The organism is Ruegeria sp. YTSA219 (assembly GCF_059609985.1).
Window position 1 is genome coordinate 1 of record NZ_JBXWMT010000020.1, and the last position, 54,242, is coordinate 54,242.

Annotated in this window: 59 protein-coding genes, 2 tRNA genes and 2 pseudogenes; 29 read left to right on the forward strand and 34 right to left on the reverse strand. The window is 56.1% G+C overall.

What is annotated here, in order from left to right; genetic code table 11:
- Positions 1-324 precede the first annotated feature (324 nt).
- Both AC2FFB_RS18825 and AC2FFB_RS18830 read right to left on the reverse strand, forming a co-directional pair.
- Positions 325-885 (reverse strand): primase-helicase family protein, encoded by a 561-nt coding sequence (locus AC2FFB_RS18825; protein WP_496875296.1) that lies wholly within the window; start codon positions 883-885, stop codon positions 325-327.
- A 247-nt stretch (positions 886-1,132) separates the two neighbouring features.
- The gene (locus AC2FFB_RS18830) at positions 1,133-1,888 is read right to left on the reverse strand and encodes a helix-turn-helix transcriptional regulator (RefSeq protein WP_496714118.1); all 756 of its coding nucleotides are present in this window, start codon (positions 1,886-1,888) and stop codon (positions 1,133-1,135) included.
- A 165-nt stretch (positions 1,889-2,053) separates the two neighbouring features.
- Between AC2FFB_RS18830 and AC2FFB_RS18835 the strand changes: the two genes are divergently transcribed.
- The 7 genes from AC2FFB_RS18835 (at position 2,054) to AC2FFB_RS18865 (ending at position 8,949) form a co-directional block, all read left to right on the forward strand.
- Positions 2,054-3,154, forward strand: coding sequence for an ABC transporter ATP-binding protein (locus AC2FFB_RS18835; protein WP_496875297.1), 1,101 nt, complete (start codon positions 2,054-2,056; stop codon positions 3,152-3,154).
- 34 nt (positions 3,155-3,188) lie between these two features.
- Positions 3,189-4,352, forward strand: coding sequence for an ABC transporter substrate-binding protein (locus tag AC2FFB_RS18840; protein ID WP_142638980.1), 1,164 nt, complete (start codon positions 3,189-3,191; stop codon positions 4,350-4,352).
- Positions 4,353-4,390: 38 nt separating this feature from the next.
- Positions 4,391-5,242, forward strand: a complete 852-nt coding sequence (locus AC2FFB_RS18845) for an ABC transporter permease (protein WP_142638982.1) — start codon at positions 4,391-4,393, stop codon at positions 5,240-5,242.
- A gap of 7 nt (positions 5,243-5,249) precedes the next feature.
- Entirely contained in the window at positions 5,250-6,071 is an 822-nt protein-coding gene (locus tag AC2FFB_RS18850) for an ABC transporter permease (protein ID WP_496875298.1), read from the forward strand.
- Between the two features lie 18 nt (positions 6,072-6,089).
- Positions 6,090-6,848, forward strand: coding sequence for an SDR family NAD(P)-dependent oxidoreductase (locus AC2FFB_RS18855; protein ID WP_142638985.1), 759 nt, complete (start codon positions 6,090-6,092; stop codon positions 6,846-6,848).
- A 278-nt stretch (positions 6,849-7,126) separates the two neighbouring features.
- Positions 7,127-7,885, forward strand: a complete 759-nt coding sequence (locus tag AC2FFB_RS18860) for an alpha/beta fold hydrolase (protein ID WP_496714099.1) — start codon at positions 7,127-7,129, stop codon at positions 7,883-7,885.
- 113 nt (positions 7,886-7,998) lie between these two features.
- Complete coding sequence (locus AC2FFB_RS18865) at positions 7,999-8,949, forward strand: DMT family transporter (RefSeq protein ID WP_496875299.1); 951 nt, start codon at positions 7,999-8,001, stop codon at positions 8,947-8,949.
- A 404-nt stretch (positions 8,950-9,353) separates the two neighbouring features.
- Here the strand turns inward: AC2FFB_RS18865 and AC2FFB_RS18870 are convergent, their stop codons facing one another.
- Positions 9,354-10,124, reverse strand: coding sequence for a hypothetical protein (locus AC2FFB_RS18870; protein ID WP_496694461.1), 771 nt, complete (start codon positions 10,122-10,124; stop codon positions 9,354-9,356).
- A 73-nt stretch (positions 10,125-10,197) separates the two neighbouring features.
- Positions 10,198-10,713, reverse strand: a complete 516-nt coding sequence (locus AC2FFB_RS18875) for a DUF805 domain-containing protein (protein WP_142638993.1) — start codon at positions 10,711-10,713, stop codon at positions 10,198-10,200.
- Between the two features lie 568 nt (positions 10,714-11,281).
- Between AC2FFB_RS18875 and AC2FFB_RS18880 the strand changes: the two genes are divergently transcribed.
- The 3 genes from AC2FFB_RS18880 (at position 11,282) to AC2FFB_RS18890 (ending at position 14,379) form a co-directional block, all read left to right on the forward strand.
- Complete coding sequence (locus AC2FFB_RS18880) at positions 11,282-11,581, forward strand: hypothetical protein (RefSeq protein WP_281996073.1); 300 nt, start codon at positions 11,282-11,284, stop codon at positions 11,579-11,581.
- 124 nt (positions 11,582-11,705) lie between these two features.
- Positions 11,706-13,250, forward strand: a complete 1,545-nt coding sequence (locus AC2FFB_RS18885; protein ID WP_496875300.1) for a ShlB/FhaC/HecB family hemolysin secretion/activation protein — start codon at positions 11,706-11,708, stop codon at positions 13,248-13,250.
- An 832-nt stretch (positions 13,251-14,082) separates the two neighbouring features.
- Positions 14,083-14,379 carry a hypothetical protein gene (locus AC2FFB_RS18890; RefSeq protein ID WP_142638999.1) on the forward strand — a complete coding sequence of 99 codons (297 nt, stop codon included), beginning with the start codon at positions 14,083-14,085 and terminating at the stop codon, positions 14,377-14,379.
- 219 nt (positions 14,380-14,598) lie between these two features.
- Here AC2FFB_RS18890 and AC2FFB_RS18895 read toward each other — a convergent pair whose 3' ends face one another.
- The 7 genes from AC2FFB_RS18895 to AC2FFB_RS18925 form a co-directional block, all read right to left on the reverse strand.
- A complete protein-coding gene (locus AC2FFB_RS18895; protein ID WP_496875301.1) occupies positions 14,599-14,736 on the reverse strand; it encodes a hypothetical protein in 138 nt (45 codons plus the stop codon).
- 271 nt (positions 14,737-15,007) lie between these two features.
- Positions 15,008-15,082 (reverse strand) — tRNA-Phe (locus AC2FFB_RS18900).
- A gap of 79 nt (positions 15,083-15,161) precedes the next feature.
- Entirely contained in the window at positions 15,162-15,344 is a 183-nt protein-coding gene (locus AC2FFB_RS18905; protein ID WP_496690127.1) for a DNA gyrase inhibitor YacG, read from the reverse strand.
- Complete coding sequence (locus AC2FFB_RS18910) at positions 15,341-16,363, reverse strand: ribonuclease E/G (protein WP_142639006.1); 1,023 nt, start codon at positions 16,361-16,363, stop codon at positions 15,341-15,343. Before AC2FFB_RS18910 ends, AC2FFB_RS18905 begins: the two co-directional genes overlap by 4 nt.
- Positions 16,360-16,938, reverse strand: coding sequence for a Maf family protein (locus tag AC2FFB_RS18915; protein WP_142639008.1), 579 nt, complete (start codon positions 16,936-16,938; stop codon positions 16,360-16,362). Before AC2FFB_RS18915 ends, AC2FFB_RS18910 begins: the two co-directional genes overlap by 4 nt.
- Before the next feature lie 10 nt (positions 16,939-16,948).
- Positions 16,949-17,167, reverse strand: a complete 219-nt coding sequence (gene infA, locus AC2FFB_RS18920; protein ID WP_005978431.1) for a translation initiation factor IF-1 — start codon at positions 17,165-17,167, stop codon at positions 16,949-16,951.
- A gap of 91 nt (positions 17,168-17,258) precedes the next feature.
- Complete coding sequence (locus AC2FFB_RS18925) at positions 17,259-18,134, reverse strand: carbon-nitrogen hydrolase family protein (RefSeq protein WP_496714105.1); 876 nt, start codon at positions 18,132-18,134, stop codon at positions 17,259-17,261.
- A gap of 169 nt (positions 18,135-18,303) precedes the next feature.
- Here AC2FFB_RS18925 and AC2FFB_RS18930 point away from each other — a divergent pair, with 169 nt between their 5' ends.
- On the forward strand, positions 18,304-19,221 hold the full coding sequence (locus AC2FFB_RS18930) for a hypothetical protein (RefSeq protein ID WP_496714106.1): 918 nt from the start codon (positions 18,304-18,306) through the stop codon (positions 19,219-19,221).
- 50 nt (positions 19,222-19,271) lie between these two features.
- Here the strand turns inward: AC2FFB_RS18930 and AC2FFB_RS18935 are convergent, their stop codons facing one another.
- The 10 genes from AC2FFB_RS18935 to AC2FFB_RS18980 form a co-directional block, all read right to left on the reverse strand.
- Positions 19,272-19,865 carry a GNAT family N-acetyltransferase gene (locus AC2FFB_RS18935; RefSeq protein ID WP_496875302.1) on the reverse strand — a complete coding sequence of 198 codons (594 nt, stop codon included), beginning with the start codon at positions 19,863-19,865 and terminating at the stop codon, positions 19,272-19,274.
- Entirely contained in the window at positions 19,858-20,256 is a 399-nt protein-coding gene (locus AC2FFB_RS18940) for a ketosteroid isomerase-related protein (RefSeq protein ID WP_281995642.1), read from the reverse strand. Before AC2FFB_RS18940 ends, AC2FFB_RS18935 begins: the two co-directional genes overlap by 8 nt.
- Before the next feature lie 2 nt (positions 20,257-20,258).
- A complete protein-coding gene (locus AC2FFB_RS18945; protein WP_142639018.1) occupies positions 20,259-20,711 on the reverse strand; it encodes an arsenate-mycothiol transferase ArsC in 453 nt (150 codons plus the stop codon).
- Positions 20,712-20,714: 3 nt separating this feature from the next.
- Entirely contained in the window at positions 20,715-21,194 is a 480-nt protein-coding gene (locus tag AC2FFB_RS18950) for a UPF0262 family protein (RefSeq protein ID WP_142639020.1), read from the reverse strand.
- An 86-nt stretch (positions 21,195-21,280) separates the two neighbouring features.
- On the reverse strand, positions 21,281-22,105 hold the full coding sequence (locus tag AC2FFB_RS18955) for a hypothetical protein (RefSeq protein ID WP_496710039.1): 825 nt from the start codon (positions 22,103-22,105) through the stop codon (positions 21,281-21,283).
- Positions 22,106-22,198: 93 nt separating this feature from the next.
- Positions 22,199-23,500 carry a histidinol dehydrogenase gene (gene hisD, locus AC2FFB_RS18960; protein WP_496714108.1) on the reverse strand — a complete coding sequence of 434 codons (1,302 nt, stop codon included), beginning with the start codon at positions 23,498-23,500 and terminating at the stop codon, positions 22,199-22,201.
- A 60-nt stretch (positions 23,501-23,560) separates the two neighbouring features.
- Entirely contained in the window at positions 23,561-24,082 is a 522-nt protein-coding gene (locus AC2FFB_RS18965) for a GNAT family N-acetyltransferase (protein ID WP_496714109.1), read from the reverse strand.
- Positions 24,072-24,548: a DUF2948 family protein gene (locus AC2FFB_RS18970; protein ID WP_281973613.1), complete on the reverse strand. Its 477-nt coding sequence runs from the start codon at positions 24,546-24,548 to the stop codon at positions 24,072-24,074. Before AC2FFB_RS18970 ends, AC2FFB_RS18965 begins: the two co-directional genes overlap by 11 nt.
- Positions 24,545-25,813, reverse strand: a complete 1,269-nt coding sequence (murA, locus tag AC2FFB_RS18975; RefSeq protein WP_496875303.1) for a UDP-N-acetylglucosamine 1-carboxyvinyltransferase — start codon at positions 25,811-25,813, stop codon at positions 24,545-24,547. Before murA ends, AC2FFB_RS18970 begins: the two co-directional genes overlap by 4 nt.
- A 6-nt stretch (positions 25,814-25,819) precedes the next feature.
- Complete coding sequence (locus AC2FFB_RS18980) at positions 25,820-25,975, reverse strand: hypothetical protein (RefSeq protein WP_185956727.1); 156 nt, start codon at positions 25,973-25,975, stop codon at positions 25,820-25,822.
- A gap of 229 nt (positions 25,976-26,204) precedes the next feature.
- Here AC2FFB_RS18980 and AC2FFB_RS18985 point away from each other — a divergent pair.
- The 8 genes from AC2FFB_RS18985 to AC2FFB_RS19020 all read left to right on the forward strand — a co-directional run bounded on the left by AC2FFB_RS18985 (position 26,205) and on the right by AC2FFB_RS19020 (position 35,230).
- A tRNA-Thr gene (locus AC2FFB_RS18985) sits at positions 26,205-26,279 on the forward strand.
- Positions 26,280-27,961: 1,682 nt separating this feature from the next.
- On the forward strand, positions 27,962-28,621 hold the full coding sequence (locus AC2FFB_RS18990) for an ester cyclase (RefSeq protein WP_496702271.1): 660 nt from the start codon (positions 27,962-27,964) through the stop codon (positions 28,619-28,621).
- Positions 28,622-28,744: 123 nt separating this feature from the next.
- On the forward strand, positions 28,745-29,983 hold the full coding sequence (locus AC2FFB_RS18995; RefSeq protein ID WP_496709696.1) for an ABC transporter substrate-binding protein: 1,239 nt from the start codon (positions 28,745-28,747) through the stop codon (positions 29,981-29,983).
- A gap of 60 nt (positions 29,984-30,043) precedes the next feature.
- A complete protein-coding gene (locus tag AC2FFB_RS19000; RefSeq protein ID WP_281973841.1) occupies positions 30,044-31,072 on the forward strand; it encodes a carbohydrate ABC transporter permease in 1,029 nt (342 codons plus the stop codon).
- The gene (locus tag AC2FFB_RS19005) at positions 31,072-31,953 is read left to right on the forward strand and encodes a carbohydrate ABC transporter permease (protein WP_496697402.1); all 882 of its coding nucleotides are present in this window, start codon (positions 31,072-31,074) and stop codon (positions 31,951-31,953) included. The genes AC2FFB_RS19000 and AC2FFB_RS19005 overlap by 1 nt, the downstream gene beginning before the upstream one ends.
- 139 nt (positions 31,954-32,092) lie before the next feature.
- Positions 32,093-33,094 (forward strand): nuclear transport factor 2 family protein, encoded by a 1,002-nt coding sequence (locus AC2FFB_RS19010; protein WP_496875304.1) that lies wholly within the window; start codon positions 32,093-32,095, stop codon positions 33,092-33,094.
- On the forward strand, positions 33,091-34,242 hold the full coding sequence (locus AC2FFB_RS19015; RefSeq protein ID WP_496875305.1) for a nuclear transport factor 2 family protein: 1,152 nt from the start codon (positions 33,091-33,093) through the stop codon (positions 34,240-34,242). The genes AC2FFB_RS19010 and AC2FFB_RS19015 overlap by 4 nt, the downstream gene beginning before the upstream one ends.
- Positions 34,235-35,230, forward strand: a complete 996-nt coding sequence (locus tag AC2FFB_RS19020) for a nuclear transport factor 2 family protein (RefSeq protein WP_496875306.1) — start codon at positions 34,235-34,237, stop codon at positions 35,228-35,230. The genes AC2FFB_RS19015 and AC2FFB_RS19020 overlap by 8 nt, the downstream gene beginning before the upstream one ends.
- Here AC2FFB_RS19020 and AC2FFB_RS19025 read toward each other — a convergent pair whose 3' ends face one another.
- Positions 35,231-36,256: a LacI family DNA-binding transcriptional regulator gene (locus tag AC2FFB_RS19025; RefSeq protein ID WP_281973846.1), complete on the reverse strand. Its 1,026-nt coding sequence runs from the start codon at positions 36,254-36,256 to the stop codon at positions 35,231-35,233.
- 528 nt (positions 36,257-36,784) lie between these two features.
- On the opposite strand from AC2FFB_RS19025, the pseudogene AC2FFB_RS19030 reads away from it, so the two are divergent.
- Positions 36,785-37,363 (forward strand): annotated as a pseudogene (locus tag AC2FFB_RS19030) (tyrosine-type recombinase/integrase).
- 818 nt (positions 37,364-38,181) lie between these two features.
- Here the strand turns inward: AC2FFB_RS19030 and AC2FFB_RS19035 are convergent.
- Genes AC2FFB_RS19035 through AC2FFB_RS19045 form a run of 3 tightly spaced genes read right to left on the reverse strand, consistent with a single transcriptional unit; the run spans position 38,182 to position 39,809 of the window.
- Positions 38,182-38,499 carry a uroporphyrinogen-III C-methyltransferase gene (locus AC2FFB_RS19035; protein WP_496714120.1) on the reverse strand — a complete coding sequence of 106 codons (318 nt, stop codon included), beginning with the start codon at positions 38,497-38,499 and terminating at the stop codon, positions 38,182-38,184.
- A gap of 53 nt (positions 38,500-38,552) precedes the next feature.
- On the reverse strand, positions 38,553-38,870 hold the full coding sequence (locus AC2FFB_RS19040) for a carboxymuconolactone decarboxylase family protein (RefSeq protein WP_281995615.1): 318 nt from the start codon (positions 38,868-38,870) through the stop codon (positions 38,553-38,555).
- Between the two features lie 21 nt (positions 38,871-38,891).
- The gene (locus AC2FFB_RS19045; protein WP_496875307.1) at positions 38,892-39,809 is read right to left on the reverse strand and encodes a LysR family transcriptional regulator; all 918 of its coding nucleotides are present in this window, start codon (positions 39,807-39,809) and stop codon (positions 38,892-38,894) included.
- A gap of 131 nt (positions 39,810-39,940) precedes the next feature.
- On the opposite strand from AC2FFB_RS19045, the gene AC2FFB_RS19050 reads away from it, so the two are divergent.
- The 3 genes from AC2FFB_RS19050 to AC2FFB_RS19060 all read left to right on the forward strand — a co-directional run bounded on the left by AC2FFB_RS19050 (position 39,941) and on the right by AC2FFB_RS19060 (position 41,163).
- Entirely contained in the window at positions 39,941-40,165 is a 225-nt protein-coding gene (locus tag AC2FFB_RS19050) for a YjiS-like domain-containing protein (protein WP_496690079.1), read from the forward strand.
- A complete protein-coding gene (locus AC2FFB_RS19055; protein ID WP_496714116.1) occupies positions 40,155-40,421 on the forward strand; it encodes a DUF1127 domain-containing protein in 267 nt (88 codons plus the stop codon). The genes AC2FFB_RS19050 and AC2FFB_RS19055 overlap by 11 nt, the downstream gene beginning before the upstream one ends.
- A 376-nt stretch (positions 40,422-40,797) precedes the next feature.
- Complete coding sequence (locus AC2FFB_RS19060) at positions 40,798-41,163, forward strand: GNAT family N-acetyltransferase (protein WP_496875310.1); 366 nt, start codon at positions 40,798-40,800, stop codon at positions 41,161-41,163.
- A 106-nt stretch (positions 41,164-41,269) separates the two neighbouring features.
- Here AC2FFB_RS19060 and ureG read toward each other — a convergent pair whose 3' ends face one another.
- The 8 genes from ureG to AC2FFB_RS19100 are packed head-to-tail and all read right to left on the reverse strand — an operon-like array spanning position 41,270 to position 46,322.
- A complete protein-coding gene (gene ureG / locus AC2FFB_RS19065; RefSeq protein WP_271952430.1) occupies positions 41,270-41,881 on the reverse strand; it encodes an urease accessory protein UreG in 612 nt (203 codons plus the stop codon).
- On the reverse strand, positions 41,878-42,525 hold the full coding sequence (locus AC2FFB_RS19070) for an urease accessory protein UreF (RefSeq protein WP_496714115.1): 648 nt from the start codon (positions 42,523-42,525) through the stop codon (positions 41,878-41,880). Before AC2FFB_RS19070 ends, ureG begins: the two co-directional genes overlap by 4 nt.
- Positions 42,509-42,988 (reverse strand): urease accessory protein UreE, encoded by a 480-nt coding sequence (locus AC2FFB_RS19075; RefSeq protein ID WP_271952427.1) that lies wholly within the window; start codon positions 42,986-42,988, stop codon positions 42,509-42,511. Before AC2FFB_RS19075 ends, AC2FFB_RS19070 begins: the two co-directional genes overlap by 17 nt.
- Positions 42,989-42,994: 6 nt before the next feature.
- On the reverse strand, positions 42,995-44,707 hold the full coding sequence (ureC, locus tag AC2FFB_RS19080) for an urease subunit alpha (RefSeq protein WP_496875308.1): 1,713 nt from the start codon (positions 44,705-44,707) through the stop codon (positions 42,995-42,997).
- Positions 44,707-45,012, reverse strand: a complete 306-nt coding sequence (locus tag AC2FFB_RS19085) for an urease subunit beta (protein ID WP_496690076.1) — start codon at positions 45,010-45,012, stop codon at positions 44,707-44,709. Before AC2FFB_RS19085 ends, ureC begins: the two co-directional genes overlap by 1 nt.
- The gene (locus AC2FFB_RS19090; RefSeq protein WP_271952425.1) at positions 45,009-45,179 is read right to left on the reverse strand and encodes a hypothetical protein; all 171 of its coding nucleotides are present in this window, start codon (positions 45,177-45,179) and stop codon (positions 45,009-45,011) included. The genes AC2FFB_RS19085 and AC2FFB_RS19090 overlap by 4 nt, the downstream gene beginning before the upstream one ends.
- Positions 45,180-45,188: 9 nt before the next feature.
- Positions 45,189-45,491, reverse strand: a complete 303-nt coding sequence (locus tag AC2FFB_RS19095) for an urease subunit gamma (RefSeq protein WP_271952423.1) — start codon at positions 45,489-45,491, stop codon at positions 45,189-45,191.
- A gap of 3 nt (positions 45,492-45,494) precedes the next feature.
- A complete protein-coding gene (locus AC2FFB_RS19100; RefSeq protein WP_496690075.1) occupies positions 45,495-46,322 on the reverse strand; it encodes an urease accessory protein UreD in 828 nt (275 codons plus the stop codon).
- A gap of 280 nt (positions 46,323-46,602) precedes the next feature.
- Here AC2FFB_RS19100 and AC2FFB_RS19105 point away from each other — a divergent pair, with 280 nt between their 5' ends.
- From AC2FFB_RS19105 to urtE, 6 genes are all read left to right on the forward strand, one after another.
- Positions 46,603-46,980, forward strand: a complete 378-nt coding sequence (locus AC2FFB_RS19105) for a hypothetical protein (protein ID WP_496875309.1) — start codon at positions 46,603-46,605, stop codon at positions 46,978-46,980.
- Positions 46,981-47,281: 301 nt separating this feature from the next.
- The gene (urtA, locus tag AC2FFB_RS19110) at positions 47,282-48,556 is read left to right on the forward strand and encodes an urea ABC transporter substrate-binding protein (protein ID WP_142639068.1); all 1,275 of its coding nucleotides are present in this window, start codon (positions 47,282-47,284) and stop codon (positions 48,554-48,556) included.
- Between the two features lie 110 nt (positions 48,557-48,666).
- Positions 48,667-50,598 carry an urea ABC transporter permease subunit UrtB gene (urtB, locus tag AC2FFB_RS19115; RefSeq protein ID WP_496875311.1) on the forward strand — a complete coding sequence of 644 codons (1,932 nt, stop codon included), beginning with the start codon at positions 48,667-48,669 and terminating at the stop codon, positions 50,596-50,598.
- Positions 50,599-50,600: 2 nt separating this feature from the next.
- Positions 50,601-51,860, forward strand: a complete 1,260-nt coding sequence (gene urtC, locus AC2FFB_RS19120) for an urea ABC transporter permease subunit UrtC (protein WP_142639070.1) — start codon at positions 50,601-50,603, stop codon at positions 51,858-51,860.
- Entirely contained in the window at positions 51,857-52,597 is a 741-nt protein-coding gene (gene urtD / locus AC2FFB_RS19125; protein WP_142639072.1) for an urea ABC transporter ATP-binding protein UrtD, read from the forward strand. The genes urtC and urtD overlap by 4 nt, the downstream gene beginning before the upstream one ends.
- A complete protein-coding gene (urtE, locus tag AC2FFB_RS19130) occupies positions 52,587-53,294 on the forward strand; it encodes an urea ABC transporter ATP-binding subunit UrtE (protein WP_142639074.1) in 708 nt (235 codons plus the stop codon). The genes urtD and urtE overlap by 11 nt, the downstream gene beginning before the upstream one ends.
- A gap of 116 nt (positions 53,295-53,410) precedes the next feature.
- Here urtE and AC2FFB_RS19135 read toward each other — a convergent pair.
- Positions 53,411-53,853: pseudogene (locus AC2FFB_RS19135) on the reverse strand (tyrosine-type recombinase/integrase).
- Between the last annotated feature and the right edge of the window lie 389 nt (positions 53,854-54,242).

Genomic DNA, 54,242 nt, shown 5'->3' on the forward strand with positions numbered 1-54,242 from the left:
CAGTTTCTCGGGCTTCGCCAAAAAGCCGATAACAATCATCGGACGGCAAGGATTCCTACCACCCCAGCCAGTTCATCAGATCATAGAACGACAACAGGCTCTTGGGGCTAAACCCTCCGAGAAATGCCCCCGTTTATGCCCCAGCCACCCGAACCACCCGTTAACAATCATAGCGGGTTCTGCGGGGGTGCCCCTCCCACGTTGCGGGAGGAACGGGTTAGCTATTCCGAAGTCGAGGTTTCTGCATAGCCACAGGTCTATAGCATATCCCAATCGACCCCGTTCGCCTGCCGGTCACGCTCATCCTCAAGGTTATCACGGCGGTCATAACCAACCGAACCTCTCACCCGTCCACCAGCGACCTGAATCCGGCTTCAGTTGAAGTTCCTCTGATACCACAAGCTTACTGTCCAGAATCGGCTTGTTGAACTTCCCGGTCAGCTTGGCAACGCTGTTTTGCGTGATCGAGTTTTCTTCCCCGAACAGCTTGGTGATCAGGGTGCAGAGGGTGCAGAGGGTGCATTTACCTGTCCCTTTATATCGGGAGTAAAAGAACAAAGCCCAAGCTAGTTTCTCAGCCTCATTCTGAAGACCCCACGAAACCCAATCCTTGACGACGCGGCGGTCAGCCTCGTGGCCGAAGATACGCTCAAGAAACCGATCGAACATAGTCGTGTCAGCGTCGGCCACTGCAAGGTCGCGATAGGCCGGTTCATTCCAAGCGTTGAGAGCAACTGTATCGCCCTCAGGTATGATCGGCTCTTTGATGTCGGGGCGGCATTTCGTAGTTCCGTTCCATATCCGAACATTCTGGCTAGGATCATCGTGGATTTCTTCGAAAGCCCGCTGAAACACCGCTCGCACATGGCCTGGAGTAAACTCCATCGTGGGGTAGTTGCTCCGCATCCTACCCAAGCAGATACGTTTGGCCTCCGCCTGCGACAGAGGATGTGAGGGACGTTCAGGTAGATAGAACTGATTTTTATAGCGGACAACCCACTTGCTGATCTGCCGAGCAAGTAATGCCACGTCCTTTTCGATATCAGTTGCCGCCTCAGGTAGAGTTGGGGCGTTCCGGATCACACGGTAGCAAGGTCGACAATACGGACAAAGTGGGTGTTCAAGGAACCTTTTAAAGTGCCTTTTCAATGAACTTTGAAAAAAGCTCACCCTGCGAATTGATCCTAAGTTTCGCGTAAATGTTGCGTCTGTGGATGCGGACTGTGCCTGGAGAGATGCCGAGAATTGTGCCGACAGCTTCTGCCGAATGGCCCTTCAATGTGAACTCAACAACTTCTCGTTCTCGTGGTGTCAGAACGCCATCGCCAAATGCCTGGAATGCTAGATCGACACGATGACTAACGCCATTCGCTGCGGCGCCGCGGGCCATCGATGGAAAGTCACTCCAATGTTTGCAACAGGCTGCCCGAACGAGCGGCCATAGAGCGTGCAAATGGCGAATTTCCTTGGCGGAAAAAGGCTTCTCTGCTCGCATGAGCGAGACCACAACCATCCCAGCGCTTGGGATATCGATAAAGTAGCCAATCTCCTCTGCTAACCCAGTCCTTTTGTAATAGCTGCGATAGTATTCGCCCTGATAGAACCTGTCCGGTGCGATATCGCGCATGCGGTACAGACCCGGTGTTATCGGTTTTGTCGCGGCCAAAAAAAATGGATCAAGTACGTAGGGCCCGGCTTGGTAGTCCTCAACAAAAATACGCCGTTTGCTTTTGGGGAAATCGTCGTGAAGGTCTATTGGTGCTTCGGTTCCGACATGGCCAAACACTACAGTAAAATCGAATGGCGCGACCTGCCGTAAGCCATCTGCTAAAACACAGGGAAACTCTGGGGTTCCGATCTTCTCCACGACCCTGCCGGCCTCCTCCATCCAATCGTACACACGCAGCTCCAGATTTTCGAAAAGCACCCCTATACCCCAATTGTGGTATATACAGTTATTCCGAGTTTTTGTTACTTTTTCCTTGTTTGAGTGGTATGCCAGTAAATGCCAAAAAATCAAGCAAAAGGAAAACGGCAGTATATGAGCTTTGACATGAGCGTCACCATGCAGACGATTGCGGAACTCCGAGGAGTGACCAAGACCTTCGGGAATGTGGTCGCTGCCAAAGACCTGAATCTTTCCATTGGGAAAGGAGAGTTCCTGTCATTCTTAGGCCCATCTGGTTGCGGCAAAACCACTGCACTTAGAATGCTGGCAGGTTTCGAGAAGCCAACCGAAGGTCAGGTGTTGCTCGATGGAGAAGTCGTCAACGACTTGGATGCGCACCATCGCCCAGTCAACATGGTGTTTCAGCACTACGCTCTTTTTCCTCACCTGAGTGTGTTCGACAACATCGCGTACGGCCTGCGCCAACAACGACCACGCGTAGACAAACAAACAATCGCGACAAAGGTTGAGCAAGCGCTGGAAACTGTTCGTCTTGGTGGATTTGGCCCACGTCGCATCTGGGAGATGTCTGGTGGTCAGCAGCAACGCGTCGCTTTGGCGCGTGCGATCGTAAACGAGCCCAAGCTTTTGCTGCTCGATGAACCAATGGCTGCTCTGGATCGAAAGCTTCGAAAAGAAATGCAGTTTGAACTGCAGAACCTGCAACGACAACTAGGAATAACTTTTGTCCTCGTCACGCACGACCAAGAAGAAGCGCTTTCAATGTCCGACCGAATTTGTGTGATGGAAGGCGGCAGTATTGTGCAGGTAGGCAGCCCACGTGAACTCTATGACATGCCCCGCAGCCGCTATGTGGCAGGATTTGTAGGCACCTCGAATTTCTTTGATGCAACCGTAACTGACGCAGCAGCCGAGCAAATCACTGTGCGTTTAGCGAGTGGCCAAAAGGTGCACGGAACTCCGGAGATCCCAATCGATGTAGGGCAGGTAGTGTGCGTCAGTATCCGTCCTGAACAGATCACGCTGACCCGCGCGCTACCCGCAGCTGAAATCGCTCTGCCAGTTTCCATTCAAAATCGGATCTTCCTTGGGGAGCACACAGAATACCTTGCGCGCAACGAAGCACTGGGTGATTTCCACGTACTTGTGCCAAGGCAAGCGGAATTGAACGAGGGGACGTTCAATGCGGGAGAGCAGGCCTTTGTTTCATGGGGCGAAGGCGCACTGCTGATCCTGGAAAATTAACAAATCCCGCAATCCAACAACAGAGAGGTTCACAATGACCAAGGATAATGGGACTATTTCCAAGCAAAAGTTCATGGAAGAGCTTCGCCGGTACCAAAAGGGTTCCGTCACACGGCGACATTTTTTGGGCGTGACAGGTCTTGGGATGGCAACGGCCGTTCTGGGCACGGCTATGCCTGGGTTGCGTCCACGCCCGGCATTTGCTGCCGGAGACATTGGCGACCGAGTGATCCTCGCCACGTGGCCGAACTACCATGACGAGATGAACTTCGAAGCCTTCACGGAAGCCACTGGCGCTCATGTTCAGGTCAATGTTTTTGGCTCGAACGAAGAGATGTTGGCAAAACTGCAGGCAGGTGGGTCTGGTTGGGACGTTTTCGTACCGACGAACTACACGATCACTACGTATGTGGGCGAAGATCTGATCATCCCGCTCGATACGTCCAAACTGCCAAACTACGACGCAGGTTCATTCGAACAACGCTTTTCGGATGCCGGCTCTGTCGATGGCCAACTTTACGCGGTGCCGAAAAACTGGGGCACGACCGGCTTTGCAGTGAATACTAGCAAGCTTGACGGCGCTCCGACTCCAACCACATGGAAAGAGTTCTGGGACCTTACTATGGAAGGTTACTCAGGTCGGACAATGGTGCATGATTACCAACTCACCACCATCGGTAATGCCCTGAAATACTTCGGCTACTCCTTCAACTCGGTCGATGAGAAGGAACTGGCCGATGCCGAGAAATTGTTGCTGGATGCTAAACCGCATCTGTTTGCAATCTCGTCGGACTATCAGCCACCGATGCGTAACGGTGACGCCTGGATGACGATGTGCTGGACAGGTGACGGCAAGCAGATGAATGTCGACATGCCTGAAATCGCCTACGTTCTGGGAGCTGAGGGCGGTGAACTCTGGTCCGACTACTACGCTATTCCTAAGGGCGCACCCCATATGGATGCCGCTTATGCCTTGATCGACTTCCTGCTGAACCCGGAAGTTAATGCGAAAGAAGTCCTCGCTCATGGCTATCCATCGGCTGATGCTCGCACCAATGCGTTGCTGCCGAAGGAATTGCTGGAAGATCCGATCCTTTATCCGGCAGCTGACCTTCTGAGTGCGCTCGAGTTCGGCGCGGCGGCTACGCTAACCGATCCAAACCGTGCCGAGTTGCTCGCCCGCTTCAAGTCGGCCTAAGCGGCAAGGCCGCCAATATCGGAAAAGACGAGGACAATATGACCGAACGAGGCAGAAAAGCACTGTTGCTGGCACCGGCAGGAATATGGCTTTTGGTAATGCTTGCCCTTCCTCTGCTGGTCGTCTTCGTCTTTTCCTTTGGCGAACGGGGTGCCGCCGGAGGCTATGTTCCAGCGTTCACGTTGGAACAATATGCCAACCTTCCTGCGCGATGGACGGCGTTTAAGAACACTTTGATCCTTGCACCTCTGGGGACTATCGCTGCGTTGGTAATTGCCTACCCGCTCGCCTACTTTCTTGCGGTGCGTTGTTCACCAAAGTGGAGAACTTCGCTGTTGATCCTGGTGATCGTGCCGTTCTGGACATCGATCCTGATCCGGTCATACGCATGGATTTTCATCCTTGGGGGGCGTGGCTTGCCCGCTTTACTGGAGTCGATCGGCATCGATGATGTCCGCCTGATAAATACGCCGTTCGCCGTGCTTGTGGGGATTGTCTATGGGTATCTACCTTTGATGGTTTTCCCAATTTTTGTAAGCTTGGACAAACTGGATAAACGCCTTCTGGAAGCCTCGGCTGATCTCGGCTCTACCCCATGGCGTACGTTCCGTCAGGTGACACTTCCTTTGTCGGTACCTGGTATCGCAACTGGCTGCATGCTGGTCTTCATCTTGCTGATGGGCGAGTTTCTGATCCCAGCGATCTTAGGTGGCGGAAAGGTCTTTTTCGTCGGAAATGCGCTGGTGGACCTGTTCCTGCAGTCTCGAAACTGGGCGTACGGATCGGCGGTCGCAATGACTCTGGTTGTCGTAATGCTTGTCACTGTCTCAATTTACATGAAATTCATCTCGCGTCTGGGTGGCCAGCGCGAAGATGTCTCGCTGATGTGAGGATCCGATGCGCTTATACGCGATTTGCGTCTACCTTTTTCTCTATATTCCCATCGGCATCATCGCGCTTTTCAGCTTCAATGCCGGACGACACGCAAGCCAGTTCATGGGTTTCTCGACCCAATGGTATGGCAAAGCGCTCAACAACCCATTTGTTATGGACGCGCTCGAGACCAGTCTGCTTGCAGCATTCATAACTGCTTGCCTCGCATCCACTCTCGGAACTATGGCTGCCATGGCTTTACAAGGGGTTAAGGGATGGCTCCGAACTTTGTTCGACGCGATGATTTATGTTGCGATAATGATACCCGGTATCGTCATCGGTATCGCGACGCTCATTGCCTTGGTTACCGTATTCGGCTGGCTTAACCCAGTTCTTGCCAGCCTATGGCCCGATGGAGCAAATCCCCCGCAACTTTCCATGGGGATGCCCACGCTTGTCGCTGCGCACACCATGTTCACAATGGCGCTGGTCATAATCATCGTACATGCAAGGCTATCGGGTATGGACCGCGCGCTCATGGAAGCTTCGGCGGACCTCTTTGCGACGCCCTGGGGCACCTTTCGGCAGGTGACACTGCCGTTGATAGCCCCGGCAATTTTGGCGGGCTTCCTGCTCAGCTTCACTTTCTCATTTGATGATTTCATCATCGCGTTCTTCGTAGCTGGCTCAGAAACAACCCTGCCAATCTACATATTCTCATCCATCCGGCGCGGCGTAACGCCCGAGATCAATGCCATAGGCACTATGGTTATGGGCGCGTCGCTCTTGCTTCTCGTTACAGCGCAACTTCTTTTGCGCCGAGGCGCCTCAAAATCGAATAGTTAAATAAAGGAGCCAAGTGACATGCGGCTTGCAGGTAAAGTCGCGCTCGTGACGGGCGCGGGATCAGGAATTGGTCGGGCGGGTTCAATGGCAATGGCGCAAGAGGGTGCGCATGTCATGGTAACGGATCGCGATGCAACACTTGCTGACGCCACTGTGGCCGAGATCATTGCACAGGGAAATCAAGCATCTGCCTTACAGCTTGATGTAACCGATGACGATGCCCTTACCAAAACCATAGACGAAGCAGTTAAAAACTTCGGTCGGCTTGACGTGTTGCACTCTCATGCTGGGTTACAGATCGAAGGAACGCTGGAAGAAGTGGAACCGGTTGGAATGGATGCTTCTTGGGCATTGAACGTCCGCGCCCACTTCATTGCCGCGCGTGCAGCCGTCCCCCATATGAAATCACAAGGTGGAGGCAGCGTGATCGTCACTGCTTCCAATTCTGGCGTTCAATACGACCGGGGTATGATCGCCTATGCGACCACAAAGCACGCAGCTGTTGCGATGGTCCGGCAGATGGCAGCCGATTACGCTGTCCATGCAATCCGTTTCAATGCCCTTTGTCCAGGATTTGTGGACACCCCCTTCAATGCAGGCTTCGAGAAGCAGATGGGTGGCCGTGCCAAACTGGAAAGCTACATCGAGCAGGCGATCCCTATGAGCCGGTGGGCGACAGTTGAAGAGATTGGCCATGGGATCGTCTATCTAGCTTCAGATGAATCCGCTTTTATGACTGGGCAAGCCTTGGTTATCGATGGCGGTGAATGCATTTAGTGATGGGTTGGACCACTCAAGAGAATGTCTATCGCCGCACTTCATTTTTTGCGAGCACATTTCAGTCCGCTTTGGGCTCAGCTCGGCCCGTTGCTCGCGCGGCAATACCGTTGTGATCGGCTGATCGAGACCGGCCATAGGAGGATCGGGGCAAGTCTTTGATCTTGTGTCATGTCGTTCAATGCACGGACGTTGGGAAATCAGGAGCCATAGTTCGCGCTTCAGGCGGCGAAACCAGGGAGTGAGCCCAAATTGTCGAATACTGCGGAGCCGTGTTAATGTCTGCATACGATGCTCTGGAAGCCAAAATGACCAAACAACCCAGTCAAGTGAACGATGAAAGACCCGCCATTCTCTGTGTTGCAGGCTTTGGTGACAATGCGAGCATGTTTGAAGGTTTGGCTGACACCCACCTCGCCAACAGCTATCGTTTGCTACCCATCAATCTTCCGGGATTTGGCGCTCAGCCTCTGGCAAAGGCAACAACTCTTGAAGCACTTGCACAAACCGTCGCCGACAAAGCGATCAAGCACGGAGCTGAGATCATTGTCGCTCATTCGGTTGCTTCAATCATAGCCTCCCTGGCCGCCAAAAGGGCCGACTGTCCTTTGACAACCATTATTTCTCTAGAGGGTAATATCACCGCCGAGGATGCCTATTTTTCTGGAACTGCCGCGGACTACAGTGATCCGGTTGCGTTTCGTGCAGCGTTTCTTGAGCGGCTTGATGAAATGGCGAAAACGGCACCGATCATCCGACGGTATCATAATGAAGTATCGAAGGCCTATACTCTGGCGCTGTGGCAACTCGGCACCGACGCACGGCATTTTTCAACAGGCTGCGTGCCCGGCGAGCTTTTGCAAAGCGCGGCAAATGTGATTTATCTCTACAATCCTGACAACTGTCCGGACAGCACCGTCCGGTGGTTGGAAGAAAACAAGATGGATCGGATTATTCTCGAAAACGCCACTCACTGGGCGAGCGTAGATCAGCCCGAAAGGCTTGCAGAAATGATTGCTGAGGCACTCCACCGATAGGTGAACGCAGCCGTTCACAATTGGATAGATGAAAGTTGGCTTTGTATTGGATTTCCGCAAGAAACGGGTCGCGGTGTCGCGGTCACGTAAGCTAATCCGTTAGGTAATAGTTAGTGACGGAAGCAGAAGACATGACAAACCAACCCATGCCAGCAATGGATTTTACAGCCAGCGTCATGCTGCTTTTGCTCGCCGCGGTTTGGGGCGGGTCGTTCTTTTTTGGTGAGGTAGCCCTGTCAGAGGTGCCACCACTTACAATTACATTGCACAGGGTTTTTTGGGCGGTTCCTATTCTTGCGCTAATCGTCTTTTTCAAAGGACTGAGTGTTCCACGCACCCCTCGGGCATGGGGCGCTTACCTCGTAATGGGGGCGCTCAATAATGCCATTCCGTTCTCGCTGATCTTCTGGGGGCAAACGCAAATCGACAGCGGGCTGGCTTCAATCCTAAATGCTACGACAGCAATGTTTGCAGCGGTCGTGGCGGGTTTGCTTCTTAAGGACGAGCCCTTGACTCCGAAGAAGATAGCAGGTGCTGCACTGGGTATTTTGGGGGTGGCCTTCATTATGGGGCCAAGCGCATTGACCGAGTTCAATCCGAGCAATCTGGCACAGCTGGCTATTCTTGGGGCGACGCTCTCTTATGCATTTGCCGGTGTATGGGGCAGGACTGCTCTTTCGGGCCAACCACCGCTGGTGAATGCGCTTGGTATGCTGATCGGCAGCACAGTGCTTATGATTCCGATTGTTCTCGTGATGGATGGCCCCCCAAACTTGGCTCTGTCTTCTGGCGTATGGTCTGCGCTTCTTGGGATGGCCGCACTATCAACAGCACTGGCCTATGTTCTCTATTTCGCAATCCTTGCGCGCGCAGGTGCTGCCAACCTTCTTTTGGTAACCTTACTGATTCCACCGTTCGCTATCGGCCTTGGCGTTTCATTCCTGGGTGAAAAGATAGAGCCAGAGGCTTGGGTCGGGTTCGCCATCATTGCCCTTGGCTTTGCTGTAACCGACGGCCGGCTTTTCTCCCGCTTTGTCAGGCGCAAGCCCCAACAAGCAAAATGAGGCGCTTTCTAGAATACTATTGACCACCACATTACGGAGTGACGATCCTCGCCGTCACCAACTGACCCGGCCAAGCGTCGGCTCTATTTTTGAGTAGCGGACACCCCCAACCCGCCAGCACCAGCGACCCCCGTCAGCCCCCGGAACGAGACTCGCCAGCGGTCGTCTCAGCACCAGTGGGCGGGTCTCTAGTGGTCTCGCAGCGGCCTCTCTAGCGGTCAGAAACCCATTTATAATAATCGACTTCGACAATACTGCCTCACGGGCCCGCAAACCCGGGCGGAAGTTGCGAAACATCAGCCGCGACAGCTGGTGAGGTCCAAACAAGGCCCGAAGCAAGTACAATCGCGGAAACCAAACCTTTCGACTGGCGCACTATTTGGGAAGCTGGTTGGAGGGTGGCATCAATTGCACTGATCATACCTGTAGTCCCCGTACTCCAGCCAGTTTACCGAGCCTTCGCTAAAAATCAGAAATTCGGACCTGTCTTCCCCAAGCAGGGCGACGACAAATCCGGCCGGTGGCTCGGAGTTTCCGAAGTAACTGTAGGCCGTCATGGCTCTGATTAACTCGCCGTTGACCGTTACTCGTGCGTCCCACTCCCCCTCCGGGTTTTCCAAAATCATGGGTTCGATCACGCGTTCTATCGCTCCGCCTCCACAATAGACGATGCCTTCGGGTGCTTCGTAGGAGGCTCCCTGGCTGGCATCCGAAGCACATTCAGAACGAAGGGACCGAATTGCCGCGCTGGAACCTTTTAAGTCGAAGATTCCATAGCTGACATCTTGATCAATCATCGACAAATTAACCGATGCATTGGCCGCAAGCTGGTCCAATACAAAACCATAGTCCTGCTGACTATTGAAACTGATCTCGACGGGATAATTGTCAACGATCTGCAACACAGCGTTTTCAGCGCCAACCTGAAATGCCCCAACCTCGGTGGTGCCGTTCTTCAAAAAACGAATGGAAAGCCCTTGCTTCTCCGCAATGTCCTTGCTGTCCTCATATCCAGCTGGAGCAAAGCGAATACGGTTACACTGAAGCTCCAGCGTCATGTTTCCGGTCTGAATAAATGCATTGGGATTAGGCCCGGAACTGAACGACCACTCCGCCGATGCTGTGGTCGCCATTGCCATCATTAGCGTTCCAATGGAAATCGGTCTGAAACTCATTTTCTCTCTCCATGGTGTTGCGGTTTGCACTTTCATTCAGCAGAGATTCCGACCTGTTGCCCCCACAGCGAGGTCAGGAAGCAGGTGCGCCGTATTCGTTTGCGCCTTCTTGGGAAGGTCGTGTCAGCCACCAGATCATCAGAATGGACAGAACGAATTGCAGAATTGAGACAACGACAATACCGGTCAAGCCTAGGACTGCCGCGGGTCCTCGCAATGCATCGGGGTTTTCGGTCCCTTGCTCCAATACCGAAAAGAACGCCACCCCACCCAGCATAACAAAAAGCGTTGTAATGCTGAGCGCCATCGGCAGCAGCAAGTACCAACCAGGTCGTCCTGTATCATGCAGTCTCCGCCAACCGGCGGCTAGCATTGGTATGAGAACGGCCAGTTGAAAAACAGAGGACAGAACCCGAGATCCTTGGCCTGTTTCGGGGTTTGTCCCGAACAGGATCGAATCCAACCCGGCAAAAACGGCACTTACGAGAACCACAAACAAGAAGAACCACCAGTATTCTGAGCGTATAGCCCGCCCGGAGAACTGGAAGTATTTCGAGAAACACGTTTTAACTGCTTCACCGAATCCCATCTTTCATTCCTTTCTCAGTTTCTGTGCGGTCTCAAAACATTTCGCCGCTCAGGAGAACACACTCTCCCCTCTGGGTACTCCCACTTACCTTTTTGTTTGAAAGCAGAAGCCTATCGTACGAGAGCGTAAAGAGTTTTACGCGCGGAAAAAATGTTGATTTATGAAAAAATATATTCGAACATACGAATTCGACACAACTTTTTTTACCTCCGTTGTTGTCGCTGTCGCCCGATCTACTGGGCCCTTCCGACTGCTGGAGTGAGTGCCGGCGGTCGGAAGGCACTTCACAATAATCTGGCTTGGGAGAACACGATGCTCGGACTTAACGTACTCGTCCTCTCTCCCAAGTTCGCTCTAGCTTTTGCCAGTGACGTCATTCGGCCATCACGCGTTGTTGGCGGTCTCGGTAGTCAACGCAATGTCGTTCTGCCCCACAAGCCCCCCGCGGCAAGTTTTTGGGAAAGGTAGTCAAAGGATCGAGGTGTGTTCTGTTGGCTGCACAGACGCAAAAGCTTCAAACATGCGCATCCAATTTCACAAATTTCAAAGGAACCAGAGGGAGAAGAAAATGACTAACAAGAAGGTGATGATCGCAGGCGCGACATGTTTCGCATTGCTTGCAGCCTGCGACGACACGAGTACGTCCAGCGCGTCCGCCGACCTCACGCCCGCTCAGCAGGCATGTTTACGGGATGTAGCCAACACGACAAACAATTCGCAAGTCGTGGTGCTCTCATCCGCGTTTAGCGAGGCGGGAACACAAGTCACTGTAGGCGTTGGTGAGGATCGCGCTCCGTGGAATTGCATTGCCTACAGTGATGGCGCGACAGCTGGTATCGAGTTCCTTGGCGACGAAGGCGCATTGTAGTCTGTTCGCTGTGTATCTAGAAAGCACCAGTCGTGATCAAATTTGAATAACGGCAAGCTTAGACATTCAAACCTCGTAATAGGATTGGGTTTTAACATGCTCAATCATGCTAAGGTTGTAGAAAATGTCCGTAACCAACTCGGTTGTAATTGCGATCATTTGCACTTTTGTGGCCATTGTTTCAGTTCCAAAATACAGCATTGCACAAACTTGGGACATAGCATCACAGCACTCTGTCAGCGGCGTAACGGTGTATGATTCAGATGAGCTGCTAACTTTTGCCGGTCAGTTGGCCTTTGATCGGTCAGGGCGCATCACAGCGGTGGAGGTCGCATCAACGATCACGCAGATCTACCGAGAAGACGGCTATTTTTTGGCTGAGGCCTGGCCTGGCCCCGATGGGCAGAGCATTGTTGTTGATGAAGGGCGTATTCAAACCATCGAAATTGAAGGTGTAGATACGCGCACGTTCCAAACCTTGGAAAAGATCTTTCGCCCCCTCACCACCGCATATCCAATAACTCTCAAACAATTTGAGCGGGCGGTTATGTTGGCCGAGGACATACCTGATTTGGAATTGTCGACCGAACTTGATTCTCCGGATCAGGCAGGTGCCAGGCTGAGAGTATTGGGAGAGCCTCTGCGCAAACAAGCCGGGAGTGCGACACTCGACAACCCTCCGCGTGAGCTTGGAGAAGCGCTCAGCTTCTATGTCGTACAAGAGTTTTATTCGACGCTGACCGTCGGGGATTTACTGCGCTTTGAGGGATCAGGCAATTACAATTGGGACAAAGACGACGAACACTCTTTGTGGGGCGCTGTTACCTATCGCACGCCGCTGAACAGCAATGGTCTCTACGGTGAGATTTTTTACGGAAACATAAACGCAAAACGTGACCTCTCGGGGGATTTTGCAAGAACGGATATTGACGGCGAGAACTTCACCGTCGCGATGGGTTACCCCGTGATCCGCGATGTAGCCCGATATGGATACTTTCTGCTGGATTATCGCCTTTCAAAAGCGGACTCAGTCAGTGGCGGCGTTCCATTGTCCAGTGACGCGAGCGTTGCTGGTCTTACGTATCTTTACGGGCAAAACTATCCAAAAGGGCAAGCTCTGGAAGCGGGGCTAACCTTATCTTTTGGTGACAATGACAATGACACGACAGACGCAAATTTTGACGACGGAGACTCTTCGTTCTGGCATCTGCGGGGCGGCATCGGATACGAAAGCCCACTTACGAACTTGTCACCCAACACAGCTTGGCGCACCGAGATCTGGGGCCAGTTCACAACCGACCGGTTGCCCTCGGTCGAGGAGTACTTCCTTGGTGATCGCTATGCTTTGCGCGGATATCGGTTCGACGAAGTAGACGGTGATTCCGGGATTTCCGCGATTTTCGAAGTGTCTCACTCCTACTTTCCAAGTTCCCAAAGCATTCATCGCTTAACGCCTTTTGTCTTTTTCGACGTGGGTTACATCTCGAACAATGACCCAGCGAGTTTTGAAGTTGATAATGCTACACTGGCATCGACAGGTCTGGGTTTGGACATTGAGTTTAAGCAAAACCTTTTCCTGTCCGGATATGTCGGTGTCCCTTTGAGAGACGGCCCTTTGACCGACTCAGGCGATCCTGGCGCGTATCTTGCTCTGACAACAAGTTGGTGAGAATGTTATGAAACGGAACCGCATTGTTTTACTTACCGCAGCTTGTTTGGTCGCAGAGCTGGCCGCTACGCAGGTCGTCGCGCAGGGAAATCATTTTGGGTGGTGCCGTGGCGTAGGGAATCCGCACCAGTCGAGCCAAGGATGTGGGCAGGCCGGTGGGCAAGGGGCAGGCAATCAAATTACCGGCCCAACGCAGCCGGTGGCAAATCAGTTGCCGCCTAAAGGAACACAGCAAACGCCCACATCAGTTACTGTTCCAGTCCTTGCGCCGGGCGCGGTCCCGAACGCAATTCCCGGTCAGGTTCCTATTGCGACACCAATAGCGGTTCCAGGTCAGGTTCCCACGCCGGTCCTAGCGCCGACCCTAGTTCCGCCTTTGACACCAAACGCGACACCAAACCGGGTTCCGACAGCTGTTCCAAATCAGGTTCCCTCATTGGCTACCGGTCCTACCGCGGTGCCGCCGCAAGTTCCGACTGCAACTCCCAATCAAGTTCCGATAGCTATCCCTGGCCAGGTTCCGCCTCAAGTTACTGGCCCGACGGCTGTGCCGCCCCTTGTGCCAACAGCAATACCCAACCAAATACCAGTCGCAGTGCCAGGCCGTGTTCCGCAACCCAGCGGCACTACAGCGACGCCACCGCTTGTCCCAACCGCAACCCCCAATCAGGTTCCCACGGCGGTTCCTGGCCAGGTTCCACAGTTGACACCAAAACCTACGGCAACTCACGTGGCCGTCCCAGGACATCCGAAGCCACAAGGCGTCGTGACAATCATGCGCCCAAAGCCGAGGCCGACAACCGGTACTGTTCAGCAACCTGGCACAACACAAGTGACCCACCATTTAACCCACCAACGTAATTCTAAGAAACACGATCACGTCGCAGCAACTCCTGGACGGCATGACCCGCACGACCTGCCGAGGTTCCGCAGCGCAGCGGCCAAGGAAAACTGGGAATGCGTTGCCAGCGGATTTGGGCAACGTCGGTATGATGCCGGGCGCGGCGTGTTGCTGAACAGCGGGGCACTACGACACCTTGGAAATGTGGATGCGATGGCTCGTGATGTACCAGCACGGCACCCGAAGCATTCCGGATGCATTATCTCGGTCAAACGAAAGCAGCGCTGAAGCTCGCTGGGTAGGTTTTGCTCGGGTAATGAGATTAATCAACCAATAATTCGTCAATTGTCATCTGGATAATTGGATTTTGTATTGCCTTTAATCCCTGGCGTTTACGTTGGCTGATGTAGCCCAAAAATGCTCCGTACCCAAATTTACTTCAAATAGGCCAACAATCTAAAGTGCCGCACTTCCACGAAGAGCTTCCGACCATCTGGGCAGGTCAAATTAGGCAAGCGAAACTTTGAACGGTAACTTTGCAAAGTCAGCTTTCTGCGTAAAGCCGCCGTTAGCAACGACAGTTGCTGCAATCGCGGCGAATGTCGGCTCAGTGGCCACCTGCTCAATGCCCGCTTCGGTTTGCATGAAGATCGCGGCTGGGAATATTTCTACAAATAGCCGCGTCGCGCCATGCTGTGGGCTCAGAAGTCACTTTGATTTTTTCCGGGAAATCGTGCCAAATTGTCCGAAAGCCACCGCGCTGCTAAATCAGTTCTTTGTATTCTTACTTTTCACCAAGCGGTTGTCTCGGCACACAGCTTCGGGCAATACAAAACACACTGGTGGATGTAATGGTAGATACACAAAGCAGATATCAGATCAAAGCCTTGATATTGAATAATTTATCTTAGCTAAATGGTGCCCGGGGGCGGAATCGAACCACCGACACGAGGATTTTCAATCCACTGCTCTACCCCTGAGCTACCCGGGCACGGATACGGCTTCTGCCGTTGGGTGGAGGCGTTCTATGACTTGCTACTGGCAGTGTCCAGAGGCTTTTTTACATTTTTTCAATGTGGGCGCGTCATCTCAGTTTCAGTTGAAGAAACATCCTGTTCAACGTCTTCTTCACGCTGCGAAGGAACCGCGTAAGACCCGTTCAGCCACTTGGCCAAATCAATGTCTGCACAGCGTTTCGAACAAAAAGGACGGAATTGAGACACCGTTGGTTCGTGACAGATCGGGCAGCTCATTTCAGCACTTCCGCAAGGGAAATCCGGCCGCGTTTGCGTTGCAACTCATAGTGACCCAACGGGGTCCATCCTGCCAGAATCGTCTCAATCGGATCAGACTTGAATGCAGATCGCAAAGCGGCTTCGAAACCGCGCCGGTCTTTCTTGGGCATTGGAGCGAGGTCGAGCGTGATCTGCCCCCCCAACCCACGGACACGCAATGCACGTGGCAGTGCTTTTGCGCAGGCGAAATTGGCCTTGGTTCCGGCGGCCATCGAGGTGTCTGAACCCGTGTTTACATCTACGGCCACCAGGGCGCGGGTGGGCTGGATATAGATGTGTCCGCCCCCGGCCAATGGTTCTGATATTCCGCCCGCCTGATCCAATGCATCCAAGACACCATGCGCCTCAAAGGCGCCGGGCTCGGTGACGACCTCGGCCGGGTCGGTCCAGTCGCGCCAGGCCAAAACATGCGGCCCATCACCTGCGAGCAGAACCTCAGGCTCGGTACCGGGATCGTTCATCACAGCATCGGCATGAGCCAGCATGACGCCGATATCCTCGGCAATCTCTTGGGCATTCTCGCCCTGACAGCAGGACCGCAGGATCAACCCGTGTTCGCTGCCTGCCATGGCCTCATGTGCGATTTCCAGCAAGCGGTCGCGTTCATCCTCATCCCGGATACTGCGCGATATATTCAGGCCCGGTGCATCCGGAGTGACAATCGCAAAGCGGCTTTTAAACAGCACGCGATCCGTCACCGGCAGCGCCTTTCCGGGTTCGACAAAACCGGTCACCTGGACCAGCTTGAGCTCTCCGGGGGCCAATCCTTTGACCTGTCGCAAAAAGGCCTGGCCGTCCGGCGTGGCCAGAAACATCCCGCCCTGCCCCTTGACCGGGCGATCCGCCCGCGCCCGGTAGATGGTACCGGGGGCCGGGGCTTCGGAAGCAATCAGGAAATCGTCAAGCTTTCCGTCCACCATCAACGCCGCTGCCTCGCGGTTGTTGATGTGGTCTAAAACGATGGTACGCCCCTTCATGGTGCCTCACGATACAAAGGATAGCCGATGCCCTGCAGCAAAGCGGCGGTCTCGGATAATGGTAGTCCCACGATGCCGGTAAATGAGCCGGAAATCCATGGGATGAACGCCCCTGCAGGCCCCTGGATTGCATATGCACCGGCTTTGCCTTGCCAGTCACCCGTTGCCAGATAGGCATTGATCTCAACATCCGATAGGCACTTGACCTTGACCTGAGACACCACATCGCGTTGCGATATGCGGTCTCCGCGCCGAACTGCAACCGAGGTAATCACCCGGTGCCGCCGTCCAGACAGAGCGTGCAGAAACTCGGCCGCCTGACCTGCATCTTCAGGCTTTCCCAAGATGCGCCGACCCAGCGCGACCGTGGTGTCCGCACAAAGTGTGACATCATCGCTTTCGGCGGGAACAGCTTGCACCTTGGCGCGTGTGATCCGGTGGCAGTAGGGCACCGGCAGCTCACCTTTCAAAGGCGTTTCGTCAATGTCCGGGGCGCGGATGGCGTCGGGCTGCACACCAAGCTGCGCCAGCAGGTCCAGCCGCCTTGGACTGCCCGATCCGAGAATAAACGCCATGTGTCGGGCGTTACTTAAAGCGATAGTTGATCCGACCTTTGGTCAGATCGTAGGGGGTCATCTCGACTTGAACTTTGTCGCCAGCCAGAACACGGATGCGGTTTTTGCGCATCTTGCCTGCCGTATGTGCGATGATCTCATGGCCGTTTTCCAGCTCGACCCGAAACGTCGCATTAGGCAGGAGTTCCTTCACGACACCGGGAAATTCGAGCGTATCTTCCTTGGCCATGTTGTCTCCATAATTACGTTGCACCCGCAGAATCTACGGGGATGTGCGCCTAAATGAGCCTATTTGGGGCTTATTTCAAGGGCGTATTCACCTAAAGAGAGGATATTGTGACTGTTTCGACTCGACCGCACTGCTCGTCCCAATGGGCGCGGTTCAACACATGGCCATCCCGGCGCACATTGGCGATCGTTGTCAAGTCGACGTCGGCATAGGTCCAGCCAGGTTGGTTCAGCGCACCCTCTGCTAACACTCCGGTCGCGGGAAAACCCTTGTCAGGTGGACCAAAAATACCGCCCGTTCCTGTATTCATATCCACCGCATCGGACCATTCGTTTTTGCCCACCAGAGACGCCATGACCGTAACACATTGGTTTTCCAGCGCACGCGACATAGCCCCGATGCGGACACGCCAGTATCCTGCCAACGCCTCGGTGCATGAGGGAACCAGGATTATATCCGCCTCACTTAGGGCTCTGCCCAGCAGCGGGAATTCACTGTCATAGCAGATCAGGATTCCGATTTTTCCAAGTGGGGTATCAAACAATTTCAGTGGTCCGCCCGGCGCGATATCCCAGTCTTCGCGTTCAAAGCGGGTCATGATCTGTTTGTCCTGATGGTCAAACGTCCCGTACGGAGCGTAGAGCACAGCCTGGTTTACCGGACGGCCTGACCCATCAATCACCGGAGCGGATGCGCCCAGGATGTAGGTCTCATGCTCTTGAGCCAGACGCGAATGCAGGGCCTGCACGTCCCCCATCCGATCTGAAACAGCACGGATCGAGCGTTCCAGATCACCCGCTACTTCGGCCCCGTCCAAAGTCGACAACTCCATCGCGCCGTACTCGGGGAACACGAGAAGATCTGCCCCCTGCCCTGCGGCATCCGAGACCCAGCGGGCCAGCTTATCTTCATACTGCGCCCAGTTTTCGAGCCAGTCGAGGTTATAGGCGGCGGTGGCAAGTCTCATGGGGCATTCCTTGCAGTCTTAACTCGGCTGAAATCTAAGTGTGCGTTCGTGGACTGTATAGCCCAACCGTGACACATTGAATTTAGGACAGCTAGTTCATTTGTAAGCCCATGGCATACGAACTTCAGCACTGGTAAATGAGAGCAAGAAAATTGAGGATTTTCCAGTGATGAATTTTAGAATCCTTTGCTTGGTTTTAGGAACAACGTGCTTATCTGTGCCCGCGCTTGCGGACTGTTTTGATACGCCAACATGGCACGACGAACCGCTTACTCAGTTGTTTTTGGATGGTTTGGGTGATGGCAAAGAGCAAGACGTTAGACGAGCCAGTTTGACCATGTTGCTTATGTCCAAAGAACCCGCCCGCGAACAGCGGGATGAGTTAAAGTTCTATTTGATGCGGACGGCATTAATGCAATTCGATGGCGACAAAGGGGCGCTCAGGAAGAAACTGCAAGATGGTTCGCTTTATGATGTCATTCAACTGACTGACTTCTCCCGTTCGAACCCGAGGGATCAAAGCAGGATCATCTCCGCTTACTGGTTAAACGGGTGCGTCGAGGAAGCGCTTGAATTACTTGCCTCGACGAACAACTCGCTGACAAGCCAATACTATATGCCAATAGCCACCGGAGATGCCGAGTTACTTCGCAGCCTAGCGCAACGCCTGGAGCCGGGCGGATACCATCAAAAAAGACTAATTACTTTTGCAAAGCTGCTTGAGAGCCCGGACACCAAAGAAGAAACTCTTCAAGAGTTTTTGGATTATCTGGAGTCGGAAAGAACAGGTGCCGAGTCAGAGGATTCGATTGACAGCACTGGAGTAAAGGTTGCTCTGAACGTAATCCGAGGCAAGCAACTGGACCTGGAGCTGTTACCGACTGAACCTGTCTATGACCCGGTCGAACTAGAGCTCAGCGGTATGCGATTCTCAGCCTATGTCGCATGGATGGGCGCCGCTGGATTTTGCGAAGCGACTTGGAAAACATCTTTTGTCCTTCTAGGCACGCCAGCCAAAAGCATGCCCTTCAATCGCGAGCTTCTTGAAGCGTCTGTGATCAGGTGCGTAGAAAATCATGATGGATGAGGGCCGGTAGACGTTGATTTCGGCTTTCTCCGCACAGCGGGCAAAACCACCTACAAATCCCTGATCCAGAATTGCAAAGGCTTCAGCGTCTCGCCTTCTTCACCGATATCCCTCCACGAAAACTGCGCAATAGCGCCGGGCAACGGCTCATACTTCCGCGCGCTCCAAAAAGCATCCAGCGGGCGGTAGGTATCAGGCCGCATCGGGTGATCGGTCGTGCGTTGCACACCGCAAAAGGCGCATTTCGTGAAGCCAAAGCTGCGCGCATGGGCTTCGCGCAAGTCAAAGAACCTATGCCCCACGCCCTGCCCGCGATAGTTGGGCAGCAAGACGGATTCCGCGCAGTAGAAGATCTGGGACAAGTCCAGCCCAGAGCAATCGAAGGCCGCCGCGAAATCGGCGGCATGGTCGGCTAGCGGGGCGCCGGTCGATGCGCCGATCAGACGATCCCCGTCAAAGGCACCAACAACGATGGATCTGTCGCTGTCACGGTAGGATTGCAGGTATTTCCGTTCGTATTCCAGATCGCCGTCATAAAGATACGGCCATGCCCGAAACACCTCGATCCGCAAGCGAGCGACGTCATCCAGAGCCGCCTCAAGCGCCGCCCCGGTCAAGGCGCGAACGCCTGTGACCTCAGCCATTCGAGACCTGCTTGGTCCAGTCGGCCAGGTTGTAAAAGGTGGTGACCCGCGTGATCTTGCCATCCTTCAGGTCAAAGAATGACCCGGCTGGTAGGCGGTAGGTCTGCCCGCGTGCTTTGGGCAGGCCTTCATCCGTCTCAAGATAGGTGCCGTTCACGATGAATTCAGCGGCGGCACGGGTACCGCCCTCGGCCGCGAACACAACGATATCGGTGAGGTTCTCGCGATAGCAGCGGTTCATGTGGTCACAAAAAGCTGCGAATTTCTCTTTGCCCACTCGTATCTGCCCTTCGTTCACATGATGGGCCACGTCGTCGGACAAACAGGCCAGCATGCCGGTTACGTCCCCGGCGTTGAAGGCTTCGAAATAGGTTTTGACGGTTTCGTTCATGGTCACTCCGTTGGTTCGCCCCAGCGGTCCTTCAGATGCTGAATGATCTGATCGCGGGTCTGTCGGTAGTGATGTAACTTTTCCTCGCGGCTTTCGCCCAGCCCGGTAGGGTCCATTATTGGCCAATAATCGACATCCAGATGAAAAACCCGCGTCAAATCCAGCGCACGGCGCTGGCTGGCCGGCGACAGCGCTACAATCAGATCGAACGAGCTGAGGTCGTCGCCCCATTCCTGCATTTCATCGAACGACCGGGACCGGTGACGTGAAAGCTCGACGTCGATTTCATGACAGACCGAAATGCAAAAGCCATCGATCTCAAGATCGTTGTGCACCCCGGCGGATTGCACATAGGTGCCGGTGCCATAAAACTTCTTCATGATGCCTTCGGCCATCGGAGATCGGACCGAATTGTGGTCGCAACAGAACAAGATGGACTGCGGCAGAGACGTCACCCGTCACCCCCCGAAATGCAATACGCAGATCAACGTGAACAGGCGACGGGCTGTGTCTGAATCAACTTCGGCCTTGCCTTCCAGACGTTCCTGCAACACCCGACTGCCTTCGTTGTGGATACCGCGCCGGGCCATGTCGATGGTTTCGATCTGGCTGGGCGGCAAAGTCTTTACGGCGTCGAAATAGCTTTCACAGATCTGGAAGTAGTCCTTGACCACCTGCCTGAATGGTCCAAGGGACAGATGGAACTCGGCCGCTTTTTCTTCGGCTTCGGTGGCAATGTCGAAGACCAAACGCTTGTCACGGATCGAGAGCTGCACATGATACGGCCCTTCCGGAACCACACGATCATCGCGTTTGGGCAGCGCGAAAGCGTTATCCTCAAGCAGATCATAGATTGCCACCTTGCGCTCCTGCTCGATCTCGGGAGTCGGCGGGGGCAAGTTTCTATCATCCAGTTCGATGTGCGAAATTCGGGTCATGGTCGTTTGGTCCGTTCAGGTCGGGACAGACTTATCCCAATGGAAATAAATGGGCAACGCAGTGACCGCCCGTCCGACGAAAATCGTCAAAGCGGGTGTTCGGACGGATCTATTCCGTGTTTGCGCAACAGCGTATCGACCAGTGAACCAGAGTTGATTTGGCGGCCAAGAAAGATCTTTCGGAACCAGGATCCAAAAAAATGGACAGACATCTGTTGGTCCCACTTCAGAAAATCCAGTTTGGAAAGGTCAGGATCATTCCAAAGGCCGCGATATCGCAATGGGATAGGATAGAGGACCGACCTGTGCACAGCCATCTCATGCTCTGGTGTGCCATAAAGAAAGTGAAACAGCATGGGCGGACCAAAGCTGAAAATTGGCAGGCTCCAATAGGTCGACCCGTTGAACATCTGGCGGTAGGTTTCCCTATGTTCTTGTGTCCACCATGGCGGCACCAGATCGCTGTCAAAAGCATATTTGCACATGGCCTGCAGCCCCGGACTGTCGCTGGGCAACGCAAGTACACCGTTCATGATCCGTTGTTTCTTGAGGTTCGCATTCGGAAAAAGATACCCGTTCTTTGTCTCGAATGGCCGGACCGCATAAGCATCCGCATCGGCCCAGATATAGTTGGTTTTTTGCATCAACTGCAGACGGAAAAGATCTGCATGAACGGCCACGGATCGGGTTATCGGATCGCGGTAGATCTCGGGAGTATCATAAATTTCGCGGGCATCGCGCGGCTCGATATAATCCGGAATGTCTTCAAGATCGCCATAGTGATAGACGATTGGCTTCTGGTCGACATCGGCGAAGGACTTCAGGCACAGATGTTCCAAAAAGCTAAAGCGCTTACCGATCCAGAGGGTCGCCACACGTTCCAAATCAACCTCCTTTAGATCCGGTCGCACACAAAGAGCGCCGCAATTTGCCCCTTGATTTCAAGCCCTGTCGGGGAAAATCGGATGAGGTAATTGCAGGTGTGACCCTCTGACCATAGGTGATCAACCGTTCAATCGCTTCAACCGTGCGGTCACGGACAGCCCGTGCGCCTCAAGGCTTTCCGACTGCGCAAGTTGCTCTGCCGCTGGCCCGATTGCCCGCAGGGCTTCGGGTGTCATCTGGCTGAGCGTCGTGCGTTTCAGGAAATCCATCACACTCAGACCGGAAGAAAAACGCGCCGACCGAGCAGTGGGTAGGACGTGATTGGGCCCACCAACATAATCTCCGATTGCCTCGGGCGTGTACTGACCAAGAAAGATTGCACCTGCGTGAATTGTCTTTTCGCTCAGAGCGACGGGATCTGCGACGCATAGCTCAAGGTGTTCCGGGGCAATTCGGTTCGACAGAGAGGCTGCCTCATCCAGACTGCCCACAGTGATCACCGCACCAAAATCGCGCCAACTGGCCCCGGCTATGGCCCGGCGTTGCAGAGTTTCAAGACGTTTTTCCACGGCTTGCGCCACGGCCCGTCCAAAATCGGCGCTATCCGTGATCAGAATGGATTGAGCACTTTCGTCATGTTCTGCCTGGCTGAGTAGATCCAGTGCAATCCAGTCGGGGTCGTTGTCTTTGTCAGCAATAACCAGAATCTCGGACGGTCCCGCAATCATGTCTATACCGACCTTACCAAAGACTCTGCGTTTGGCGGCAGCAACAAAAGCGTTTCCGGGGCCTGTGATCTTGTCCACCGCTGCGATGGTATCTGTTCCATAGGCCAGTGCCGCAATCGCCTGCGCCCCGCCGATGCGATAGACCGTAGTCACGCCTGACAGGTGCGCGGCCAAAAGGACCAGAGGGTTCGCCTGACCGTCTGGTGTGGGCACGGCGATGGCCAGACGCTCGACCCCTGCGACATTGGCCGGGATCGCGTTCATCAGAACCGACGACGGATACGAGGCCAGCCCTCCCGGCACATACAGCCCCGCCGCAGACACTGCGGACCAGCGCCAGCCAAGGGTCGCCCCGGCCTCATCCGTCCATTGGTGATCGGCGGGCATCTGTTTCTCGTGATAGGCCCGGATGCGTTCGGCTGCCAGTTCGAGCGCCTGACGATCCGCGTCCGAGACCTGCGCAATGGCGACGTCGATTTCCTCTGCCGAAAAGGCCAGCGTATCCGGTGTCAGCTCTAACCGGTCGAATTTGGCCGTCAGTTCGATTACCGCCTCATCGCCGCGGGCACGGACATCGTCAATGATCTGCGCTACGATGGCATCAACATCCGGGCTGTCTTCGCGCTTGGCCGACAGCAGGGTTTGAAAAGCGGCTTCAAACTCGGGCGTCTTGGTGTTTAGGAAAACGGGCATGATCTGGCACTCCGTAGCGTTTCACCGGGTCATATCGCCGGGATGGGCTGTCCTCAACCCTCAGTCCACCGGGTGCAGCGATTTGCGCATCTCAAAACAGGATATGCTTTTGCGCGCCGCGCAGCCGCCAGTCGGTTTCCAGCCATGCCGGATATAAAACGCCTGGGCCGTCCGTGTCCCCTCAAGCTGTGCCTCGGTGCAACCGGCAGCGGCCAGTTCCTGTTCCAGCCGGGCCAACAACGCGCTTCCCACCCCAAGACCGGTATGAGCCGGGTCGATATAGAGCAGCGTGATCTCGCCGCCCTCACGCAATCCGCCGACAGCCGCAACCTGACCTGCGCGCTCGGCCAGCCAAATCTGCGCTCCGGCCTTGATCCAACCCCGAATGGTCTCCGGGTCTTTATTGGCGGTCCATTCCGCAACGGCCTGTGGATCATCGCCATGATCCGCCCGGCACAGCTGCGTGATCGAACGGATTAGTACGCGGCTTAAATCAAAGACATCAAACACGGTCGCGCGGCGCAACATCAGACCAGCGGGTGGTTCTGAGAAGGCCTGCGCGATACCGCGCTTATTCTGCATGATGCGGTGCTTGCCCCGACGGCGCCTGATACGGGCGGGTCACATCTTTGAGCGTGACGTCTATTGCCTCGACCGACAGGCGGATCGCGCCATCACCGGCCAATGTCAGCAAAATCTGACCCGCGCCGTCTTCGCCGGGTTCAAAATCGACCGAAAGCAAGGACATCACCAAATCCTTCTCGCTACGGTCGATACCCTGGCTGGCCACGGTTAGAACGGAAGCGAACACCAGCACAGACTGCACCCTTTCGAATGGACGGCCCCGGCGCGTGGCCGCATCCTTGTCCTCCCAGCGGAAACGGTTCAGCAACAGGCCAAAGCGGCGCTGCGACGGGTGCCAGGTCATTTCGGATACTGGGAACACCGCATCCTGTGTCAAAGTCGAGATCACCTGAAGGTCATCCCCATCCTCTGCACCCAGATTCAGTGGAGCCTCACGCCCATCGTGGAAACTTGCGTCTGTCATTGGTCTTTGATCCGTTCAATTTTGGCGCCCACGCCTTCCAGCTTGCGCACAACATGCTCATACCCACGATCCAGATGATAGACCCTGCTGACAGTTGTTTCACCTTCAGCAGCCAGCCCCGCCAGTATCAGCGAAACCGAAGCGCGCAGATCTGTCGCCATAACCGGTGCGCCCTTCAGACGTTCGACACCAGTCACGGTTGCCGTGCCACCGTGAACTTCGATATTCGCGCCCATCCGCACCAATTCGGGGGCGTGCATGAAACGGTTCTCGAAAATGCGTTCTTCGAGCACCGAGGTACCTTCGGCCGTGCACATCAGCGCCATCATCTGGGCCTGCAGGTCGGTCGGAAAACCCGGGAACGGCTCGGTCACGACATCCACGGCTTTGACACGCCCGTTCTTGCGGGCGACCAAAAGACCGTTTGCTGTTTCCGAGACATTCACGCCCGCCGCATCCAGTTTCCCGGCAAATGATTCCACCAGAGACATCCGCCCGCCCAACAGTTCGACTTCTCCACCACAAATCGCCGGCGCCAGCATATAGGTGCCCAGCTCGATCCGGTCAGTGACTACTTGATGGGTGGCGCCATGCAACCGGTCTACGCCTTGAATTTCGATGGTCGGCGTGCCTTCACCGGAAATCTGGGCACCCATCTTCCTCAGACACACGACCAAATCGACGATTTCAGGTTCGCGCGCCGCGTTCTTCAGAACCGTTGTGCCTTTGGCCAGCGTGGCCGCCATGACAATGTTCTCGGTCGCGCCCACAGATGCAAATCGCATCTCATGCACGGCACCTTTCAACCCGCCCACAGCTTTGGCATGCAGATACCCGTCCTTAAGCTCAATCTCAGCGCCCAGCGCCTCGAGCCCTTCGACGTGCAGATCCATCGGACGCGCGCCGATTGCACAGCCTCCGGGCAGCGAGACGACTGCCTGCCCGAACCGCGCCAGCAAAGGACCCAGCACAAGGTTTGACGCGCGCATCTTTCGCACGATGTCATAGTCCGCCGTCTGACTGGTCAGGTCGTGGCTGGACATTGCGATCACCTGACCATCCTGCAATGACGACACCTCGGCCCCCAAGGACTGCAGCAAAGCCGTCATCGTCTTGATGTCGCTCAGCCGAGGCGCATTGGTCAGCGTCAGCGGTTCTTCGCTGAGCAAGGTCGCCGGCATCAGCGTCAGACACGCGTTCTTTGCCCCTGCAATCGGTATCTGACCTTTAAGCGGCCCGTTGCCTGTCACCAGAATCGAATCCATCTGCTCTTATCCCTCGTCTTTGTCGGCTTTGCCGTTCTGGGTTGCCCGCGCCTTAGCCTGCGCCTTACGCCGCGCCATATTCGCCTTGAGCGCCGCTTTCAGCCGCTCTTCGCGCACATCGCCGGATCTGCCGTGTTTTTTAGGTGTATTTTTTTCTGCCATAACCTTTCTCTACAGGAGGCGAAAAAAACCGTCCAGACACCCTTGCGCCGCGTTTCGTTTGAGTCTAATCACCCGCCCACAGCGCTACTGTAGCTCAGAGGTAGAGCACTCCCTTGGTAATGGGCGGGTCCATTCCAAGTTTGTTTGTTCGAACAATGAGTTAGTGGAGCGTGGTGGAAATTAGTAGGGTATTAGTAGGGCGTTTTTCCCGGTGCCCTGAAGTGGATTGGCTGCTGTAGCTCAGAGGTAGAGCACTCCCTTGGTAAGGGAGAGGTCGAGAGTTCAATTCTCTCCAGCAGCACCATATACCTTAAAAATTTACATGGTTATCAATAGTTTACGTTCTAGGAATTATTTCAGACCACCCCATAGTCCAGCTTTTGAAAATACCATTCTCGACTACATTGGTAGCCATCCGAAAATCAGCGCGAGTGCCATCAGAGGCATACGAATTTGGTATTCTCAAAGCCTTGAGACACTTCGACCACTGAATTGACAGACCTTAAAGCGCGCCGCCCAAAACCTGAATCGTGGGGATTCCCAACAAGCTGATTTTGTGATTCACCCTGATTGGGAGGATGGATCATGTCAGCACCTTTGCCGGAAGCCTTTCGGGCGCGGTTTCAGAGATTGATTGAGGAAGGGTTAGGCGGGCCGGCGGCGGCCTAGCGATTGAAGCTTTCGCCAGCCACGGGAGCCCGATGGGCATTTGCGATCCGACAGAAAGGTCGTGCGGAGGCAGCGCCTCAGGGGCGACCGAAAGGTACCCGTGCCGGAGACCCAAGACCTTCGTTTCTCGGCGTTGACCAGCTAAAATGGCAGCCGCGATTGGCATAGAACAAGCGGAGGGAGCGCTCTTCATCAATTTCTTTTTCTTATTCTTTGTCTATGTCTTGATGGTAGTACGTTTGCACCACGTTCGTAGAAAACACGCATTGATTTCATTGCAAAATTCCCGACAATCTTTGTTCTGACGATCACCCTTCTTCCGACACTCTCCCTTCCACCGGGGCTGGTTCGTGCAACAAAACGTCCGCTTTGCAGACGTTCACCCGGACCGAACGTCCCGCTGTGCTGCGAATGGCAGCTTCGTTGCGCTCGTTTCCAGTTCGCCGAGTGTAATGCGAATGGCCCCGATCTCCGGCAACGGGCGTTCGTGCTTTGAGCGGCGAAGGTTCCAGGAGAGTCCTTCCTGTGAGTTCACTGTTCTTGCTGCGAGCGCACGCAGCGCAGATTTTTCTGCTGTTGCTGAATTTAGGCGGTCGCAACGCGGCGAGAAAACCGGCCGTTCAAACATATCGCAGCAAATCTGGAATCATCAATTCATAGGTCGCGGACAATGCAGAAGTTCGGCTTTCGCGACCCGAGGTCCACCTTAGTGAGCATCGCGAAAGCAGGGAAAGCGCCACAACGGGATCCGAAAATTTGATGCGGTTATTCTCTCAGCCTAGTTCAATGTGGGAATTAGAAGCTAGTATCATGCGTGAAGTCGTGGCGCATGCTCTTCCCTATTGTCCACCAAAGCTGACGGGAGTCCCTTTCAGGTAAGGTTGGTGTTGATACCATTTTCGGGGTGTTCTTTTGGGATAGAGTGAAAGCGGTAATTTGTAGAAAAAAAGGGCACCAATGGATCGACGTGAGAGCGCATTAGACGCTGCCAAGAAGACAGTCTTGTCGCATCAGCGGCACATAGACACTGCACCGAAGTTTGCGCTTGCTGAAGGGCTTTCGGTCGAAACCAGCGCGAATTGCAGTTTTCAGTTCACTGCACCGTTCCGGGAATGCGTCGGCGCCGAAGATGCCGACAAGAATTTTTGGGGCCCATTGCGAAGTTCGTTTTCTCCCCTTCAACGCAGACCGGACATATTTTTTGCAGGCTACAATCACCTGAGCGATGAACCTGGCGTTTGGGTTGCTTCTATGGGGCACCTTCTTGGTCTGTTCGATCAGCCGTTTCTCGGAATGCGTCCGACCCGACAGTCAACAATGCTCAGATACGCAGAATTCAGCCTGGTCGTGGACGGCAAGATAACCGAAACAACGATGTTCCTGGATGTGCTGAATCTGATGGCGCAGGTGCGGGCCGAAGCACTTCCGCCGTCGACCGCCGCGACGATGGTGACGCCCGGGCCGCGCACGCATGACGGCCTGCTTTTCAACAGCCAACCTTCGAGCGAAGGCGAAAAGACTTTGAAGCTGTTTCTCAGGATGATCGACCGTTTGCTGGCGGAAGATGTTCACACAACAAACACGGATCTGTCGTTGGATTGGAAGGAAGACATGATCTGGTGGGGGCCAGGCGGCATCGGTGCACCCTACACACAGGAACGCTATCTTGAGCAGCATTGCGTTCCCTTCGAAGAAGGCTTGAAGTGGGGCGACTTTTTCGGTCACCGAACGGAGTTCGCAGAAGGCCACTATGGTGGATTCTTCGGTTGGCCCACATTTGATGTGACCTCGCTTGGGGGATATATCGGGCTTGCCCCGAAGTCCGAGAAGAAGGCGACGATGCGCGTTGTCGACCTCTATCGGCGGGAGGGTGACAAAATCGCTGAAAATTGGAACTTCATTGATCATCTGCACTTTCTTGAACAATTAGGTGTCGATCTTATTGCGCGACAACGCCTGCTGACCGGATTGGATTGAGGTTTTGATATTTTAAGAGAATCGAGTATAGTCGACATCGCATACGTATGCGATGTCGAGCGACCAAACTGCTCGTATCTGCTTCTAAGCTGACCCAACGAGGTCGAACCCAGGGAGAAAAACATGTCTATCATCACTCGTCTGGCAGTTACTTCAACTGCGCTTGGAATGACGGTCGGGGCTGCGTTCGCTGATTGTCCGGTTACCAGCGGAAGCGTCAGAATCCTTGCCAACGACTTTCCAGCGCTGCATGCGGTTGTCGATAACGCCGAAGCGTGCGTCGGAGAGGGGGCGGAATTCTCGAAGAACCACTCGACCAAGCACAATGAAATACAGGTTGCAGCGCTCACGGCCAATCCGGCTGAGTATACGACTAAAATCGTAGCGAACTCGTCCATCGTTCCTTTGTTGAATGATGGGCTGATACGCCCGCTGGATGATCTCGTCGCCAAGCACGGTCAGAATTTGCAACCAAACCAGCTAATTCGTGTTGATGGTAAGATCATGGCGATTGCCTTCATGGCCAATGCACAGCATCTGATCGTGCGCCAGGACATTCTTGACCAGGTCGGCAAAGGGGTGCCGACATCCTACGAAGAGGTGCTTGATGTTGCCGAAGCCATCCGCGCGGCTGGCATCATGGAATACCCTTTCGCAATGCTGACCAAATCGGATTGGAACCTCGGCGAAGAGGTCGTGAACATGTATCTCGGTCACGGCGGCGAATTTTTCAAGCCCGGCACGGCTGAGGTGTCCATCAACAACGAAGCAGGCGTCGCGACGCTGAACATGCTGAAATCGCTGATGGAATATTCCAACCCTGACTTCCTGACCTACAATACTGGCGCAGTCGTGCCGCTTTGGGAATCGGGCGAGTTAGCAATGGCTGTCATTTGGGGATCGTCGGTGGGTGGTCTGCTCGACGACGAGGGTTCTACACCTGAAATCGTTGCGGCGACGATGCCTGCCGGTGCGATGACTGTTGCGGGCGGTTCGACGCCAGCGTCATCGCTCTGGTGGGACGGTTTCACCATCGCCGCGAATATCAGTGGTGAAGATGCCGAAGCTACTTTCATTGCGATGGTCAATGGCATCTCTGATGACATGGTCATGGCTAATAACGACAAGGCCGTTTGGTTGATGGAAAGCTACAAACCAGGCGTCGCTGCTGAGGGCGTCGCGGCCGTCGCCGGTGCCGGTGCCGAGCCTTATCCGATGCTGCCCTACATGGGACTTCTGCATTCGGCATTCTTCCAAGAGGTGCCAGACTTCCTGCAGGGCAACGAAAGCGCTGAACAAACCCTAGCTGACATCGAGGCGGCTTATACCGCTGCTGCGAAGGAACAAGGGTTCCTCAAGTAAACACTCAAATGGTGCGCGGCGCTCTTTCAGCGCCGCGCACAACTTTGTCGGGTTTTCGCTATGCCGCACGGAACTTTTGCACGATTTATCTGGCCATCATTCCTGGCAATGATCCTGTTCATTGCCCTGCCGATCGTGTCGGTAGCGATGCAGTCGTTCTTTGTTGAACATGAACAGGTCATGCGTGAGGTCGAGAATTGCGGGCCCTTCACATGTACCACGATTCTACAGGTCGATCTGGAAGCAACCGACGCGTTGAAGGTCGACGCACCTCTCGGGCGTTATAACGGCTTGGGAACCTACACAAATCGTGGGCATCTGGCCTTTGACGAAGTGAGCGGGATCTGGTCAGCATCTGAATCTTTCGGGGGATTCATCTCGGGGGTTTACAACCTGCCGTTCTACAAGGCGCTTTTCTTCACGCTTGCCTATACCTTCGTCGTCACACCGTTGGTGATCGTCTTTGGTCTATTGATAGCTCTGGGTGTGAACCGCCTTCCAAAAGTCACCAAGGGGCCGACAATCTTTGCCTCGCTCTTGCCGATGATCGTGACGCCTCTGATCGGGGGCTTGATCCTTTTTTGGATGGTAGACGCAGACGGCATCATCGGGGCTACGCTGCAGATCATCTTTGACGATCCTGATCTTAGCCTGAAAGCTTCGGCACCGCTCACCTGGATCATGCTGATGGTCTACGGCGTCTGGCATTCGACGCCCTTTGCCTTCGTTGTGTTCTACGCGGGGTTACAGACGGTTCCCACGGATACTCTCGAAGCTGCGAAGATCGACGGGGCAAGCAGGTTTCAACAGGTCCGCTATGTCATCGTTCCCTACATGATGCCGCTTCTGGTCTTCATCACCTTGATGCAACTGATGGACAATTTCCGCGTCCTTGAACCCATCGTGTCCTTCTCGGCCGAAGCCAAGGCCAGATCGCTCAGTTGGATCATCTACAACGACCTTTCGGGGCAGGATAAACTCTTCGGCTCGGCCGCAGCGACTTCGATGCTAACAATCCTCGGCGTTGCCATCCTGCTGACACCAGTGCTGATAAAGACCTGGCGGGACTTTAACCGGAGGGCGGTGTGATGGCGTCAGCGGCTAACAAATCACCGCGTCTGCTGACGTGGTTCGCGACCTCGATGATCATCTTCTGGCTGATGATCGCGATCGGGCCGTTTGTCTGGACTGTCTGGGGATCTTTCAAGGTACAGGGCGATTTCTTTTCCAAGGCCGATTGGCGGAACGCGATCTACGGCGTTTACACACTTGCAGAAACCGGCAGCAACTTCACTGGCAATGGCTATCACGGTGCCTGGATCCAAGAAGAATTCTGGCGAAATGTATTGAACACGACTGTTGTCGTTGTTTGCACCGTCATTATTTCACTGACCCTAGGAACTTTGGGCGGATATGCCTTGGCGCGTTCCGGATATCGTTACGCATTCTGGCTTTTGATCGCAGCACTCGTGTTTCGGGCCATGCCGCATATCACGCTGGTCTCAGGCTACCTACTGCCATTCTTCGAATGGAACCTGTGGGGACGACTCTCGACCACAATCGTCGTACTGGTCGCAATTAATCAGCCGTTTACGCTTTGGATGTTGCACTCGTTCTTCCTGAACATCCCGAAAGATATGGACGAAAGCGCTATGGTCGATGGCTGCACCCGGTTCCAGGCGTTCTGGCATGTGATAATTCCGGTCATGTGGCCGGGCGTCATTACCACCGGGCTATTTTCTTTCCTTCTGGCCTATAATGACTTTGCAATTACCTCGATGCTTCTGAGTTCGGAAAACCAGACGATGGTGCCCAAAATCGCAAGCTTCCTGACGCAGATCCGCGAACAGGGCAACGTGATGTTTGCCGTTTCGGCGGTGGTGAGCGCCATGGTGCCTCTGTTCTTCCTGGTTTTGTTCTTCCAACGCCAGATCGTTAGCGGGTTGACCGCCGGCGCGGTGAAAGGGTGAGGCGATGGACCGTCTGACACTCGCCTCCGCTCCGCTGATTTTCACATGGTATCTGGGAGATCGTCTTCAAACCTAGGGTGTGTCACGCCGTTAACGCAACGCCGCAACCCAACCGTCACCTCTAGATCAAGGAAGATCCATGTCAGTAGACCTGCAATCCGCCAAGTCGCTTGTTCAAGCGTACTTCACCGCCCGTGACAAAGGCGCCCCCGGGGCCGAAACCGCTGCTGCTTGCGCAGAGTACCTGTCCCCTGAGCACACCTACCGCGGTATGCGCCCGTTTTACGATGTCGAAGGGCCCGAAGCATTGGCCGACACCGTCTGGACACCGCTGAAGAATGCCATGTCCGCCATCCAGCGGCGCCCCGATATCTTTTTCGCCAGTCATGCCGATCTTGACCCGGGTGCCGGCACCTGGGTTGTTGAAATGGGCAATTTCCTGTGCGATTTCACGGACGACTGGCTGGGCATGTCCGCCACCGGAAAAACCACCTATCTGCCCTACGCGACGATGTCTCGGGTCCAGGACGGAGCCATTGTCGAAACGGTAGAGTTTCTGGATATTCTCGCCGTCTTGAGCCAGGCAGGCCGGTACCCACTGGCGAAACACCAGACCGGGGGCATGATGATGTCGCCGGGACCAATGACCCACGACGGGCTTCTGCATGACCCCCAGCCCGGGGACCTGACCCAGAACACCTATGATCTGACCCACGCCATGCTGACCGATCTGGCGCTGAGCTATACGTCGCCCGGCGATCATCTGGTCCGGTTCTGGAACGCGGACATGAACTGGTTCGGCCCGGCCGGCATCGGAGCCAGCCTCTCCATTCCCGGCTACCAACGCGGACACACCCTGCCTTTCGAAGCAAAGCAAGATGTGGTGAAGATCCACGATTGGGAACTTGCACTGGCCGAAGGCAACATTGCCGCCTTCATGTGGTGGCCTTGCCTGACCCTTCGCAACACCGGCGATTACCTCGGCGCGCCTGCCAATGACGTGGCTGCCGAAATGCGCGTCGTGGACCTTTATCGCCGCGACGGCGACAAGCTCGCCGAAAACTGGATATTCATCGACATCCTGCATTTCCTTGCCGAACAGGGCGTTGATCTTTTGGCCAATACTGGAGAGACCGAATGACCCAATTCATGCCCGATCGCTCGAAGTCGCATCATCCGGCCGCCGCCTTGTCGCGGGGTCACATGCCCACGTCGTTCGACATATCTCTCAAGAACTACACCAAGGGCGGGGCGCACCGTATCCCGCCCTATCTCGGGCCGTCGCAGTCGCTTGGCGGGTTCGATCCCGAGTACCGCAACATCGTCGACTATATCGTCCGCATCACCTATCGCATCTGGGAAACCGAGGCCCGTGAAGTCGAATATATCGAAGCGTGTTACTCCGACGATAGCCTTGTCTATGACGACTATGGTCTGCAGCACGGCAACGCCAAGATCGTCGGCGACACGCACCACACGACCGGCGCAATCCCTGACATTATCCTTAACGCGGAAGAGGTGATCTGGGCTGGCGATGACACTATCGGATTTCACACTTCACACCTGACGCGCATCAAGGGCAAGAACACCGGACCGAGCAAATACGGCGACCCGACCGGAGCTGAGGTCGACGTCATGGTCATTGCCAACTGTGTGGCACTTGGCAACAACATTTTTCTTGAGCACGTGCTTTACAACACATCCGCCATGCTCAAGCAGCTGGGCCTTGATCTTTGGGAAGAGGCGGACAGGCTGGCCGCCGATCCTTTCCCCGGCTGGCCGCGCAGCGCCGAAACTTGGGCCGATCTGCGGTCCGGTGTGCGTCCTGAGCGCCCGTTGTGCGTTGGCGAACCTGTTGAGGGGTTCGACCCCGATGCTTTTGCTAGAGCCATCCATGACAGCCTTTGGAATGGCGATGGGGCGGCACTGGATGAATGCTATGCCGCCGATGTGTCATTCGAAGGGACAACCGATCGCAAGTTTTTCGGGCGGGACGCTTATCGCGCCTACATCGCCGAATTGCGTGAAGCCTTCCCTGACATGAAACACCATGTCGACGAGGTCTACTGGATGGGCAACGATGACGACGGTTATCTGATCTCGACCCGTTGGAGCGCCGATGCCACCCATACCGGTGGCACTCTCTACCAAGACCCCACGGGGCAGAAATGCCAGATCTGGGGCATCACGCAACAGCGCGTCAAGAATGGCGTGGTTCAGCAGGAATGGCAGCTTTTCAACGAGTTGGACCTGATGATCCAGATCGCCATGGCCCGCCGCGATGGCTGATTATCAGGACGCCAAGGCGCTTGTCCGCTCCGCCAATGCGGCTATTGATGCGGCAGGCACGGAAAGTGTTTCCGAGGCGATGACACCTCATTTCGCCGCCAATCTTGCGTGGCGCGGCATGTACCCGTTTCATGAGCAGACCGGTCCGGAACAGGTTGCTGACGTCTTCTGGCGGCCGTTGAAACAGGCCATGGGGCCATTGCAACGGCGGCCGGACATTTTCTTTGCCGGACGGAACGAACTTGACGGGTTTTCCTCGGTCTGGGTTGTCGAAATGGGGCATCTGATGGGCACATGGGATCAGTCCTGGATCGGGCTCGCACCCTCCCGCAAGCTTTCGTTTCTGCGCTATTGCGAATTTCACCGCATTGAGAAGGAAAAGATCGTCGAAATCGCCTGCTACGTCGATATCCTGAACCTTTTGGCGCAATCGGGACGTCATCCAAGCGCGGGCACAACCGGATCGGTCCTGTTGACGCCTGGACCTGCGACGCATGATGGCCTATTGTACGATGCGCATTCGGAAACCGACGGCCGGGCGAGTGTCGGTCTGATCTCTGATATGGTCACCGATTTGCGCGCGAACAAAGTTGGCTCGCCCGAAGAGCACATGACCCGTTTCTGGACGCCCAATATGTGCTGGTTCGGCCCCGGCGGCATCGGCGCCAGCGCATTCTTCGATGGTTATAGGCGCGGCCACTCAGGACCGTTCGAGGAGGGTCTGGAATACGTTCGCCACACCGAACATGTCGCGCGTTTGGGCGAGGGCAACTACGGCGGGTTCTTCGGCTATCCCAGCCTATCCCTACGGTCGAAGGGTGGGTTTCTTGGTCTACCGCCTGGCGAAGTCGAAGCCGACATGCGGATCGTTGATCTCTACCGCCGCGATGGCGAAAAACTGGCCGAGAACTGGATCTTCATCGACATCCCACATTTCATGGCCATGCAAGGAGTGGACATTCTGGCAGAGCTTGGGCGCGAAAGCTGATCAGGTTCTGTTTGCCACGGTGCCGCGCTCGACCAGTTCTGGCACGATGCTCACGTTACCTGCTGTGTCGTTTCCGGCTATCGCAGCTAGCATCAGCGAGACGGATTGGTCGATCATCCGGTTGATCGGCTGGCGCAATGTCGTCAGATCATACTCAGGCAATGCCGCCATTGGAATGTCGTCAAAGCCGACAATCGACACGTCTTGCGGCACCGTGAGTTTCAACTCGCTGCGAATTACGCCGAGTGCTTCGATCGCCATGTAGTCGTTGGCGATGAAGATCGCATCTGGCCGCTTTGACGCTGGTCTGTCCAAAAGTTTGAGGGCAGCAGAGCGCGTCTCAGCCAGATCAAAATGCCCGGCAGCATGATCAAACAGGCTGTGTCCCTGATCCGACAGCTCTTGCTCAAATCCCAATTGGCGGTCGCGCCCGGTCGAAGATTCCGCCCAACCGGACAGCAACGCAATCTTCTGGTGTCCAGTTTCAATGAGATAGCGCGCTGCCAAGCGTCCGCCCAGGACATTGTCTGACGACACGCAAGACACACCTTCCTCAGCCTTTATCCGGTTGAACATAACGACTGAGATACCTTGATCCTGGCAATGCTTGCAAAGCGACGAAGACAGTTCGACCGATGCGGTGATAATCCCGTCAACCTTGTATTCCAGCAATTCGGATACCGTCTCTTCGACCCCGACTGCGGTTTCCGGCATCATGAAAACCATCGCGTGATAGCCGTTCTTCTGCAATTCGATACAGAGCTTTTCCAGTGCCAGCGCATAGAATTGATTGTCCAGATAGCTGAACAGCAAGGCGATGATCTTCGAGCGCCCAGTGATCATCGACCGGGCAAGAGCGTTTGGCCTATAGCCCAACTCCTTGGCCGCATCGAAGATTCTCTTCTTCGCTTCCGCCGATACGCCGGACTGAGTGGGTACACGAGAGAAGGCGCGGCTCACGGCGGATTGCGACACGCCCGCCCGTTTGGCGACGTCGACCGAAGTTACTGAATTCTTCCTGGCCATGTTCCAGATGCCCCAAATTTTTTGTTCCATTTGCCCCGTAATCAACGGAGAATCCGAGGATATTTTCTGCGTGGGCCGGAAGACTTTCCACGATCCTATCTCTACCGAATGACCCAGGTCAATTGACGGATAGGCAGTATGTTTTGAAGCCTTCACCCCGTCTCGACGTCCGCTCATTTCAGTCGTTCTAAGCGGCAGAGGTTTCGTTTCGTCTTGACGCTGCACATCCTCAAACCATTGGGTGTCCTGCAGACATGACATTCTGCCGGACCGTATCCGCGACACACGCTGCTGCATTGCCTATCATCGCCATGGCGGCCAAGGCCCGTCTTCAACATCCACAATGTCGGCTTATGCGTTTCGAGGCCATCGGCGCAGTTCGCCCTTGGACCTCCAAGCCGCCGAAAGCGCTCGCAGAAGATGCCCATTTGAGTGGCTGCCCTAAACGGGCGTTCAGCCCTGCTTGCACAATCGCCCAGTCAGCACGGTGCTGATGACGGGCGTGGAGGGAGGATCGGAGGGCAAATCATGCCAAGAGTCCAACTTCCCGCAGTTACCCCCATGTGCAAAGCCTGGAACAAAGGGCGCATCATCGGACAGAAACGTCCACTGCTGCCAAAACAGGTCTGGGCGATCCGTGCTCGATTCGAGCTTGCAGGCAATCTGCGCGACCTGACTTTGTTCAACGTCGCCATCGACAGCAAGCTTCGAGGCTGTGATCTGGTCAAGCTAACCGTGCCTGATCTTATCAAAAACCATCGCGTCCGGGAACGTGTTTCGGTGATCCAGAGCAAAACCAAGCGACCCGTTCAATTTGAACTGTCGGAAAACACGCGAAAAACCGTTCTGGCCTAGGTCAGAACTCCAGAGATGCTTGCTTGCCTGTTCATGTTTCCAAGCCGGTTTCACGACCGACCACACAACTCGACGCGTCAGTACGCACGGCTTATTCGCGACTGGGTGAAGGCGATCGGGCTGGAGCCGAGTGGATACGATTTACGCTCGCTCCGCCGCACAAAGGCGGCCGAGATCTATCGTAAGACGGGCAACCTTCGCGCGGTGCAACTGCTCCTTGGCCACACCAAAGTCGACAGCACGATGCGTTAACTTGGTGTCGAATTGGAAGATGCTCTGAGCATAGCCGAGCGCATCGACATATGACCTACCTTGGCGAGCGGTTCTGCCGTTCGCCATCTCATAACGCGATAAACGGCGACTTCGGCGATATGAGTTGCAAAACAGCGATAGCCATGCCGCAGATGCGAGGTATTTCTGCGTCAGCAATAGCTGCGACTGCACAAGTCCGGTTTGTCCGCTCGTTTCCTGTTCGCCGAGGGTAATACGAATGGCCGCAATGCTCCTGCAACGGGCGTTCGTATTTCGAGCGGCGAAAGTTCCAGTGAGCCCTGAGCTGCCATCGACTAGGCTATTATTCTTCGCATGTGCAGCGCGTCGCGAACCGCACATTCTGGACGTTCGGTGCCAGGTCACGAATGGTGGGTGAGCGGACAAAGCCGCCTTGTGCACCTGCAGCTATTGCTGGTGCAGCATCGGTTTGCAACTGCGGCACGCTCGCCGCTGCCTTGCAGGCGAAGTCGCCGGACCGGACGTTTCAAGGTCGGCGCTGTTGACGTGTTTGCTCAATCTCAATGCCCAGTGATTTGTGCTTAGGCCGCCGAACCCTCGTTCGGAGCTCTTAGCCTTGAGACAGACTTTGGCATCGCGGCATCTTTGGCAACACCTTGGGGCCAGGTCACCAACAGGATTGCGCAGCCGGAGATGCCGTTGTCCTCGATAACTGGCGCGACAGAAGCCGCAGTTGTCGTCAGGTGTCTCTGGCTTGGCTTGGATACAACAACGCAGATATCGACTGGCGTGTCGCGCGGCAAGCCTTCCGCAATCCATTGCGCGAACATCCGACCGGCCTAGCGCACGGACATGTAAAGTGCGGTTGTCATGCCTGGCCCTGACAATCGCGTGCTGTCTGGGGTCGGATCATCGGCGGCCCCGGTACCGGTCGCCAGAACAAGGGTATTGGCAACGGCCCGTTCGGTCAGGCTGCGCGTCAATCCAGCACCAGCGGCGCAAGCGGCGGTGACACCCGGCACCATTTTGACGGGAATACCAGCGGCCCGCGCCGTTTTGATCTCCTCAGTCGCGCGTCCAAATATTCCCGAGTCCCCGGATTTCAGGCGCACAACCCGGCGTCCTTTTCGCGCTTCGGCCACGACCAGCGCGTTGATGCTATCTTGCGGCTAGGCGTGACCTCGCAGCAAATTTCCTTTCGAAGCTCAAGTCAGTCATTGCGGCCTTCGGCTTCGAACACTTCGGCGATCTCTTTCTGAGTGAGATCCGCCTTGCGTCCTCCGGCAATGTTCACCTTCAACTGCGGCCGCGTTTGACCGCCAAGCGCTGTGAGAGCAGCGACGGTCGCCAAGTATCTGTCACGCAGAGGCAATTCCGGGCGGGCAAATTGCAGGCCGTAGGCAAAACCCACCAAGCCCTCGGCCATATCGGGCAATAGGTGTCCGTATCTTTCGTTCAGAGCATTTTCCATTCCAGGGTTCAGCCGTTCGGAAAGCTCCCGTCCTATGTCGGTTGTGGTTTGAGTCACGCCAAAGGCCTTCTTGATATGTCAGGTTCCGGTATTTGCGATCTGGTCGCGATTTTTATCATGGGCATCGCTGAATTCACGCACCAGGAAGTCAACGAACGCCCGTGTCTTCGGGGCCAGAATGCGCCGATCGGCAAACATCACGACGATGTCCGTGCTGGCCGGGGAATATTCGGGAATGACATGCACCAACTCGCCCGAGGAGAACCGCGGGTTCGCCATGTAGCAGGGCAATCGGGCGATCCCGATGCCAGCAAGTGCGGCGCGAAAGATCACGTCGGTGCTGTTGCCCTCGAAAGTCCCTTGTGCGTCAAAGCTGTCGTCACCGTCGTGCCACGTATTGCGACTGCTGCTGCCCGCGATCCGAAGGCAATCGTGATCGGCCAGATCTGCGAAACACTTCGGCGTTTCTCGGCGCTTCAGATAGGCAGGCGCGGCACAAAGCACCCGGCGGCTTTGCATGATGCGGCGAACAACGATGTCGGGATCCTTGCGCTGTTCAGCAAAGCAGATGGCAACGTCGAACCCTTCGCTTTGCAGATCGATTTCACGATCCGTCAAATCCAGCGAAATCTGGATGTCTGGGTTTTGCGCCATGAGGTCCGGCAAGGCGGGAATCAGCTGCGACTTTCCAAACGCGACGGTCGAGGCGATTTTCAGCTTGCCGCGCGGTGTGCCATCCATGTTCAGGATAAGCGCCTCGGCCTCTTTGAACTTTTCGGCCATCGCCTTGCATTTCTGATAGAGTTCATGGCCTTCCTCGGTCGGCGACACACCCGTCCGGGTCCGGTTTAGCAAGCGACAATGAACATGATCCTCAAGCAAACCAATCTGCTTGCTGACCGCCGAAGGGGTCTGCCCCATGGATCGCGCGGCGGCCGAGATGCTCCCACGCTCGACCACAGTCGCAAAAATCAACATTTGCGCTGAAATATCCATGTCCCACCACCTGCCTGTTCCACATTGGCACAGGGCCTATGCCAATTTCGGAAATTGTGAGCGCCACCAAACACTCCTATCTCTGCAGTGCGGCACAAATACCGCACCGCAGCAATAGACGAGGCGCGAACATGGCAATCACACGCTCAAGCAGTTGGCTGGACGCCGTTCTGGACGTCAGCCGCTTAATAATTCATCAAAATTGGGACGGTTTTCGCGACGCGCAGGCCAAACGGAAGATCTATCGCGACACCTACCACGAGCTTTCGATGCTCACCGACCGCGATCTGGCAGATCTGGGAATTCCCCGCAACGGCATCCAAAAACTGGCACTGGAGGCGGCTTATGGCGTTTAGTGTCCACTCAACCGCGACGATCCGACCTGACAAAGCCAACTTGGGCACGTTGTCCAACGCGATTTACAGATTTGCGGCAAGGTCCACAGCAACGGCGAAATCCGTTCTGAAGGCAATACATGCAGCCCGGATGATGTCGGTTTTGGCGAACATGAGCGATCGGCAATTGGCCGCGATCGGCATCACGCGCTCCGAGATTCCGCAGTACGCGGAACGGCTCATGGCGCAGGAAACAGACGGAAAAAGCCAAGACTAATGCGGCGGGCCCCAATCCGAGGATTGCTTGCAAACTTGAACACGAATTGCTGGTCCTCGCTCCTCCCAGAGTAAGCCAGCAAAAGCAGCGGCGACGAAAAATATCAACAGGGACCGCCAATGCTTTTGGGCCAGCACCTTCACCTCCTCCCGAAGATGCTGGCCCAATCCACGTCTGCAATCGGAGCGACAAGGCGATTGTCCATCTCAGACATCATCAAAACTTTGCCATTCGCCGACTCTATCCAGCTGACCAAAACGAGATCTGCGATCACTTTCGACGGCTCGACGCCGAGTCTCGGCGCGCGCGGTTCTGTGGGACTTTCAGCGACGAGAGTCTGACGACCTAAGTTCAGAGCATTCCTCATTATGACAGCATTCTCTGCGGCGCGTTTGCAAAAGGGCGTCGGAGGGGCGCCGCCGAACTCCGCGGTGACGACCAGACCGGATCTACAAAGACGGAAGCCGCCTTTTCTGTCGAACCTGATTGGCAAAACATCGGAATTGGTGATGCGCTGTTCGAGCGCATTATCGCAATCGCGCGGAAGTGGGGCATCAGTTCAATTGAATTGATGTGCCTGCGAGAGAACCGCCGCATGAGGCATCTTGCAGCAAAGCACAATGCTCGGCTGTGCATCGATCAGGGCGTTGCTAAAGCCGTTTTGCATCCAAACTGGTCATCACCCTCCTCCCAAGCCGCAGAAGTCGTTGGTGAAGTCAGGGGATTTCGCTTGTTCATTTGAGTGGGGGGAGAAACAAACGTTCCGAAACGTTGCGTTAGCACATACTCGAATACTCTCAAAGTCCCGCAAAGTGGACCAAGCACCGTTCTTGCCGGCTAGGCTCTCATCAAATGCCGGAAAGAGATCTAAGGTGCGACGCGACCTCGTCCGAACCGTGGCCGGCTTTCAGGCAGGCAAATACCACCGGCAGATCGCCCCGCATTCTCGCGGCGTCTCGGCGCATGACGTCCAAAGATGCCCCCACATGAGGGGCAAGGTCGGTTTTATTGATGACTAGGATGTCTGACCTGGTGATTGCGGGGCCACCCTTGCGTGGGATTTCCTCGCCTGCGGCCACGTCGATCACATAGATTGTCAGGTCCGCCAACTCCGGGCTGAAGGTGGCCGATAGGTTGTCGCCACCGGATTCGATCAGGACGACCTCGACGTCGGGGTGACGCAGCCGCATCTCGGCCACGGCAGCCAGGTTGATCGACGCGTCTTCGCGAATCGCCGTATGAGGACAGCCGCCGGTTTCCACTCCAATCACGCGATCAGACGGCAGGATTTGCATGCGCATCAGAGCTTCGGCGTCTTCTTGTGTGTAGATGTCGTTGGTGATGACGCCGATCGAGTGATCGTCTTTCAAAAGTTCGGCAAGCCTCGCGGTCAGGGTCGTCTTTCCTGCACCGACCGGGCCGCCGATACCGATGCGCAAAGGGCCGTTGAGTTGTGTCATGATTGGAAGAGCCTCGGTTCAAGAGTTTCGTGGGCCATCGCGGAGATGTCTGAGAAAAAGACGTTGCCAAAAACGTCCGTGGTGTCCGCATTTCTCGTGTCTTCGGCGACCTGAAGGCAAAAGGGCTGCAAGTTCAGGATCACCCGTTGACCGGCCGTCTGCCCGATGGGGCTCAGGCGGATGGCCGAGGAGGTCAGGTTTGCGACAAAGGCCTGCAGATAGAGAACGGCAGTCGTATCGATATCCAGCTCTGCCAATCTAGCGGCGCGACCGACGGCAACGGGCAACAGCATGTCAGGTAGCGCCAAACCCCAGACGGCGTTGACTGTAGCAACAAAGGCAGCGCCCTGCCTTTCAGCTTCGCGCAGACGCTCTTCGGCGATAGCAAAGGAACGTGCTTTCGCGTCCATCTCCAATGGGTCGTCGGCAGCATAAGCCAGCCGCATCCAGATCGCATCAGCGCGGCCTGAGCCATCACTCAGGCAATCTCTCAGCCAGTCTTCCAAACTGGTCGCGTCGGCGGCAATCCAACCCTCGTTGATCGCTGTTTCAAGTCCGTGCGAATAGGCGAAGGCCCCCACTGGAAACGCGGGCGACAGCCATTGGGTCAGCGTCAGTAAGTGCGCATCAATGGGCGTGGGCATGGGCCGAGTGTCCGTGATCATGCGCATGGGTGCGCCCGTGACCATAGGCGCCGCCTTCCGGAGTGAAGGGTTCGGTGACTTGGGTCACCGTGGCACCGAGGTGGCTCAGCATATGAGCGATGACGGGATCATCCTGGATCAAAAGGCGGGTCGCCTCGATCTGACAAGGTGTGTGGCGGTTGCCGATGTGCCAGGCGAGGCGGGGCAGGTCTTGCCCGGAAACGGCCAAGAGGTTTTCGGGTGCCGCCGTCACTTTGACCAGACGTCCATCGCCCAGTTCCAGCACGTCGCCATCGTTCAGGGATACGGTCTGTTCGAAGTCTGCGACAAAGGACCAGCCTTCGGTCGTTGTCAGTTTCTTTCGCCGGAAAAATCGGGCGTCATACGTCAACGCGCAGTCCGCCACCGCATTGTCTGATGTGCCAGCGGGATGGAGCGTTTGTGCAATGGGAATATCGGTCATGAGGCCTCAATACAGAAAATACCGCTGCGCCATGGGCAGCTCGGTTGCAGGTTGGCAGGTCAGCAATTCGCCATCAGCCCGCACCTCATAGGTTTCGGGGTGCACCTCGACCTCGGGCATGGCGTCGTTCAGGACAAGATCCGCTTTGCCGATACCGCGCGTGTTCTCCACCGGCAAACTTGTCTTGGCCAATCCAAGCGCATCTCCCAGTCCTTCGGAGTGTGCCGCCTCGGAAACAAAGGTCACGGCATTGGCTTCCAGCGACCGGCCAAAGGCCCCGAACATCGGGCGGGTATAGACCGGCTGCGGTGTCGGGATCGAAGCGTTTGGATCGCCCATCTGCGCACACACAATGCTGCCGCCCATAAGGATCATCTCAGGCTTCACACCGAAAAACGCCGGGTTCCATAGGACCAGATCGGCGCGTTTGCCTTCTTCGATCGAACCGATGTGCTTTGACAGCCCGTGCGCAATGGCCGGGTTGATCGTGTATTTCGCGATATAGCGACGGACGCGGAAATTGTCGTTGTCGCCGACCTCCTCGGCCAAGGCGCCCCGCTGTTTCTTCATCTTGTCAGCGGTTTGCCAGGTGCGAATGATCACTTCGCCCACACGCCCCATGGCCTGGCTGTCTGAAGCGATGATCGAGAACGCCCCCATGTCGTGCAGGATGTCTTCGGCGGCGATCGTCTCGCGCCGGGTGCGGCTTTCGGCGAAAGCCACATCCTCTGGGATGGATTTGTCCAGGTGATGGCAGACCATCAGCATGTCCAGGTGTTCGTCCACTGTATTGACCGTAAAAGGTCGGGTCGGGTTGGTCGACGACGGCAGAACATGGGCCTCGCCACAGATCTTGATGATGTCAGGGGCATGGCCGCCCCCAGCGCCTTCGGTGTGGAAGGCGTGGATGGTGCGGCCCCTTATGGCGGCGATGGTGTTTTCGACAAAGCCGGATTCGTTCAGCGTGTCGGTATGGATCATCACCTGAACGTCCATGTCGTCCGCCACAGATAGGCAACAGTCGATAGCGCCGGGCGTCGTGCCCCAATCCTCATGCAGCTTCAACGCGCAGGCACCGCCCTTGACCTGTTCCTCTAAAGCGGCGGGGAGCGACGCATTCCCCTTTCCCGCAAAGGCGAGGTTCATCGGAAACGCATCCGCCGCCTGCAGCATCCGCCCAATGTGCCACGGTCCCGGTGTGCAGGTCGTGGCCAGCGTGCCATGGGCCGGGCCAGTGCCGCCGCCCAGCATTGTGGTTAGACCAGAATACAGAGCATCCTCGATCTGTTGCGGGCAGATGAAATGAATGTGGCTGTCGAACCCACCGGCCGTCAGGATCTTGCCTTCGCCAGCGATGGCTTCAGTGCCAGGGCCGACGATGATGTCGACGCCGGGTTGTGTGTCTGGGTTGCCCGCCTTGCCGATCTTGTGGATCTTGCCGTCTTTCAAACCGACGTCCGCTTTGTAGATGCCGGTTGCGTCCACGATCAGCGCGTTGGTGATGACGGTATCCACCGCACCCTCGGCGCGCGTGGTCTGCGCCTGACCCATCCCGTCGCGGATCACCTTGCCGCCGCCGAATTTGACTTCTTCGCCGTAGGGGCCTGTCAGGTCCTTTTCCACTTCAATGATCAGGTCAGTATCGGCCAGCCGCAGCTTGTCGCCGGTGGTGGGGCCGAACATGGCGGCGTAGTCAGAGCGGGGGATTTGGGTGGGCATCAGAGATCTCCCATCACAAGCTGGTTGAACCCGAAGACACGCCGTGCGCCGCCAATCAGGATCAGTTGCACCTCGCGCCGTTGACCGGGTTCAAACCGCACGGCTGTCCCGGCTGCGATATCCAGACGCATGCCGCGTGCGGCGTCGCGGTCGAAATCGAGCGCCGCGTTGGCCTCGCCGAAATGGTAGTGTGAGCCGACCTGTACCGGTCGGTCGCCCGTATTGGCGACCATTAGCGTGATCGGCTCCGCCCCTGCGTTCAGAGTGACCTCACCCTCCGCCGGAAAGAGTTCGCCGGGGATCATTGGCGTCTCCGAACCCGGACTGCCTTGCGCTTGGCCATGAAGGCCGCCGCGCCAATCAACAGCAATGCGACGGGTACGGCCCAATCTGCTGAATGCCCATGCGGCAGGCTGGCAGGATGGGCCAAGGCGGGGGAAGCCAGAAACAAAGCGGGAATAGCGTAACGCATGAGAGACTCCTATCGGATGGGATTGTGGACGGTGACTAGCTTGGTGCCGTCCGGAAAGGTGGCTTCGACCTGCACTTCGTGGATCATCTCGGGAATGCCGGCCATGCAGTCGTCGCGGGTGATGACCTCGGCGCCTACCTCCATCATGTCGGCGACCGAGCTGCCATCGCGAGCGCCTTCGACGACCGTGTCGGTGATCAGCGCGATGGCCTCGGGGTGGTTCAACTTGACGCCACGGGCAAGGCGCTTGCGGGCCACTTCGGCAGCCATGGCGATCAGCAGTTTGTCTTTTTCGCGGGGGCTGAGTTGCATGGGTCAGAGTCTCCAGGATTTCGGCAGGGTGGTTTCGGTCAGGCGTTCCAGCACCGGCACCAGCCATTGGCGCAACAGATAGGAATCGGCGGCAAGAAGTCGGATGGTCAAAAGATCGGGCGCGACAAGGCTTGCGCCGCCGGTCTTTGGCAAAAGTTGCCGGACAATAGGCAAAAGCGCCTCGGCACGCGGGCCGAAGTAAAGGGCGCTGGCAAGGGCGGTCATGCCGCCTGCGATGGCCGGACGGTCAAGACTGGCGCTGATTGATCCGGTCAGGTTAATGCGGTCCCAATAGATCGGGCGACCATCGTGGCGCAGGGTGATCCGGTCGCGAAAACTGCCCGAGATACGGGTTTCGCCCATGGCGCGGCGACCGAAGACGACGGGTTCGACCAGCACGGCCTCGGCTCCGTCGGTGACGTCCACGTCAAGGCGACGGTTGAGACAACCACCGTCAAACATGATCAACTCTTGCGGCAACCAATGCAGTACCGCGCCCATGGCGACAGACAGGCGCGTGCTGACACACGCAGCGCCAGATGTGCTGCGATAGGCACGTTCTGCGGCTTGGGTTGTCAGGATCAGGTGGCTGTCCGGCCCGGCGCTGGCCGAAGCCTCAAACCGGTCGCCGCCTGTTAATCCGCCCGAAGTGTTCAGCACAATGGCTTCGACGGCATCCTTGCGACGCGGAAAAGCCACCTTGCTAGCGCCCGAGGTTCTGAAGCGGTCTATGCCCGTACGTCCGTCACGGCATTTGGTCGACAAGGTCATGGCACCGATGGATCTCGGGGCGGTGTTCGCCTCTCGTGATGCCAGATGTGGTTGACCCATGCGTCTGTCGCCCCCGGTACTCGACCCGCATGGTTCACCATGCAGATTGGGGTGTGATCCACCACTGCGCGCCGGGAAAAAGACCAATCCCAGAGTTCTGCCTATTTGCTGTGCGAAAATGACCCCACTCGCCCAGAAATTTGACAATTGCGAAACGCCGACACGGAAATGCCTGAATGACGTGTCGAACGGGTGACAGGGACTTCGTCTGTTAAGTGTGCGTTAGCCATAAGGCGGCAGAAAGCTTGATTGCTGACTTTTAGGTCTTCATGATCGGATCATGAGCAGTTTGAAAACCTTTCTGGTCCTGCTTCTTATCCTGCCGAAGCAAAGTCCGGCGGCAGATGATCCCCTGATGTCTTCATTCGCGGCATGTGCAGGACGGTTCTCGGCCGAGTTGGAACATGCCTGGCTTATGAATGATGACCGCACGGATCAGATCGCGCATCGCCGGGCGCAGTTCATCGACCTTCTGAACGCGACGGTGCCCGACGATCAACGACGTCATGCGCTTCACCTGCGTATCGACGCCAAGATGGCGCATGCGCAATTGCTGTCCGCCGCCAGATTCTCACACGATGCGGATCGCTCCCAATGGGCGGTGCGGCGTGCCCGGGCCGAGATCGTCTATTGCACAGGATTCTTGCTTGAAAGCTGAAGCGCCCAAAGATTTGGCGTTTCTTTCGCACAATAAAATGGCGAACCCGCGAAAGTCTGCGCAATTTTTGACGGATTGACGCCAGGGGCCGTTTTCCAACCCCCGCTGATCTCGCAGTCGCAGCAATTTCCATGGAACGACTTCTTCCGGGATCACACAAATCCCGTTGAACGTGCGATGGTGCTGGCCTTGCAATTCCAAAACACCACCGCACTCCGCAATTAGATTGCGTGGGGGGCATATGGGGGATCACACCCTTGAAAGCAACGCTTCCCCGCGCAGTGCCTGAAGGAAAACTGCGATGAAAAAGACACTTCTTAGTTCTGCTGCCGTCCTGGCCGCTTCGATGCTGCCGGCCATGGCGCAAGACTGCCCGATCAAGGTGGGAGTGCTGCACTCCCTGTCCGGAACCATGGCGATTTCAGAAACAACACTAAAAGACACGATGGAAATGCTGATCGAACAGCAAAACGCCAAAGGCGGCGTTCTGGGCTGCGAGTTGGAGGCCGTCGTGGTCGACCCGGCGTCGGACTGGCCGCTCTTTGCCGAAAAAGCGCGCGAGCTGATTTCGGTACACGAGGTTGACGTGATTTTCGGCAACTGGACATCCGTGTCGCGGAAATCGGTTCTACCTGTGATCGAAGAGTTGAACGGACTTCTGTTCTATCCGGTTCAATATGAAGGCGAGGAATCCTCAAAAAACGTCTTCTACACCGGTGCCGCCCCCAACCAGCAGGCAATCCCGGCGACGGATTACTTTCTGGAAGAACTTGGCGTTGAGAAATTCGCGCTTCTGGGCACCGACTATGTTTACCCCCGGACGACGAACAACATTCTGGAAAGCTATCTTCAGCAGAAGGGCATCGCCGAGGACGACATCTTCGTCAACTACACGCCCTTTGGTCATTCTGACTGGTCCAAGATCGTCTCGGACGTCGTGGCTCTTGGTGCGGATGGCAAGAAAGTCGGCGTGATTTCAACGATCAACGGCGACGCAAACGTGGGCTTCTACAAGGAACTCGCGGCTGCTGGCATCAGCGCCGACGACATTCCCGTCGTGGCCTTCTCGGTCGGCGAGGAAGAATTGTCGGGTCTCGACACCTCCAACCTTGTTGGTCACCTCGCAGCCTGGAATTACTTCCAGTCAGCAGACACCGATGCCAACGCCGAATGGGTCGAGGCCTGGAAAGCCCGCATGGGCGACGAGCGTGTGACGAATGACCCGATGGAGGCGCATTACATCGGCTTCAACATGTGGGTGAATGCGGCGACCGAAGCAGGTACCACCGATGTCGATGCCGTGCGCACCGCCTTGTACGGGCAGGAATTCCCGAACCTGACTGGTGGCACCGCTGTCATGCTGCCGAACCACCACTTGGCCAAGCCGGTTCTGATCGGCGAGATCACCGAGGATGGTCAGTTCGACATCATCAGCCAGACGGAGGAAGTGCCGGGCGATGCCTGGACGGATTTCCTGCCGGAATCGGCGGTGCTGAAATCCGATTGGGCGGAACTCGATTGCGGGATGTACAACACCGAAACGTCGTCCTGCGTTCAGATCAAGTCGAACTACTAAGCATGGTGGGTTGAAATCCCACCCTACGGGTGCGGCGCATGTCGCCCCCAGAACGCCTTACGGGGGCTGAACTATCCATGTCGCTTATACGTCGGTTCAACATCGGTTTCATGTCGGTGCTTCTGTGCGCTCTTGCCTTGCCACTTTCGGCGCAGAACGCCGAGGCGCCGATCCAGCAACTTTTGCAAGAACATAGCGAAATCATCGCCAAATCCTCGCGCAAGACCATCGGTCCTGCCATCGACGCGCTTGCCGCCAGTGGTCTGGCCGAGGCCCAGGTCGTGCTGGAACGCTGGCAAAACAAAGAGATGTGGCGCGACAAGGACACCGGGCTTTTCGTCTATGGCGAAGCCTCGGGCAAGGAATTGACGGCGTTCGACTTTGCCGATGGCGCGGAACTTGGCACTTTCGTTGCCCGTGACTTCAAACAGTTGAAACCCAACAGCGGCATTCGCGGCATGATCGGCGCGGCCCTGGTGCAATTCCAACTATCAGGGTCTTTTGCCGAAAAGATGCAGGCCCTGAATGCGATCGAGCGTGACTCGGAGGCGTCCCATCTTGTGGCCCTGACCAAAGTTCTGCCCGACGAAACGGACCAGTCTGTGCAAAGTCGCATGGAACGCCTTCAGGGGCTTTTGACAATCCGCTTCGGCGCGACCGACGAGGAGAGGATTGCTGCCATCCAGCAATTTGACGGCGATCTTGGTGTCGATGTCCGGGCCGCATTGAACCCGCTTTTGGCCGTGAAAGTCGAGGCTTCGGCACAAGCACCCGAGGGCGATGACATCGCCCGCATCCTGACCGTCGGCAGCGACGACCTGCCGCGCGAGTCCGCCTATGACCTTCTGGTTGCCGCCGATCTGGCGAAACCCCGGATCAACCGGTACGACAAGCGGAACGCGCTTTTGGCGAACATCTCGGAGGGATCGGTCGCGGGGGTTCAGGTGGCGACGCTGAACAGCGAAGACGCACGCGACCTTGCTTATGAAGCTTTGGCCGAACAGGGCGTGGTAAACCCTGTGGCCACCGAAGCCGAGGTGGATGAAACCCTGGCAGGCTTCACGTTCTACGAACGCTACAGCGGCTCGCCTTCATTGGCCGTTGCCGCGGCGGCGGTGCTGACGGGCATCGAAAACAAGGTGGCATTTAACCAGGCATTTGACCTTGGCCTTGACGCCCTGTCGCTCGCTTCGATCTACTTTCTTGCCGCCATCGGTCTTGCTATCACCTTTGGCGTGATGCGCGTGATCAACATGGCCCATGGCGAGTTCATCATGATGGGCGCCTACACCGGCTACGTCGTCCAGCAGATCATCCCGGATTACACGATTTCCATTATCGTCGCCTTGCCGCTGGCCTTTGCCGTCACCTTCGGCGCAGGGGTCACGATGGAACGGCTAGTGATCCGCCACCTCTACCATCGCCCGCTGGAGACGCTTCTGGCGACTTTCGGGATTTCCATTGCCCTGCAACAGATCGCCAAGAACATCTTCGGCACGCAAGCGCGGCCCCTCACCTCGCCCGGCTGGCTGGACGGATCGCTGGTGTTCAATGACATCGTGTCGATCAGCTATATCCGGATCGCAATTTTCGTTTTGGCGCTTTTGTTCATGGCGCTATTCCTTTTCGTCATGAACCGCACTCGATTGGGGCTGGAAGTGCGGGCGGTGACACAGAACCCCCGCATGGCGGCCTCGATGGGGATCAACCCCGACAGGATCAACATGCTGACCTTCGGCTTCGGCTCGGGTATTGCCGGGATAGCGGGTGTGGCGATTGGGCTTTACGCCAAAGTGACCAGCGAGATGGGCGCGGACTATATCGTGCAAAGCTTCATGACCGTGGTCGTGGGCGGCGTTGGCAACATCTGGGGCACGCTTCTGGGCGCGACCATGGTTGGCTCGCTGCAAAAAGGGATCGAATGGCTGAACCCCTCGAACACACTGGCCGCACAGACCTATATGATCCTCTTCATCATCCTCTTCATCCAATTCCGGCCGCGCGGGATCATCGCGCTTAAAGGCCGGGCGGCGGAGGCATGAGCATGGCGGAACTGACAGCAGGCCCTGTGCGTCGCACACCTTTCGTGGTGCGTTATCCGTCGGTGCTTATCTTTCTGGCCTGTCTGGGGCTGTTCACCCTGGGCGTGACGATCCTGTCCGAAGGGTTCGGTATCGGCGTCATCTCGACCAGTTTCGTCAAGACCCTGGGCAAGACCCTGTGCCTCTGCCTCGTCGCGCTGGCGATGGATCTGGTCTGGGGCTATTGCGGTATCCTGTCCCTTGGGCATATGGCCTTCTTCGGAATGGGCGGTTACGCGATAGGCATGTGGCTGATGTACGAGCGGACGCGTCTGATCGTCGTCGAGAGCCTCGCCGCCGGAGGGCTGCCGCCAACGCCCGAAGAGGTCTCCAGCGGGATCGCTGGCCAGATCTTCGGTGTCGTCGGAGCCTCGGAATTTCCGCCGATCTGGGCCTTTGCCCATTCTCTGCCGCTGCAACTGGCCGCCGTCGTACTGGCGCCGGGGCTTCTGGCGCTGGTCTTTGGCTGGCTGGCCTTCCGCAGCCGGGTGACAGGTGTGTACCTTTCGATCCTGACGCAGGCGATGACGCTGGCGCTGTCACTGTACCTGTTCCAAAACGACAGCGGATTGCGCGGCAACAACGGTCTGTCAGGCCTGCAGAACCTGCCGGGGTTGGAGAGCACTAGTCAGGCCATCGTTTCGGTCTGGTTCCTTTGGGCCTCGGCCCTGGCTCTGGGACTTGGATACGTGCTGGCGACTTGGATGGTATCGGGCAAGTTCGGCTCGGTCCTGCGCGGCATTCGGGACGACGAAGCGCGGGTGCGCTTCCTTGGCTATCCAGTCGAGGCGTTCAAGCTGTTTGTCTTCACCGTATCGGCCGTGCTCGCTGGCATTGCAGGCGCAATCTACTACCCACAGGCGGGCATTATCAACCCGGCGGAACTGGCGCCGATTGCCTCGATCTATCTGGCGGTCTGGGTGGCCATCGGCGGGCGTGGGCGATTGTACGGAGCCGTGATCGGCGCGGCTTTCGTCTCGCTCTTGTCGACCTGGTTTACCGGCGGGCAAGCCCCTGACCTGAACATCGCCGGGTATCGCATTCAATGGGTCGATTGGTGGACCGTCCTGTTGGGGCTGTCCTTCGTGGCGGTTACGCTTTTCGCACCGAAAGGCATTGGAGGGCTGTTCGACGCCTTGGCAGCGCGTCGCAACCCCAATCGGCATGGGCGCGACCTGGGGCCGGGCCACGGTTCTTTGAGAGAAAAGGAGGCAGATGCATGAGCGCGCTTCTTGAAGTCTCGGGCGTGTCGGTCAGCTTTGACGGGTTCAAGGCGCTGAACAACCTGTCGTTCAGCATTGACAGGGCCGAATTGCGGGCGGTCATCGGCCCGAACGGCGCGGGCAAGACCACCTTCATGGATGTGGTGACCGGCAAAACCCGGCCTGACGAGGGCCATGTGCTTTGGGGCGAACCGCCCGTGTCCTTGCTGGGCAAATCGGAAAGCAAGATCGCCATGGAAGGGGTCGGGCGCAAGTTCCAGCGACCCACGGTGTTTGAGGATCAGACAGTTCAAGACAACCTGATGATGGCGCTGAAAAAGTCGCGGTCGCCGCTGGCCGTGCTGCTGTTCAAACCCGAAACACCGGACTTTGCCCGGGTCGAAGAACTGGCGGATGTCATTGGGCTGGACGCGGTTCTGTCACGGAAATCTGGCGAGCTGTCCCACGGGCAAAAGCAATGGTTGGAGATCGGGATGCTCTTGGCACAGGAACCGAAGCTGTTGCTAGTGGACGAACCTGCGGCAGGCATGACGACCGCAGAACGTCAGAAGACCACGCAAATTCTGCGGGACGCGGCGAAGACCCGCGCTGTCGTCGTAGTGGAACACGACATGGATTTCGTGCGGCGTTTGGATTGCAAAGTGACCGTGCTGCACGAAGGCTCGGTTCTGGCCGAAGGCTCGATCGATCACGTCACCAAGAACCAGCAAGTCATCGAGGTGTACCTTGGCCGATAGTTTCCTCAGCATCCGCGATCTGACGCTGCACTATGGCGGCAGCCAAATTTTGAACGGCGTGGATTTCGACGCGGCCCAGGGCGAGGTCACCTGCTTGATGGGCACTAATGGCGTAGGCAAGACGTCGCTGTTAAAGGCGCTGGCGGGCACCCATCCCCGGTCGGGGGGCGACTATGATCTGGACGGCCAAAGCATCGGAAAGCTGAAGGCCTTTGACCTTGCGCGGAAGGGCGTTGCCTATGTGCCCCAGGGGCGCGAGATCTTTCCGTTTTTGACGGTGCAGGAAAACCTTGAGACGGGATTTGCCTGCCTGCCAAGTGGCGAACGCAAGGTGAAGGACGAGATTTTTGATCTGTTCCCCATTCTGAAGAAGTTCCTGCAACGGCGGGGCGGTGACCTTTCAGGCGGCCAGCAACAGCAACTGGCGATCGCGCGCGCGCTGGTGTCGAACCCGAAAGTGCTTCTTCTGGATGAACCGACCGAAGGTATCCAGCCGAACGTCATCCAGCAGATCGGCGGCACCATCCGCATTCTGAAGGAACGCGGGAACATCGCGATCGTCCTAGTCGAACAGTATCTGTCCTTCGCCTATGATCTTGGGGATGCCTTCGTCGTGATGGAGCGCGGTGCCGTCAAACTGAGCGCGCGAAAGCCGGAACTATCACTCGAAAAGCTGACCGCCAGCACGTCTTTGTAGTACGCAATGGCAGGGTGATCTGTATACTATTCTTCCCTTCATAACCGGTTTTACCGCTTCAAGGCCGTAAGTCTGTTCCAAACCGGCGAACGGCAAGTGCCATTCGCCGACGCGGGTCAGATTTCAATCTGCTCCGCAATAGTGAGAGCATCTTCCAACTCAACGCCAAGGTAACGCACTCTACTGTCAATCTTAGTGTGACCCAGCAAAAGCTGCACTGCGCGGAGATTCCCTGTCTTACGGTAAATCTCCGCTGCTTTGGTTCGGCGGAGTGAATGGGTCCCGTAACCGCTCGACTCCAATCCAATCGCAGTCACCCAATCTCTGACAAGCCGACCATGCTGACGCGTTGAGATATGGGGTCGCTCGAGGAAACGGCTCGGAAACATGAAGCTACAGCCCATCATCTTTGGCGACTTGACCCAAGCATGAACCGTATCCTGTGTGTTTTCCGTCAGTTCGAATTGTACTGGTTTCTTGGTTTTGCTCTGGACCACTGAAACCCGTTCTCGAGCACGGATCGCCGAGGCCGAGGGACTGGTCGTTTCTGGCCGATGATCCGACCCTTGTTTCATGCTCTGCGCTTTGGGGTGACTGCGGGAAGTTGAACTCTAGGCATAATGTGCCCTCCAATCCGCCCTCCGCATCCAATCATCGGCACCACGCCAACGAGACAATTGTACAATCGAATCGGATGCCTGCTGTCCGAAGCCCACTCTACTTGAGTTCTCGGTGCATGCATTGAACCGCTTTGAGTTCGTTGGCGGACATAGGTTGTGATGCACCCCAGAACGGAATCAAGGCGCGTCAGCCCCACCGTGGAAGCACCGGTCCGGTGGGCCGACGCTTTCACGGATTTTCACGGATCACTGCTTCAGTCCACAACCTGTGAATCCGGGCGCACATTCTTGCTAGGCAATATGTGAATGGCCGAATTCAGCGCTGTGC

What these genes read in the sequence shown, in the direction of transcription:
- urtC (WP_142639070.1), top strand. Translation starts at nt 50,601, where the DNA reads ATGGCGGAACTGACAGCAGGCCCTGTGCGTCGCACACCTTTCGTGGTG.
- AC2FFB_RS18925 (WP_496714105.1), bottom strand. Translation starts at nt 18,134, where the DNA reads ATGAGACTTGCCACCGCCGCCTATAACCTCGACTGGCTCGAAAACTGG.
- murA (WP_496875303.1), bottom strand. Translation starts at nt 25,813, where the DNA reads ATGGATTCGATTCTGGTGACAGGCAACGGGCCGCTTAAAGGTCAGATA.
- AC2FFB_RS19070 (WP_496714115.1), bottom strand. Translation starts at nt 42,525, where the DNA reads ATGCCCACGCCCATTGATGCGCACTTACTGACGCTGACCCAATGGCTG.
- AC2FFB_RS18895 (WP_496875301.1), bottom strand. Translation starts at nt 14,736, where the DNA reads ATGCAAACCGAAGCGGGCATTGAGCAGGTGGCCACTGAGCCGACATTC.
- urtD (WP_142639072.1), top strand. Translation starts at nt 51,857, where the DNA reads ATGAGCGCGCTTCTTGAAGTCTCGGGCGTGTCGGTCAGCTTTGACGGG.
- AC2FFB_RS19105 (WP_496875309.1), top strand. Translation starts at nt 46,603, where the DNA reads ATGAGCAGTTTGAAAACCTTTCTGGTCCTGCTTCTTATCCTGCCGAAG.
- AC2FFB_RS18965 (WP_496714109.1), bottom strand. Translation starts at nt 24,082, where the DNA reads ATGCAGAATAAGCGCGGTATCGCGCAGGCCTTCTCAGAACCACCCGCT.
- AC2FFB_RS19075 (WP_271952427.1), bottom strand. Translation starts at nt 42,988, where the DNA reads ATGACCGATATTCCCATTGCACAAACGCTCCATCCCGCTGGCACATCA.
- AC2FFB_RS18950 (WP_142639020.1), bottom strand. Translation starts at nt 21,194, where the DNA reads ATGACCCGAATTTCGCACATCGAACTGGATGATAGAAACTTGCCCCCG.
- AC2FFB_RS19050 (WP_496690079.1), top strand. Translation starts at nt 39,941, where the DNA reads ATGGCAATCACACGCTCAAGCAGTTGGCTGGACGCCGTTCTGGACGTC.
- AC2FFB_RS18845 (WP_142638982.1), top strand. Translation starts at nt 4,391, where the DNA reads ATGACCGAACGAGGCAGAAAAGCACTGTTGCTGGCACCGGCAGGAATA.
- AC2FFB_RS18935 (WP_496875302.1), bottom strand. Translation starts at nt 19,865, where the DNA reads ATGGCTGAGGTCACAGGCGTTCGCGCCTTGACCGGGGCGGCGCTTGAG.
- AC2FFB_RS19025 (WP_281973846.1), bottom strand. Translation starts at nt 36,256, where the DNA reads ATGGCCAGGAAGAATTCAGTAACTTCGGTCGACGTCGCCAAACGGGCG.
- AC2FFB_RS19015 (WP_496875305.1), top strand. Translation starts at nt 33,091, where the DNA reads ATGACCCAATTCATGCCCGATCGCTCGAAGTCGCATCATCCGGCCGCC.
- AC2FFB_RS18905 (WP_496690127.1), bottom strand. Translation starts at nt 15,344, where the DNA reads ATGAGCTGCCCGATCTGTCACGAACCAACGGTGTCTCAATTCCGTCCT.
- AC2FFB_RS19000 (WP_281973841.1), top strand. Translation starts at nt 30,044, where the DNA reads ATGCCGCACGGAACTTTTGCACGATTTATCTGGCCATCATTCCTGGCA.
- AC2FFB_RS18855 (WP_142638985.1), top strand. Translation starts at nt 6,090, where the DNA reads ATGCGGCTTGCAGGTAAAGTCGCGCTCGTGACGGGCGCGGGATCAGGA.
- AC2FFB_RS18850 (WP_496875298.1), top strand. Translation starts at nt 5,250, where the DNA reads ATGCGCTTATACGCGATTTGCGTCTACCTTTTTCTCTATATTCCCATC.
- AC2FFB_RS19005 (WP_496697402.1), top strand. Translation starts at nt 31,072, where the DNA reads ATGGCGTCAGCGGCTAACAAATCACCGCGTCTGCTGACGTGGTTCGCG.
- urtB (WP_496875311.1), top strand. Translation starts at nt 48,667, where the DNA reads ATGTCGGTGCTTCTGTGCGCTCTTGCCTTGCCACTTTCGGCGCAGAAC.
- AC2FFB_RS18995 (WP_496709696.1), top strand. Translation starts at nt 28,745, where the DNA reads ATGTCTATCATCACTCGTCTGGCAGTTACTTCAACTGCGCTTGGAATG.
- AC2FFB_RS18915 (WP_142639008.1), bottom strand. Translation starts at nt 16,938, where the DNA reads ATGGCGTTTATTCTCGGATCGGGCAGTCCAAGGCGGCTGGACCTGCTG.
- AC2FFB_RS18830 (WP_496714118.1), bottom strand. Translation starts at nt 1,888, where the DNA reads ATGGAGGAGGCCGGCAGGGTCGTGGAGAAGATCGGAACCCCAGAGTTT.
- AC2FFB_RS19095 (WP_271952423.1), bottom strand. Translation starts at nt 45,491, where the DNA reads ATGCAACTCAGCCCCCGCGAAAAAGACAAACTGCTGATCGCCATGGCT.
- AC2FFB_RS19100 (WP_496690075.1), bottom strand. Translation starts at nt 46,322, where the DNA reads ATGGGTCAACCACATCTGGCATCACGAGAGGCGAACACCGCCCCGAGA.
- AC2FFB_RS18825 (WP_496875296.1), bottom strand. Translation starts at nt 885, where the DNA reads ATGGAGTTTACTCCAGGCCATGTGCGAGCGGTGTTTCAGCGGGCTTTC.
- urtA (WP_142639068.1), top strand. Translation starts at nt 47,282, where the DNA reads ATGAAAAAGACACTTCTTAGTTCTGCTGCCGTCCTGGCCGCTTCGATG.
- AC2FFB_RS18930 (WP_496714106.1), top strand. Translation starts at nt 18,304, where the DNA reads ATGAATTTTAGAATCCTTTGCTTGGTTTTAGGAACAACGTGCTTATCT.
- AC2FFB_RS19020 (WP_496875306.1), top strand. Translation starts at nt 34,235, where the DNA reads ATGGCTGATTATCAGGACGCCAAGGCGCTTGTCCGCTCCGCCAATGCG.
- AC2FFB_RS18860 (WP_496714099.1), top strand. Translation starts at nt 7,127, where the DNA reads ATGTCTGCATACGATGCTCTGGAAGCCAAAATGACCAAACAACCCAGT.
- AC2FFB_RS18875 (WP_142638993.1), bottom strand. Translation starts at nt 10,713, where the DNA reads ATGGGATTCGGTGAAGCAGTTAAAACGTGTTTCTCGAAATACTTCCAG.
- AC2FFB_RS19085 (WP_496690076.1), bottom strand. Translation starts at nt 45,012, where the DNA reads ATGATCCCCGGCGAACTCTTTCCGGCGGAGGGTGAGGTCACTCTGAAC.
- hisD (WP_496714108.1), bottom strand. Translation starts at nt 23,500, where the DNA reads ATGCCCGTTTTCCTAAACACCAAGACGCCCGAGTTTGAAGCCGCTTTT.
- AC2FFB_RS18835 (WP_496875297.1), top strand. Translation starts at nt 2,054, where the DNA reads ATGAGCGTCACCATGCAGACGATTGCGGAACTCCGAGGAGTGACCAAG.
- AC2FFB_RS18840 (WP_142638980.1), top strand. Translation starts at nt 3,189, where the DNA reads ATGACCAAGGATAATGGGACTATTTCCAAGCAAAAGTTCATGGAAGAG.
- AC2FFB_RS18870 (WP_496694461.1), bottom strand. Translation starts at nt 10,124, where the DNA reads ATGAGTTTCAGACCGATTTCCATTGGAACGCTAATGATGGCAATGGCG.
- AC2FFB_RS18970 (WP_281973613.1), bottom strand. Translation starts at nt 24,548, where the DNA reads ATGACAGACGCAAGTTTCCACGATGGGCGTGAGGCTCCACTGAATCTG.
- AC2FFB_RS18880 (WP_281996073.1), top strand. Translation starts at nt 11,282, where the DNA reads ATGACTAACAAGAAGGTGATGATCGCAGGCGCGACATGTTTCGCATTG.
- AC2FFB_RS18940 (WP_281995642.1), bottom strand. Translation starts at nt 20,256, where the DNA reads ATGAACGAAACCGTCAAAACCTATTTCGAAGCCTTCAACGCCGGGGAC.
- AC2FFB_RS19055 (WP_496714116.1), top strand. Translation starts at nt 40,155, where the DNA reads ATGGCGTTTAGTGTCCACTCAACCGCGACGATCCGACCTGACAAAGCC.
- AC2FFB_RS18980 (WP_185956727.1), bottom strand. Translation starts at nt 25,975, where the DNA reads ATGGCAGAAAAAAATACACCTAAAAAACACGGCAGATCCGGCGATGTG.
- AC2FFB_RS19045 (WP_496875307.1), bottom strand. Translation starts at nt 39,809, where the DNA reads ATGGATATTTCAGCGCAAATGTTGATTTTTGCGACTGTGGTCGAGCGT.
- AC2FFB_RS18885 (WP_496875300.1), top strand. Translation starts at nt 11,706, where the DNA reads ATGTCCGTAACCAACTCGGTTGTAATTGCGATCATTTGCACTTTTGTG.
- AC2FFB_RS19090 (WP_271952425.1), bottom strand. Translation starts at nt 45,179, where the DNA reads ATGCGTTACGCTATTCCCGCTTTGTTTCTGGCTTCCCCCGCCTTGGCC.
- ureG (WP_271952430.1), bottom strand. Translation starts at nt 41,881, where the DNA reads ATGACACAACTCAACGGCCCTTTGCGCATCGGTATCGGCGGCCCGGTC.
- infA (WP_005978431.1), bottom strand. Translation starts at nt 17,167, where the DNA reads ATGGCCAAGGAAGATACGCTCGAATTTCCCGGTGTCGTGAAGGAACTC.
- ureC (WP_496875308.1), bottom strand. Translation starts at nt 44,707, where the DNA reads ATGCCCACCCAAATCCCCCGCTCTGACTACGCCGCCATGTTCGGCCCC.
- AC2FFB_RS18990 (WP_496702271.1), top strand. Translation starts at nt 27,962, where the DNA reads ATGCTCAGATACGCAGAATTCAGCCTGGTCGTGGACGGCAAGATAACC.
- AC2FFB_RS18910 (WP_142639006.1), bottom strand. Translation starts at nt 16,363, where the DNA reads ATGAAGGGGCGTACCATCGTTTTAGACCACATCAACAACCGCGAGGCA.
- AC2FFB_RS19010 (WP_496875304.1), top strand. Translation starts at nt 32,093, where the DNA reads ATGTCAGTAGACCTGCAATCCGCCAAGTCGCTTGTTCAAGCGTACTTC.